Source organism: Arthrobacter sp. AQ5-05 (assembly GCF_003287975.1).
Classification (GTDB): Bacteria; Actinomycetota; Actinomycetes; order Actinomycetales; family Micrococcaceae; genus Paeniglutamicibacter.
The window spans coordinates 169,512-226,081 of record NZ_QMKQ01000003.1; the positions used below are offsets into that span (position 1 = coordinate 169,512).

The window sequence follows — 56,570 nt, forward strand, 5'->3', positions numbered from 1 at the left end:
ATTCTCCAGCTCCCGGCGCTCGGCGGGAAGGTAGCCGGAGCGGTAGGCCGCCACCCGCTCGGGCAGCGAGGGATGGACCTGGTCCACCATCGAGCGGGTGATCGTGGCTATGGTTTCGGCCCCGCGCCGGGACTTGATGAACGCCAGGGTCCGCACGTGGGAGCAGACCAGATTCGCCAGCAGGTTCGAGGTCTCGGCGATGACGGTGCGCCGGGTAGGTGCGCCGTTCTCCCCGTGCAACTCGGTCAGTGGCGGCTCCCACAGCGCAATGGTCACCGGGCCCTTGGGGGAGAAGTCATTGGTGACCTCGGTGGCCGGGGCGCCGATGAGCCTGGAGAAGGAGGCAGCCGGGTCGGCACTGGTTGCCGAGGCCCCGATGAACACCGGGTTGGCCCCGTAGTGCGCGCAGATCCGGCGCAGGCGACGCAGCAGGTTGGCGATGTTGGAGCCGAAGACCCCGCGGTATGAGTGGGCTTCGTCGATGATCACGAATTTCAGCCGGCGCAGCACCCGCGCCCACCAGGTGTGGTTGGGCAGGATCCCGAAGTGCAGCATATCGGGGTTGGAGAGGATGAAGTTCGAGTGGTCGCGGATCCAGCGCCGGGCCGAGACCTCGGTGTCCCCGTCGTAGCCGGCAGCCCGCACGGTGGGCAGGCGGTAGCCCTCGATCGCCTTGAGCTGGTCGGCGGCCAGGGCCTTGGTGGGTGCCAGGTAGAGCACCGTGGCATCGTTGGGGACCAAGCTGGCCTGGTTCTGCAGGGCCGAGGTGTGGATCGCGTTCAGGGCCGGAAGCTGGTAGGCCAGTGACTTGCCCGAGGCGGTGCCGGTGGCCACGATTGTGTTGCTGCCCTCGTGGGCGAGGTTTGCGGCCTGCACCTGGTGCAGCCACGGGGCGGCCACACCCGTGCGTTCGAAGGCGGTTCGCACTTCGGGGTGCACCCAATCGGGCCAGGGGCCGGGCAGCGCGTCCCTGGCCTCGATGATCCGGGAATGGAGCAGCGCCTGGGGAGTTGGCCCGTGGCCCAGCAAGGCGATCTGTTCCGAATAAGCGTTCACCGCTTCATTGTGGCATCACCGGGCACCGGCCCGTGGCCAAGTGAAAAAGAAAGTGGTGGGCCTCGCATCCGCGAGACCCGCCACTTCGATGTGCCGAAGGCCGCTTAGGCTTCCTGCTTGCCTTCAAAAAGTACGACGTTGCCCAGATTGGTCCAGCCCAGGGACTGGTACAGCTGCTGCCCGTCGATACTGGCGATCAGCAGGCCTTCCTCGACGTCGTGTTCCAGGGCCAGGGAGACCAGGGCGCGCATGGTCAGGCTGCCCAGACCGCGGCGGCGGAATTCCGGGGCCGTGATGATGCGGTCAAAGATGGCGTAGCCGTTGACGGCGGAAACGTGGCCGCTGGCCGCAACGACTTCCGGATCCTCGACCGGGTGGATGGACACGTAGGCGTGCGTCTGGTCGCGTTCGATCTGGAAGGCGAAGCCATCGGCCGGACGCGGTTCCTCGACATCGTGGCCGCCCATCGCCGTGACCATCAGGACCTCGTCGGAATTGAGCACGTTGAGCCCTGCCGCCCGGGCGGCATCGATCAGGGTCGAGGTTTCATCGGCGAATGCCGTCAAGCGACGCTTGGGATGCTTGTGGAGCGTCTCCGCGACGGCCACCAATTCCTCGTTGGAGGGCTCGTAAATGACGTATTCCCAGTCACCCGAGGTGTCATGGCGCAGGGCTGCATGGACGCGGCCCTCGTGCCTGCTCTCGTAGCCCCGTGCACCGGCCCAGCCAGATACCCATGTACCGATTAGTTCATCGCTTGCAGTAGATCCCATGTTCCGACCCTACCCCGTGTACTGCCTACCTGGCGTCCATTTAGGGGAACTGTTGCAAGCTTGAAACACTGCGTTAACCAGGTGATCACTGCCACCTCACGTGCACCGCACGGGTTTTAGGCCATACCCTTAAGAGCGTGTCGCAGAACCGAATTGTCTTGTATTACGCCTTTGTCCGCATTGCCGATCCCGAGGCCGTGCGCCTATGGCAGCGTGCCCTTCTGGAGAGGTGGGGCCTGCGTGGCCGCATCATCATCTCCAAGGACGGCATCAACGGAACGGTCGGGGGTGGAATCAAGGAAGTCAAGAAGTATGTGAAGGCCACCCGGGAGTATCCGGCGTTCAAGAAGATGGACATCAAGTGGTCGGAAGGCTCGGCCGAGGACTTCCCCCGGATCTCGGTCAAGGTCCGTGACGAAGTGGTTTCCTTTGGCGCCCCCGGCGAGCTGGAAGTCGATGAAAACGGCGTGGTGGGCGGCGGTGTCCACCTCAAGCCCGAGGCACTGCACGAGCTGGTGGAGACGAAGAAGGCTGCCGGCCAGGAGGTCTTGTTCTTCGACGGCCGCAATGCCTTCGAGGCGCAGATCGGCAAATTCAAGAACGCGATCGTGCCCGATGTTGAAACCACCCACGACTTCATCGCAGAGATCGAGTCGGGCAAGTACGACGGGATGAAGGACCAGCCGATCGTCACCTATTGCACCGGCGGCATCCGTTGCGAGGTGCTCTCGGCGCTCATGGTCAAGCGCGGTTTCACCGAGGTCTACCAGATGCAGGGCGGCATCGTCCGCTACGGGGAAACCTTCGGCGACACGGGGCTGTGGGAAGGATCACTGTATGTCTTCGACAAGCGCATGCACATGGAATTCAGCGATGACGCCGTGACCATCGGCAAATGCGTGTGCTGCGAGGCCCCGACGAACAAGTTCGAGAACTGTTCGAACCTCTCCTGCAGGAACCTGCGACTCTTCTGCGCCGAATGCGCCGCGACCGACGAACTGCGCCAGTGCCCCGATTGCGTCGCGGAGGCCAAGGGCCTCCTCAACGCCTGAGACGGTATTCCCCATCGGGGCAGGGGATCACCATGCCTTGGGATGTAACTTTCTTGAAGACCAGGAAATAGGCGGTCCACTCCCGGCCAGTGCCGTGGCGGTGGACCGCCTTTTCGTATCCGCCCGCTGGGCGTCGGCGGGTTGGCGTTTGATCCGTGGCTCGAAACCCAGCAGGGCAGCAGCGCTTAGAACAGGCGCGGTTCAGGGGTGCGCCAGTAGGTGTTGCGCCTCGGTTTTTGTTCGGGGTCCATGAACTTGGGCAGGATGACGGAGAAGAGCCCGTCGGTGTCGCGGACGACCTTGAAGAGCCCGGCGTGGAAGCCGTGGTGGGCGTCAGGGCAGCAGGGTGCCCCGAGGTGGATGGCGGTCCTGCCGCCGTCGGCGTAGAAATCAAAGTGATGGATCTCGAGGTGTTCGGGCGGAACCGTGCAGCCGGGCATGATGCATCCACCGTAGAGGGCAATGATGGCCTCGCGCATGTAGTCGGGGAAGAATCGTTCCTCCTGGCCGAGGTCCAGGATCCGGGATTTTCCGTTGAGGGTCATGGGCACGGCTCCGCCGTTGCACAAGGCCTGGCGCAATTCCGCCGGGGTCAGTTTTTGGCCATGGCTGGTGATGCCGTGGGTCGTGGCCAGTTCGCGGAGTTCGTCCAGGGTCGCGATGATGAAAGTCGTCGGGGAGGGGATGCCAATGGTTTTCTTCCCGGTGCGTGGTTGGCCGGCCGACCTGATGAGGTTGACCAATCCCTGCAGATGCCGTTGCGGCGGGGTCAGTCCGTCGCCGCCGGCCGTGGAGGCGTTCATCGTTCCTGTATCGAATCGCCCGCCGCCGGGGCCGCCGTTGGCTCCGTTTCCGGCGAAGAGGGTGCCTGGAATACCCAGGCCCTCGGGGTCCAGGGAGAGGGCACGGATGGCTGCCGGGTCGGTGAGCGGGGCTCCGGTGGCGGGGTCGGTGAGGAAATCGGGGAACCCGGAGCCGGTGTCGGCCTCGTTGGGGGTGCCCGGCTGGCCGTTGGAACCGTTGGTTCCGGCGTCGTTTGCCGTGGTGGGGGCGCATGTACCCGTGCCCGTTGTCACGGTGGTGGCCAGGGCCTGGGCGAGCAACCCGTCGCGGTCCCCGGCCTTGGTCCTGGGGTTGTCGGTGCTGGCGCACAGGGCCAGCAGGGCCTCGGTGTCCCGCGGCATGGTGCGCAGCAGGAACTCGCCGATACCGCCGGTGGTGCCGCGGTAGAACAGTCCGGTCTTGGCCCGCAAGACCTCCTCCGGCACCTCGGGCTCGCCCTGCTCGAGGGCGGTTTGGATCCCGGCCAGCAGCTTCGCAGTGGTGCGCGGGTCCTCCGTGCGGACGGATTCGGCGACCTGCTCCTCAAGCGTCCCGGCCAGGGTGGCGGCGTCGGGGTGCCGGTCGATCTGCGGGACGAGGGACTCGAGCTTGCGGGCTGCGGCCCCGATCTGGCCGGGGTCGGCGGTCCCGTGGGCAAGGTCCCCTGCCAGCACCGGGAACCTCGGTGGGGTTGGAGTCCCGTTGAGGTCGGTCCCGGGCAGCAGCCGATCTGTCGAACGCATCCGTTCGCGTGCCACGAAGAAGCTGATGTGCAGCAGGCCGGTGAGCATCGCGGTGGTGTCCTTGAAGACCGGTCGCCCGGTGGGGACCGTGGCTGGGTCCTCGGGCAAGGGCAACAACCCCTCCACATAGGGGACCGGGTCGTCATGGATTGCGGTGATCCTGGTGAAGGTCTCCTGCGGGAGCTCGTGGGCCAGGGTTCGGCGTGCGGTGTCGGCCGCCAGCAGCTGGGTGTGGACGGCGTTGCGGTGCGAGTCCTCGGCAAGCTGGGTGAACAGCACTGCCTGCACGGGAGACTTGGTGCGTGATGCAATGCTGCGGCCCAGGTCCCTGACCAGTGCCTGGGCCTCGAACAGGGCGCGCAGTTCATCGTCCGGCGACACGTGGTGTCCCGGGGCACCGCGGGTGCCCGCGGTGAGGCTGATGAACCGGTCCGTCTCCATGTCCACCAGCATGCGCCGAACCGGGGTGCCGCGGGGGCGGAAGAAGGAATCTGTGGATAACTATTTGCCCTAATGGGTAGTGGCATGCCTGAGGCTGGCAGCCAGACGAGACCCACATGGACCGGGCGTGACTCGTAACCGTGCAGAGCTCTCTGGAGGCAGTGTCTTTCTGCGGGCTTGACCGCCCGGCCCGTGGGGGCCAGCCCGGATGCGGGCGGTGCTTTGCGATGCCACGGACCTGCTCGTCCCGAACCCGCTCACGAATCGGCAATCGCTGTCCACGGGCAGGGCCAGACGCAGCATCTAGGTGGCGTGCAGCGCGTCGGGGACGGTGGCGTATACGGCCTGGAACTCGTCGCCGACAGTGGCTTCCCAGTCCTCAAATACAGCGACTGGCTGGCGACGTCGGTGGAGGTGGACTCGATGGTGCGTTGGCTGGCCTCGCGGTCTTCAAGCGAGCGCGAACCGACGATGTCCATGATCACCGGCACGACGGCTGGGGTGGGGCCCATGACCCGGGTACAGAACCAATATCGTTCCAAAACAGGTAATTTGCCTATATCTTGGGGATCATGGGGTGACGGATTCGGCCGGCCACATGCCGGCAGCGCCGTCCCCCGGGGTGAGCATTTCGCGTTCGGTGTGGAAAACCCGCAGGCCGCGGGCCTCGTAGTTGGCGATGGCGGCCGGGCCGTCCAGGGTGCAGGTGTGCACCCAGACCCGGGAAACCGGGCCGAAGCCTTCGAAGCGTGCATCCAGGTTCCACGCCCGGGAAATGCCCTCGGTCAGCAACGCGCCGCCCAGGCCCCGGCCGATGCAATGGGGGAACAGGCCGAAATACATGATCTCGACCTCGGTCGTCGCGCCCTCGGTGCGTCCAGCCAGCTCGATGTAGCCGCCCGGTGCCCCGTCGACGTAGAGCACATGGGTCTCGGTGCCAGGGGTCCGCAACAGCGATTCCCACTCGGTGCGGGCCAGGGAGAGGCGGTCGACCCAGTTCCACTCGCTGCCCACGCCCCGGTAGAGGAACCTGCTGAACTCCGGGGTGATCGCCTCGACCCGTTCGAGCCTCGCCCCGGCCGGCAGTGCCCGCTTGGAGGGGAGGAGCTCGTCGCGGGAAAGCTGCTGCAGGTGCGTGGTGGTGACTTCAATCATGGTTTCCATCATAGGCAAGGTGGTGCCCGGTTTTGGCGACGTCGATAGACTGTGAAGCGTGACTTCCACCATTGATTTTGCCCAGGTTCCCGATGCCCCCCGCAGTGACGATGTCGCGCTCCTGGACCGGTTTGCCGCCGACTTGCGGGCGGCTGGCTACGGGCACGAGTCCATCACCGAATTCCTGGGCGAGGACGCCCACGAGGCGCTGATGCGCGATGCGCTCGTCCCTGCACTGCGCCGCATCTCCTCGACGCCGGAGCCCAGCGCGCTCGGGACCATGCTCGGGCTGTTCATGCTGGGAACCGATGCCGGGCATGACGGGGTCGTCGCCGCGTTCGAAGCCACGGGAATCGACGGGCTGCTGCGGCTCGATGCCATCGAACCGTCCGACGAAGGCAAGGGGCGGTGGCGGGCGAAGATCGACCTGCGCCCGCACGCCTCGGATGCCGACGCCGAGCTTTGGGTCGCCAGCGACCTCGGCGCCCACCAGCGCCCGGGGGTGCTGCGCCACGACCACGTGCTGGGCATCGGGCAGGCTTCGTTGACCCTGGCCCAGACCACCATCCGCCCGCAGGTGGACACCGCCCTGGATTTGGGCACCGGCTGCGGGATCCAGGCCTTCCACCTGCTGTCCCACGCCCGCAAGGTCGTCGCCACCGACATCTCGGCCCGAGCCCTGGGCTTCACCCGCTTCAACCTGTTGCTGAACCACCGGGCGCTGGGCATCGACCCGGGGAACCTCGCCGCACGCGTCGAGCTGCGCCTGGGTTCCCTGCTCGAGCCGGTGGAGGGCGAGCGCTTCGACCTGGTGGTTTCCAACCCGCCATTCGTCATCACCCCGCGCCCAGAGGGCCAGGACGACGCCGAACGCTTCACCTACCGCGATGGCGGGATGCCCGGGGACACCCTGGTGGCAACCCTGGTGCGTTCGATCCCCGGGATCCTGAACCCCGGGGGCAGCGCACAGATGCTCGCCAATTGGGAAATCACCGCCGCGGCATCCGAGGGGGAGCAACCGGAGTGGAGCGACGGCCCGCGCTCCTGGCTCACCACAGACACAGAGGCGTGGTTCATCCAACGCGAAGCTGTCAGCCCCACGCAGTACGCCGAGACCTGGCTGCGCGATGCCTCGCAGGGGCGGGACCCGAAGGAATTCGCACTGCAGTACGGCGCGTACCTGGATGACTTCGCCTCGCGAAATGTCGCAGCCATCGGGTTCGGCATGGTGTGGCTGCGCCGCCCGGCGGCCGGGAACCCCGGAATCGGGCGGCTCTTCGAGTCCATCGGCTACCCCATCGAGCAACCCGTTGGCCCGTATCTGGCCCGCGATATCGCCGTGGCGGACGAGCTTGAGTCACGGGACGTGGGTGCGCTGCACCTGGTGGTGGCCGAGGACGTCACCGAGGAACGCCACCAGCGTCCGGGTGCCGAGCATCCCGGGGTGATCTTGTTACGCCAAGGTGCCGGATTGCGGCGGACCGAAATACTTGACACCGCACTGGCCGGATTCGTTTCCGCCTGCGACGGGGATCTGGATGTATCGTCCCTAGTCGGTGCGCTGGAGTCGCTGATTGCCCCGGGCGAACCGGAGTTTTCCGCAAGGCTTTATGAAGGGGTTGTTCGGCTAATTAAGCGTGGCTTCCTTTTGGAGATGCGAAACAACCGCTAAAGTTTTTTTATATGAGCCAGAACACTTCCCCGGGACCGGGTGCCAGCAGCCCTGGCCTGTCACCGGCACCGCCCCAGCCGGTGTCCATCAGCGACCCGCAAGCCATCAGGGCCCTCGCCCACGAGGCGCGGTTGACGGTGCTCGAGGAACTCTTTGCCTCGCAGTCCACGCGCACCGCCACCGAGCTGGCCACGCGCTGCGAACTGACCCCCAGCGCCATGAGCTACCACCTGCGCGCATTGGAGAAATACGGCTACGTGGTCCGCGCCGCCAGCGAGGGCGACGGACGTGAACGCCGGTGGAAGGCGGCCGGCAGCCAGCTCGTGCTCGGATCGCTCTCGGATTCGACCTCCGCGAAGAACGCCTACCTGAATGTGCAGCTCAACGCGTTCCGCGAACGGCTCTCCGCGGAGATCGCACGCCGTGACAAAGAACGCAAGGAAGGCAAGACACCGGAGCCGGACCGCGCCCCGGTGCTGACCACCGGGGTGGTCTTCCTCTCGGATTCCCAGCGCAAGGATTTCATCGCCAAGGTCTACGACCTGCTCTATGAATACGAGGCCCTGGCCGAACCCGAGGCCCGCGGCGTGGACGGGGATCGGCTCTACTACATGCTTTCCTTCCTGCCCGAAATCCGCGACGGCCAAGTCCGCTGACACCACGCAGCACGGGCGGGAAAACGGGGTCCCGGAGTCCCTGCTTGCCTTGGGGCGCAAAATTACGGCTAACCTAGAGCAGGGAATGTGCTGTGCGCCCACTTTGGTGCACCACTGGTTGCTAATAGGAGTGCTGTGCCCGCCAAGGCCAAGGAAAAGACCGGAATGAAACTCGTGATCGTGGAGTCCCCGGCTAAAAGCAAGTCGATCGCCAAGTACCTGGGCGACGGCTTTGAAGTCGATGCCTCGGTGGGGCACATCCGCGATCTGGCGCAACCCGCCGATCTACCCGCGGAGATGAAGAAGGGCCCCTACGGCAAGTTCGCCGTGGACGTCGAGAACGACTTCGACCCCTACTACGTCGTGTACCCGGACAAGAAGAAGCGGGTCGCCGAACTCAAGGCCAAGCTCAAGGGCGCCGACGCGCTCTATCTCGCAACCGATGCGGACCGCGAAGGCGAAGCCATCGCGTGGCACCTGCTCGAGGTGCTCAAGCCCAAGGTCCCGGTGTACCGCATGGCGTTCACCGAGATCACCCAAGAGGGCATCAACCGTGCCATGGAGAACATCCGGGAGCTGGACACCGACCTGGTCAACGCCCAGGAAACCCGCCGCGTGCTCGACCGCCTCTACGGCTACGAGATCTCCCCGGTGCTCTGGCGCAAGGTGGCCCGCGGCCTGTCCGCCGGACGCGTGCAGTCGGTGGCAACCCGCCTGGTCGTCGAACGCGAACGCGAACGCATGGCCTTCCGCAGCGCCTCCTACTGGGACCTGACCGGCACCTTCGCCACGTCCAACGGCGAATCCTTCGGCGCGAAGCTCTCCTCCGTCGACGGGGCACGCGTGGCCACGGGCCGCGACTTCACCGACCGCGGCGAGCTGAAGACCCCCAAGACCGGCTCAGTCGCGCACCTGGACGAGGCCAAGGCACAGGCATTGGCCGCCGGTTTGGCCGATGCGGACTTTGCCGTCACCAACGTCGATGAGAAGCCCTACACCCGCCGCCCGGCCGCACCGTTCACCACCTCGACGCTGCAGCAGGAAGCCAGCCGCAAGCTGCGCTGGAGCTCGAAGTCCACCATGCAGGTCGCCCAGCGCCTGTATGAAAACGGCTACATCACCTACATGCGTACCGACTCGGTGTTCCTGTCCAACGAGGCGGTCAACGCCGCACGCAAGCAGGCTGCCGAACTCTACGGATCCGAATCCGTGCCGGCTGCCCCGCGGTTGTACAAGGCCAAGTCCGGTTCCGCGCAGGAGGCCCACGAGGCCATCCGCCCGGCCGGCGACTCCTTCCGCCGCCCCGCCACCGTGCGTGCCCAGCTCTCGGCCGACGAGTTCAAGCTCTACGAGCTGATCTGGAAGCGCACCGTCGCCTCGCAGATGGCCGACGCCAAGGGCTTCACCGCCACCATCAAGCTGGCCGGCGAATCCACCACCGGGCAGGTCGCGGAATTCTCCGCCTCCGGCACCGTGATCACCTTCCGCGGGTTCATGGCAGCCTACGAGGAGGGCCGCGACGCCGCCCGCGAGGCCGAGGCCGCGGAGGCGGCCGAGGAGGCACGCCTGCCGCAGCTGAAGGTCGACGATGCGCTGGCAGGCACCGGCATCGACGCCATCGGGCACACCACGAGCCCGCCGGCACGCTACACCGAGGCCTCGATCGTCGCGGAGCTGGAGGCCCGGGAGATCGGGCGCCCCTCGACCTTCGCCCCGACCATCTCCACCATCATGGACCGCGGATACGTCACCAAGCGCGGAGGCGCCCTGGTGCCCAGCTGGATCGCGTTCTCCGTGATCCGCCTGCTGGAGGAGCACTTCGGCAAGTACGTCGACTACGACTTCACCGCGCGCCTGGAAGACGACCTGGACGAGATCGCCCACGGCCAGAAGGGCCGCACCGCCTGGCTGAAGGACTTCTACTTCGGCTCGCCGGAGACCGGGCAGGTCGGACTGGAATCGGTGGTCAACAACCTCGGTGACATCGACGCCCGCGCCATCAATTCCATCGAGATCGCCCCGGGCATCGTGCTGCGCGTGGGCAAGTTCGGCCCGTACCTGGAAAAGCCGCTGCCGGCCGACGCCCCCGAGGGCACCGACCCGCAGCGCGCCAACGTGCCCGAGGACCTGGCCCCCGACGAGCTAACCGCCGAGAAGGCCATCGAGCTCATGGAGACCCAGGGCCCGAGCGAGCGCGTGCTGGGCACCGACCCGGAGACCGGGCGCACCATCGTGGCCAAGGACGGGCGCTACGGCGCCTACGTCACCGAGGTCATCGTGGAGCCCACGGCCGAGGAACTGGCCGCCATGCCGGTGGAGTACTACAAGAACGGCAAGCCGAAGCCGCCGAAGAAGCCGGTCAAGGCCAAGCCGCGCACCGGTTCGCTGTTCAGCACGATGACCGTGGAAACCGTCACGCTCGAGGAGGCGCTGCGGCTGATCTCGCTGCCGCGCGTGCTGGGCGTGGACGCCGAGGGTGTGGAGATCACCGTGCAGAACGGCCGCTTCGGGCCCTACCTGAAGAAGGGCACCGACTCGCGCTCCATCGGCTCCGAGGAGGAGATCTTCACGATCACCCTCGAGGAGGCGCTGGCGATCTACTCGACGCCCAAGGTCCGTGGCGCCCGTGCCGCGGTGCCGCCGCTGGCCGAGTTCGGCGTTGACCCGGTCTCGGAGAAGAACATCGTGGTCAAGGAGGGACGCTTCGGTGCCTACATCACCGACGGGGTCACCAACATCACGATCCCTCGCGACACCACCCTGGAGGAGCTGACCCGGGAGAAGGCCATCGAGCTGCTGGCCGACAAGCGGGCCCGCGGTCCGGTCAAGCGCACCTCCGCGGCCAAGGCGCCGGCGAAGAAGGCACCCGCCAAGAAGGCCCCGGCCAAAAAGCCGGCGGCCAAGAAGACCGGCAACTAGCCGCACGCGGCAAGGGGCCACACACATGAGGATGACACCATGAGGCTGGGCGTACTGGATATCGGGTCGAACACGGTTCACCTGTTGCTGGTCGACGCATATCCGGGCGCCCGGCCGGTGCCCTTCGCCTCGCACAAGCGCCCGCTCTCGCTGGTCGCCTACCTGGACGAGCACGGGGCGATCACCCAGGCCGGCCAGGACGAGCTGCTGGACTTCGTGCACGAGGCCGCGCAATTCGCGATCAACCACCACGCGGAGGACCTGTTGGCCTTCTGCACCTCGGCGATCCGCGAATCGGCCAACGGCGAGCAGGTCCTGGCCCGGGTCGTGGCCGAGACCGGCGTGAAGCTGACCGAGCTGACCGGTGAGCAGGAGGCCGGGATGACGTACTACGCGGTGCGCCGCTGGTTCGGCTGGAGCTCGGATTCGCTGCTGAACCTGGACATGGGCGGCGGCTCCTTCGAGCTCGCCCTGGGCCAAGACGAGTTCCCCACCGTGGCCCATTCGGTGCCCCTGGGGGCCGGACGGCTGACCCGCGACTGGCTGGAGGCGGACCCGCCCTCGATCAAGGACGTCAAGGCGCTGCGCCACCACGTGCGCGAGGTGCTGGCCGAGCCGGTGGCCGAGCTGCGCCAGTTCGGCAAGCCGACGATGGTCACCGGAACCTCGAAGACCTTCAGGTCGCTGGCGCGGATCACCGGGGCCGCCCCGTCCGCGGAAGGGCCCTACGTCAAGCGGGTGCTGCGCGCCGAATCGCTGAAGGTCTGGACCAACCGGCTGACGGCGATGAACTGGGAGGAGCGCTCCGAGCTTCCGGGCGTCTCGGCGATCCGCGCCCCGCAGCTGCTGGCGGGTGCCATCGTGGCGCTGGAGGCGATGAACGCGATGAAGGTCAAGAGCTTGCGGATCTGTCCGTGGGCACTGCGCGAGGGACTGATGCTGCGCAGGTTCGACCACGTCCTGTTTGACTCCACCGCTCCGCTCAGTAGTAGCGTGGGTGTCGGAGAGGTGGCACTGGGACAATCCTCGGTATTGTCGATGTCCCAGGGCAGCAACGTTCTGTAGCGAAAGACAAGGGGCACAGGATCCATGGTCGAGTCAGGCACGGGCGCCAAGGCCCCGATCCCGGTGGCGCTTTCCAGCGCATCGGTCTACCCGCTGAACGTCCACGACGCCTTCGCGGTGTCCAACGACCTGGGCTACGACGGCGTCGAGGTGCTGGTCACGGGCAACCAGGTTTCGCAGGACGCGATGGCGCTGAACCGGCTGGCCGAACGCTACGAGCAGCCGGTCATGGCCATCCACGCCCCCACGCTGCTGCTGACCCAGCAGGTCTGGGGCACCGCCTGGAACAAGATCGAATCCGCCGCCGCGATGGCCGTGGAGGTCGGCTGCGACGTGGTGGTGGCCCACCCGCCCTTCCGCTGGCAGGGCACCTACGCCACCGAGTTCGCCACCGGCATCCGCCGCATCATGGAGGAGTACGGGGTGAAGATCGCGGTGGAGAACATGTACCCGTGGCGGGCCCGGGGCCGCGAGGCCAAGATGTACCTGCCGCACTGGAACCCGGTCCCCGAACCCTACGAGTTCGTCACCTGGGACTTCTCGCACTCGGCGATCGCCGACATGGACTCGGCCGTGGCCTTCCGCGACCTGGGCCAGCGGCTGACGCACGTGCACCTGTGCGACGGGCTGAACAACGGCAAGGACGAGCACCTGGTGCCCGGCCGTGGAACCCAGCCGGTCATCGAGGCCATCGAGTACCTGCGCGACTCGGACTGGGACGGGGTGGTGGCCGTGGAGGTCTCCACGCGCAAGGCCAAGGGCGCCGGGGAGCGCGAGGCCTGGCTCGGCGAGACCCTCGAGTTCGCCCGCCGGCACCTGGCCCCGGCCAACGAGGGCGCCGCCTCGGGGACCCACTCGATCTAGCCGCGCACGCCGGCAAACCGGCCGGGCCGGGCGCCGGACGTGGAACAATGGGCACATGACTTCCGTGCTTTCGACTTCCGCCCTGGCCGCCAACAGACTTGCCTTCCTGGGCACCGGTTCCATGAACGGGGCGGTGCTGCGCGGAATCATTGCCACCGGCTACAGCCCCCAGGCGATCGTCGCGACACTGCGCAGCAATGCCAAGGCCCACGACCTGCGTGCCGAGACCGGCGTCACGGTCCTGGTCGGGGAACACGACCCGGAAGCCAACCGCAACGCCGCCAGGGACGCCGACATCGTCTTCTTGGGGGTCAAGCCCGTTGGCATCGCCGCGCTGTGCGACGAGATCAGGGACGTGCTCAAGCCCACCGCCGTGGTCGTCTCGGTGGCCGCGGCGATCACGATCGAGATGATCGCCGCGCACCTTGCCCCGGGCCAGCCCGTGGTGCGGTCCATGCCCAACACCCCGCTGAAGGTGGGCGCCGGTGCCGTGGGCCTCAGCGCCGGGGCGACAGTTTCGGAAGCCGCGCTGGCCGCGGTCGTTGACCTGTTTGCCGGCTCCGGGGTGGTGCACGTGGTGCCCGAGTCCCAGCAGGATGCCGTCTCGGCCGTCAGCGGTTCCGGGCCGGCCTACGTGTTCTACCTGGTCGAGGCCATGGCCGCGGCCGGGGTCAAGCTGGGCCTGGATGCGGCGCTGGCCACCGACCTGGCCCGTGCCACCGTTGCCGGGGCCGGGAAGATGCTTGCCGACCCGCAGGTGGACCCCTCCGCCCTGCGCCAGGGCGTGACCAGCCCCAACGGCACCACCGAGCAGGCCATCGCCACCTTCGACAAGGAGGGCCTGCCGGGAATCATTGCCCGCGGGGCCGCCGCCGCCGCCGCCCGCGCCGCGGCGATCAGCCGGGAACTGGCCTAGGACAAACAAGAGTTCCCCCTGCCGCTGCTTCCTCACGCAGCGGCAGGGGGAACTTTCTGCTTCCCGGGCGGCCCGGGGCCGGTGCGGCCCGGTGCGTCGGTGGCCTAGGGCCGGGCGGCGAAGCGTTCGAGCAGATCCACGTGCCCGGAGACGATCAGCACGTCGCGCCGGGTGACCTTGGTGTCGGGCTGGGCGTAGGTGAAGTCCTCGCCGGGGGACTTCACGCCCACCACGGTGATCCCGTACTTGGAGCGCACCTGGGACTCGGCCAGTGTGAAGCCCTGGGTTTCCTTGGGCGGGTACATCTTCACGATCGCAAATCCGTCGTCGAACTCGATGAAGTCCAGCATCCGCCCGCCCACCAGGTGCGCGGCGCGGACCCCGGCGTCGGCCTCCGGGTAGATCACGTGGTTGGCGCCGATGCGGGTGAGGATCTTGCCGTGCGAGGGCGTGATGGCCTTGACCCACAGGTGCTCGATGCCCAGGTCCACCAGGTTCACGGTGATCAGCACGGAGGACTCGATCGAGGTGCCCACGCCCACGACGGCGGAGGTGAACTCCTGGGCGCCAAGCTGGCGCAGCGCATCGATGTTGGTCGCGTCGGCCTCCACCACGTGGGTGAGCACCGAGGCCCACTTCTGCACGAGTTCCTGGTTGCGTTCGATGGCCAGCACCTCGCGGCCCTGCTTGACCAGTTGCTCGGCCACGGAGGCGCCAAAACGGCCCAGCCCGATGACCAGCACCGGGGCGTTGTGGTCCGTGTTCTTCTCAGCCAATGATGGGCCTCTCTTCGGGGAAGTGGTAGAGCTGGTTGCGTTGGCGCAGGGTCAGCGCCGCCGCAAGGGTAATCGTACCGATTCGGCCGGCAAACATCAGCGCGGAGAGCACGTACTTGCCCGCCGGCGGCAGCTCGGCCGACAAATTGGTGCTCAGCCCCACGGTCGCGAAGGCCGAGATCGACTCGAACAGCGCCCGGGACAGCGAGGTGCCGCTGATCACCAGCAGCGAGGCGGTCGCCAGCATCACCAGGGTGGCGCCCAGGACGATGACCGAGATGGCCACGCGCATGGTGCCCTCGGGGATGCGGCGGCCGAAGGCGCGCACGTCGGTGTCGCCGCGGGCCTCGGCAAAGATCGCCAGGAACATCACCGCGATGGTGGTGACCTTGATGCCGCCGGCCGTGGAGGCGGAGCCGCCGCCGGCGAACATCAGCGCATTGGACAGCAGCATCGTCACCTGGTTCATCTCTCCCTGGTCCACCAGGTTGAACCCGCCGGAGCGGGTCATCACCGAGGCGAAGACCGAGTGGATGACCTTGTCGCCGTCGGACATGTATCCGATGGTGTCCGGGTTGGTCCATTCGGCCGCCGCCCACAGCAGCGCTCCGCCCGCCAACAGGATGCCGGTGACCAACAGGGTCAGCTTCGCGTGCAGCGACCACTTGCGGGTGTTGAACCTGTGCGCCAGCAGCACCATCAGCACCGGGAAGCCCAGCGAGCCCAAGAAGACCCCGAGCATCAGCGGGACCAGGATCCACAGGTCCGTCTCGTAGGGGACCAGCCCGTCCGAGTGCGGCGTGAACCCGGCGTTGTTGAAGGAAGAAACGGAGTAGAAGATCCCGTGCCACACGGCCTCGCCCACCGGTTCACCCAGGATCAGGAAGCGCGGGACCAGCATCAGGGCCAGCGCGATCTCGATGGCGACCGAGGTGGTGATCACGATGCGCAGCAGCGAACCGACCTCGCCCAGGGTGGAGGCGGCGGAGGTGTTCATGGAGTTCTGCGCCATCAGCTTCCCGCGCACGCCCAGCCGCTTGGACACCGCCAGGGAGAGCACCGAGGCCAGGGTCAGGATGCCCAAGCCGCCGACAAACACCGCGATGATCATCACCAGCTGGCCGAAGAAGGACCAGTGGGTGGCGGTGGAGACGACGGTCAGCCCGGTGACGCAGACCGCGGAGACCGCGGTGAACAGGGCGTCGTAGAAGGGAGTGGGTTCGCCGGCGGCCGAGGACACCGGCAGCGCCAGCAGGGAGGTGAACAGCGAGATCACAATGACGAAGGTGAACAGGGCCAGGCGGGCGGGGGAGCGGACGGTGAAATCCGAGGCCATCGCCCGCCACTGGCCCACGCGCGTGCGCCATCTGGCCGGTGCGCCGGATTCGGCGCCGGCCCGTCGTGCTGGTTCGGAAAAGGGAGGCGTTCCCATGTGTATAGCTCGGCTCCAAGACTTGGACATCTTCGGTGCGGAAGCCCTGCCCCGCAAGCTCCCACAATAAACCATGCCGCCACGGGTTCCGCCGGGGAACGGCGCGACGCGCGGCCCCGGCGTGGGAAGGGCCGGTGTGCCGCGGGTGTCTTGGCGCATACCGAGCTCGCCGATCGCGTAGCCTGAGTGTGTGTTTGCCGTAAATGCGCCCGTGCCCCCGACCCAGGTGATCTGGAGCGAGCAGATGATGGCCTACCGCTTCAGCGAGACCCATCCGATGCACCCGATCCGGCTCGAACTCACCGCCCGCCTCTGTGCGGACCTGGGCCTCTTCGACCGTGCCAACCTCACGCTGGTCCAGCCCGAAGTCGCCACCGACGAGCAGCTGGCCGTGGTGCACGATGTCGACTACATCGCAGCCGTCCACCGGGTCAGTGCCCATCCGGAGGTGCCCGACGAGGCCCGCGGGCTGGGCACCGAGGACAACCCCGCCTACGCCGGGATCCACGAGGCCAGTGCCCGGTTGGCCGGCGGATCGCTGGCCGCGGCCGAAGCGATCCTGGGACAGAAGGCCTTGCACGTGGTGAACTTCGGCGGCGGCATGCACCACGCCGCCGCGGGCAAGGCCAGCGGCTTCTGCATCTACAACGACGCCGCCCTGGCGATCCAGCGGTTGCTCGACGGCGGGGTGAAAAAGGTCCTGTACATCGACGTGGACGCGCACCACGGCGACGGAACCCAGTCCATCTTCTGGAACGACCCGCGGGTCATGACCATATCGATCCACGAATCCGGGATGTCGCTGTTCCCGGGCACCGGGTACGCCAACGAGATCGGGGGGCCCGACGCGCAGGGCACCGCGGTGAACGTGGCGGTACCCGCGCGCACCACCGATGCCGCCTGGCTGCGCGCCTTCCACGCGGTCGTCCCGCAGCTGGCAGCCGCCTTCGCCCCGGAGGTCATCGTCTCGCAGCACGGCTGCGACGGGCATCGCGACGACGACCTGTCCAACCTGCGCCTGACCATCGACGCCCAGCGGCAAAACGCGCTGGATATTGCCGAGCTGGCGGCCCGGCACTGCGAGGGCCGCTGGATCGCCACCGGCGGAGGTGGCTACAACACCGCCTCGGTGGTTCCGCGGGCCTGGAGCCACCTGGTGGCCATCGCCTCGGGCAGGCCGGTGCCGCTGGCCACTCCGGTGCCGCGCCACTGGCGCGACTACGTGCTCGAGCGCTACGGGGTCAGCACCCCCGAGTCCATGGGCGACAACGCCGAGCTGTGGTGGCGTTCCTGGGAGGTCGGCTACGACCCGGCGGACCCGGTGGACCGCACCATCATGGCCACCCGCAAGGAGATCTTCCCGCTTTTCGGGCTGGACCCCTGGTTCGATTAGGGCAGCCCAAGATGCCAACGCACGTATATGCAGATAGGGTTATGCGGTGGCTCATGATGATATTTTCTCCGCGCTGGCAGACCCCACCCGGCGCCGGTTGCTCGAGGCCCTGCGCGAGGATTCGTGCTCGGTCGGTTCCCTGGTCGAGGCGTTGGGTGTTTCCCAGCCGACCGTCTCCAAGCATCTGAAGGTGTTGCGCGAGGCCGGGCTGGTCTCGATGCGCGCCGACGGGCAGCGCCGCTACTACGCCCTGGAGCCCGTGACGTTCCTGGAACTGGAGACCTGGCTGCACCGCTACCTGCCTCCGCCCCCGGCGCTGTCGCTGGTCCCGGAGCAGGCTGCCGGATCGCACGAGGTCGCCAGCCAGGCGACGGTGGCAGCCGCGCAGCTGGGCCGCACCGTCGGCCGCGGCCTGGAACAGGTCACCGGCCGCGCCCAGGATTTCCTCGAGCGGTTCCCCAAACCGAAATTCGGCAGAAAGCGCTAGCCGGGCCACCAATGGCTGCGCGGCATCCTACCGCGACAGGCAAAAACGTTACGCGGGCGTGGTTCCATGATTACGCCCGGGTTGTGCCCTCGGGTGCTGCCCGTGTCATTCTCTAATCCGGGGCAGCGTTGCCAGTCATGGCGGTCGCGTGCCCTCGTGCCTGCCCCAAGTGATGAGGAGATAAGACTTGGACCAGCATCTTGCGACCATTCGCGACGAAGTTTTCCGTCGCAATCCCGGTGAAGCGGAATTCCACCAGGCGGTGACCGAGGTTTTCGAAAGCCTCGAAGCGGTCTCCCGCAAGCGCCCCGAATACGCCGAAGCGGCCATCCTGCAGCGCTTGTGCGAGCCGGAGCGCCAGATCATCTTCCGTGTCCCGTGGACCGACGACGAAGGACGCGTACAGATCAACCGCGGTTTCCGTGTGGAATTCAACTCCGCGCTGGGCCCGTACAAGGGCGGCCTGCGCTTCCACCCCTCGGTATACCTGGGCATCGTGAAGTTCCTGGGCTTCGAGCAGATCTTCAAGAACTCGCTCACCGGCATGCCCATCGGCGGCGGCAAGGGCGGTTCCGACTTCGACCCGCGCGGCAAGACCGACGCCGAGGTCATGCGCTTCTGCCAGTCCTTCATGACCGAGCTCTACCGCCACATCGGCGAGTACACCGACGTACCCGCCGGCGACATCGGAGTGGGCGGCCGTGAAATCGGCTACCTCTTTGGCCAGTACAAGCGCATCACCAACCGCTACGAGTCCGGTGTGCTCACCGGCAAGGGCATCAGCTGGGGAGGCTCACTGGTTCGTCCCGAGGCCACCGGCTTTGGTGCAGTGATCTTCACCCAGGAAATGCTCAAGACCCGCGGCACGAGCTTTGACGGCCAGCGTGTCGTCGTTTCCGGTTCGGGCAACGTCGCCATCAACGCCATCGACAAGGCCCAGAGCCTCGGAGCCCGCGTCTTGACGGCGTCGGATTCCTCCGGCTACATCCTCGATGAGCGCGGCATCGACATCGAGTTGCTTCGCCAGATCAAGGAAGTCGAACGCGGACGCATCAGCGAGTACGCCGAGCGCGCCAAGTCCAAGAAGGTGCACTATGTCGAGGGCGGCAACGTCTGGGACGTGGATGCCACCGTGGCGCTGCCCTGCGCCACGCAGAACGAGCTGGACGCCAAGCACGCCAAGCGCTTGATTTCCGCGGGTGTCCTGGCGGTGGCCGAGGGCGCCAACATGCCTTGCACCGCCGCGGCAACCTCGCTCTTCCAGGACGCCGGGGTGCTCTTCGCCCCGGGCAAGGCGGCCAACGCCGGCGGCGTGGCCACCTCGGCACTGGAAATGCAGCAGAACGCCAGCCGCGACTCGTGGAGCTTCGCGCACACCGAGGCCCGCCTGACCGAGATCATGGTCGGCATCCACGACCGCTGCGCCTCGACCGCCGACGAGTACGGGGTTCCGGGCAACTACGTGGCCGGCGCCAACATCGCAGGCTTCGTGAAGGTCGCAGACGCAATGCTGGCCCAGGGCCTGATCTAGCAAGATCCGCAGCGGCCGCCGCACCAGGGACCAAGGCCGGGGACCGGCAAGCATGAACCCAGGGGGGGTCGGCTTGTCGACCCCGGCTTTTGCGTGTTTGAGACGCTATGTTTCGCCGGGTCTCGGTGCCGGGTTTGTGGTTTTCGACGACCCGGGGGTACATTTTCAACCATGACTAATCGTTGGTATGCGTATTTTGTGTCGGCTCTGGAGGGGCCTAAGACGCGATAATTTCGCATACCCACCTTCAGAGCCGACAAGGGCCGCAAGCTATTGCTTGCCGGCCCTTCGCTATTTCCAAGATAGCGGCCCTGGAGGAATACGGAGACGTGTCAGCGGGGGCCGCATTGAAACCGATGGGCCCCGCCAAGACGCGCAGGGCCGAAACCGAAAGGCCCCCAACCATGAGCATCGCAGCCGCCACCGAGACACAGCAACGCGCCAACACCAATGAACGCGTGCTGGGAATCACCGAACTTCCCACCCCCGCCGAGCTGGTCGCCGAACTTCCCGTGGGAGATGCCCAGGGTTACCGGATCATGCGTGCCCGTCAGGAAGTCCGCGCCGTGCTCTCAGGGCTCGATGAGCGCCTGCTGGTCATTATTGGCCCCTGCTCGATCCACGACCCGGTTGCGGGGCTTGAATACGCCGCCAAGCTCGCCGCAGCGGCCAAGGAACACGAAGGCGAGCTGCTGGTGGTGATGCGCAGCTACTTCGAAAAGCCGCGGACCACGGTGGGCTGGAAGGGCCTGGTCAACGACCCGCACCTCGATGGCAGCCACGACATGGCCGCGGGACTTCGATCCGCGCGCGAGTTCATGCTCGCAGCCAGCAGCCTGGGACTGCCGCTGGCCACCGAATTCCTGGAACCGCTCAGCGCCCAGTACCTAGCCGACGTGATCAGCTGGGGAGCCATCGGCGCCCGCACGACCGAAAGCCAGACCCACCGCCAGCTGGTCTCGGGACTCTCGATGCCCGTGGGGTTCAAGAACGGCACAGACGGATCGGTACAGGTCGCGATCGACGCCTGCCAGGCCGCCGGTGCCCCGCAGTCGTTCATGGGAATCAGCGACGAGGGTCGCACCGCCATCGTGCAGACTGCGGGAAACCAGGATGCCCACCTGATCCTGCGTGGTGGCGCGGATGGACCCAACTTCGCCGTGGAACCGGTGGCCAAGGCCTCGGCAGCCATGGAAAGCGCCGGCATGAATCCGAGGGTGATCGTCGATGCATCCCACGCAAACTCGGGCAAGTCCCACGTACGCCAGGGCGAGGTCATTGCGGAGCTGGCTGCCCGGATTGCCGCAGGTGACCAAAAGATTGCCGGAATCATGGCCGAAAGCTTCCTGGTCCCCGGCGCCCAGAAGCACGATCCGGACACCGTGGCAGCGGGCTCCGACGTGCTCTCGGGACTGGCCTACGGCCAGTCCGTCACCGATGCCTGCATGGGTTGGGACACCAGCGCGGAACTGCTCCAGGCCTTGGCATCCGCGGTGCGTGCTGCACGCTAGCTGTCGTGCACGCCTGTCTGCCCCGAGTCGCGACTATGGCCTACGCATTGTTGCACGTCGCGCAGTTCACATTGGCCCCGCGAGCCACTAAAGTGTGACATAAGAACATAGGGTATCTTGGGGTGTTGGCGTGGGCAAGGAACACTCCCTAGTTTGCGCCAAGGCATGACTGCTATGTGAATATTGTCAGGAGAATCAGGGAATGGTCGAATCGCAAAACTTTGCCAACGCGCGTTTCATGACGGTGGCCGAGGTTGCCGAGGTGATGCGCGTGTCAAAGATGACCGTCTACCGCCTCGTTCACGCCGGTGATTTGCCGGCCGTTCGATTCGGTCGTTCCTATCGCGTACCCGAAAATGCGGTGCAGGAATACCTGCGCGCGGCCGGGTTCGGGCGGGACTCTAGCACCGGCTAGCGCCGACGGTTTTCACGAGTGGTCAGAATCCGCTCTGGAAGCAGGTAATCTGTTAAGGAACGTTTAACGTCCCGTTGGCTATTCTGGTGCTTTGGTGCCGAAGAAGTAGTAGTCGGCAATCGAATCAGTTTGTGAGGAACCATTATGGGCTCTGTTATTAAGAAGCGCCGCAAGCGTATGGCCAAGAAGAAGCACCGTAAATTGCTTCGTAAGACCCGCCACCAGCGTCGTAATAAGAAGTAAATGCCGGCTCCGGGCTTGCCCGGAATCGAGCATGTGAAAAGGTGCGTTTCCCCTTCGGGGAAACGCACCTTTTTGCATGTCACGGAAGTTGCCGCGGACCCGGCGGATGCGGCCTTAAGGGCGTCGGCGAAGTGCTCCAACGCTGCGCCACAAGCCCCAGAGCGCGCCTGAGACCCCCGCAGCCTTCAGGCCAAAGGTTGCGGCCCTGCGCCCGGTGCGAAAATCGTAAACGGGCCAGTTCCGCTCCTTGGCGTGGCGGCGAAGCCTGCCGTCCGGATTGATCGCCACGGGGTGGCCAACCACCTCCAGTAGCGGGATGTCGTTGTGGGAGTCGCTGTACCCCCAGCATTCGGCCAGGTCCAGGCCCTTTTCCTGGGCAAGGTCCTGGACCGCGACGGCCTTCGCTGCTCCGTGCAGGATCTCGCCGACCAGGCGTCCCGTGTAGACACCTTCGACATGTTCCACGCTGGTTCCAAGCGCTCCGTCGAGTCCCAGTCGCCGGGCCATGACCGTGGCGACCTCCAGCGGTGTGGCGGTGACAAGCCAGACCTGGCGCCCTGCGTGCATGTGCTGGTCGGCGATGGCCCGGGTGCCGGGCCAGATTTTCGACTCAATGAACTCGTCATAAATTTCATCCCCGAGCGCAACCATGTCCGCGACGGAGAACCCCGACGCCAGCAAAAGCGCGCGGTCGCGGATGGCATGGATGTCACCGAGGTTCTCGCCCCGGGTCACGAACCGCAGCTGGTGAAGGGCAAACCATGCTACCTCGCGCAAGGTAAAAGCCCGGCGTTGGTACATTTTCCGGGCAACCGCATACAGCGATGCACCACGCATCATGGTGTTGTCAACGTCAAAAAAGGCGGCCGTGGTGCTGGATATCACCGGCTCCTGCCCAAGGTGGGACACGGGGAAAGGGTTGGAGGGCATCCGCCCAGTGTATTGCAAACTTCTTTCACTGGAGCTGTAGCGTTGGATCATGAGCAGTGTGCAGACCCCGCGAGAGATCAAGTTGTTGGTTCGTTCCGGATGCCATTTGTGCCTCGCCGCGACGAAGACCCTCGATGAGGTCACCGGCAGGCTGGGATACACGTGGCAGAGCGTTGACATCGACCAAGACCCGGAACTCCTGGCACAGCACTCGGAAGAAGTCCCGGTGCTGTTGGTGGACGGACGGGTACGGGATTTCTGGGTGATAGACGCCCAGCGACTTGAGTCCTTGTTGGCCGGATAGCGTCGGGGTTGGCAGCAGGCCGTCCAAGTGAAAGCCCGTGGCCGTGAAGCGGCCCCGCAAGGACCGGTTGGTACGTCATGAAGTCATCCAAGGAATCGAGCCAGAACACCATGCCCACTGAGCACCACCCCGCAGGCAGCGACGTGAACGCTTCCGCTGCAGGCTACCGGATCGCCGAGGACCTCGAGCCCGGCATGGAGCAAGGTCAGCCGCCGACCGGTTCGCTGGGCAGGATCCTTCCCGAGGCGACCCTGGCGCGATTGACGCAGTACCTGCGGGCGTTGAACGCGATGCAGGCCCGCGGCGCGGAACGCACCTCCTCGGGCATCCTGGCCGCAGAGGCGGGGGTCAATCCCGCCATCCTCCGCAAGGACCTGTCCCTGCTGGGTTCGTACGGGACCCGCGGGGTGGGCTACGTGGTGACCGAACTGACAGAACACATTTCCAAGGCCATGGGCCTGATGCGGCATTGGCGTGTTGCCATCATCGGTGCCGGCAACCTGGGTCGGGCGCTATCGGGGTACGGGGGATTCAGGAGCCGAGGCTTCGAGGTTGTGGCCCTGCTGGATTCGGCACCCGAGGTCATCGGCACCGCGGTGGGGGACCTGCAGGTCCAAGACGTCGCCGACCTGGACCGGATTCTCGAAGCCACCGATGCCAACATCGCTGTGCTCTCCGTTCCCGGCGCCGCCGCCCAGGACCTGTGCGACAAGCTGGTGGGCCGTGGCGTGCGCAGCATCCTGAGTTTTGCCCCGGTGGTCCTGCAGGTACCGTCCGGCGTGAACCTGCGCAAGGTCGATCTGGCCACCGAACTCCAGATCCTGGCCTACCACGCGCAGAGCCTGGGTTCCTAGTCTCCAGGTGCCGCTCGCCGAACGGCTCCGGTGCCAACAAAAATGGTCCGTGGGAGCCAGCCGCCACCGGCTGATTCCCACGGACCATTCGCTGCGAATTAGCGATTCTTTAGCGGTATCCCGCGGCCCGTGCCGCACGGCGGGCGGCAATGTACTGGCTTGAGGGACGCAACCAGGCAAAGACAACGCCAACGACGCCGAGTACGACCGACAGCAGGATCAGTAGTCCGCTTCCGAGGCTCAAGAGCGAGAGTGCGGCAAGGACGGTGGCGAAGATGCGTGCCACGTTGCTTCCCCTGCGGACCATGAACGCAATCAACACGTAGGCGCCCAGGAAGATCAGGGCAAAGACAACCACGGTCGACTGGATTGCCGGAAGCATCCCCACGACGTCGTCGAGGGTCAGCCCGGATGCCTTTAGCTGCTCGTCCATGCCCGGCATGGCACCGAGCTCGCTGCTCAGCGTTGCCGAGTTCAGGTTGAAGATCGAGGTGACCAAGCCGATGGCAAAGACCACGCCGGCTGCCAGGATGGCCCAGAACGACGTGTCCAGTTCCTTGGGGCGGTGCGTTGGCATCTGGGGTGCCGCAAAGTTGCCCTGCGGCGGCACCGGGAAGCCGCCCGGGTAGGGCTGCTGGCCGTAGGGTGACGGAGGCTGCTGGCCATAGGGCTTGTCGGCGGGCGGCTGCTGGCCGTATGGGTTGGGGTTCTGCCCGTAGGGGTTGGGCTGCTGGGCGCCATACTGCGGCGGCTGGCCATGTGGAGTATGGCCGGCGGCGTTCGGATCCTGCGGTGCACGCTGCCCGTACTGCGGCGGGTTCGGTTCGCCTGACGGCGGCTTCGGGTTCTGGGGATCATTTTCAGGGGTAGACATAACCTGCTCCTTTTGGTGGAAAACTACGGCTTACCCCTCACGATATAGGGTGCGGTTTCCATTTTGACCCTCCCTAAGGATGGTTTTTCGTGGCGTTTGAACGATTTGTCCAACGAGGTGGCAAAGCCTGGGGCACTTGCGGTGCCGATTGCGGCCAGACTTGTACGAGTTGTAGAAATTGAAGCTGTTTCCCCGCGCTTTCCGGTAGGTACAAGGGCAAAGTCACGTTTCCGGTTTAGGTATCGGAACAAAATTTTGAGACACTTAACCCATGTCGACTGCTACCGTTCACCTTCTGCGTCATGGCGAAGTGCATAACCCGGACAGGGTTCTCTACGGTCGGCTACCGGAGTTCCACCTTTCCGATCTTGGTCACCAAATGGCCGACCGCGCTGCGGAGTACTTCATCGCGCAGCGAAATGCGGGAGCCAACATCACGCATTTGGTCTCCTCCCCGCTTGTGCGGGCGCAGGAAACGGCCGAACCGACTTCCAAGGCGCTGGGCCTGGAAATTGTGACCGATGATCGGATCATCGAAGCCGCGAACCGCTTCGAGGGACTGTCGCAAATCAAGAACCGGCTGAAGGAACCAAAGTACTGGTCCTACGTCGTTAATCCTTTTCGTCCATCCTGGGGGGAGCCCTACCGGGACCAGGTGGCACGAATGATGACCGCCATTGTCGAACACCGCGATCGAGCGGTTGAACTTGGCGGCCGTGGAGCCGAAGTCATTTTGGTCAGCCACCAGCTGCCGATCTGGGTTACGCGCCGCTCTGCCGAGGGCAAGGCCCTGTGGCATGATCCGCGGAAACGCGAGTGCACTCTCACCTCCGTGACTAGCCTGGACTTTGAAGGTGAAAGTCTGGTCGCAGTCCGTTATGCAGAACCTAGCGTGGACCTCTTGGCCAACGCTGCGAACATCCCTGGAGCTTGAGATCATGACCGATCCCATCTCGGCCCAAGCACAGCGCTTGGGCCGACGTACATTCTTGCGCGCAGCCTTGATTGGTGCTGCCGTGCTGCCGCTGGCCGCATGCGTTGGCGACGAGGATCCCCTGGCCAAGCAAGCCCGCGAGGGCAACAACAAGAATTACATCGCCGGTGACGGCTCCGTGCAGGAATACGGTCCGGAGTCGCGTACGGCCCCGGTGGAGATCCAGGCCGTTGCCTACGACGGAACCAAGATCGATTCGGCCGACTGGACCGACCAGGCGACCGTCCTGAACTTCTGGTACGCGGCTTGTGCCCCGTGCCGCATCGAGGCCCCGCACATGGTTGAGCTCAGCAAGGAGTTCAAGGGCAAGGTCGAATTCATTGGGATCAACGTGCGCGACGAGAAGGAAGCCGCCGAGGCATTCGAGCGCACCTTCGGCATCGAGTACCCCTCGATCCAGGACACCCAGGGTGCGATCCAACTGGCGATGACTAAATACGTCCCGCTCAAGGCCGTGCCCACCACGCTGGTGCTGGACAAACAGGGCCGGGTCTCGGCGCGCATCCTCGGAGTCGCCGAGAAACCAACGCTCAAGGCACTGATCAATACGGCTCTGACCGAGTCGTTGTGATCAACACCGTGCTGGCCGGCGCCTTGATGCTGCCGGCCCAAGGTAACCAGTTTGCCGAGATCGTCCAGGACGGATCGCTGATTCTCGCTGTTCCCGTGGCCATCTTGGCGGGCCTTGTTTCATTCCTGTCGCCTTGCGTACTGCCACTGGTACCGGGGTACCTGGGTTACGTCACCGGCCTTTCCGGCGCCGATCTCGCCGAGCAGAAACGCGGCCGCATGGTCGCCGGAATCGGCCTGTTCATCCTCGGATTCACGGTTGTCTTCATGCTCGCCGGTGTGCTCTTTTCACAGATCGCCGGATGGATGGTCTACAAGGGTGCGTGGGTCACGCAGCTCCTGGGCCTCGTGGTGATCTTCATGGGCATAGTCTTCATGGGGAAGTTCTCCTTCATGCAGCGAGAGGCCAAGATACACCGCAAGCCACCGGCGGGTCTCTGGGGGGCCCCTGTCCTGGGTCTGACCTTCGGATTGGGATGGGCGCCATGCATCGGCCCGACGCTGGCTGCTGTGTTGGCGATGAGCTCCGGCGTGGATCCGAATCCGGGCAAGGGCGCACTGCTGACTTTCTTCTACTGCATGGGATTGGGACTGCCGTTCCTCTTCATCGCCATGGCAATACGCCGCGGCATGGGAGCCATGCAATTCTTCCGTCGACACCAGTTGGCGATCATGCGCTTCGGCGGCGGCATGTTGATTCTTCTGGGAATCCTGATGGCCACCGGCCTGTGGGGTACCTGGGTTACGCAATTGCAGGATTGGTTCACCAATGAGATCAGGTTGCCCATCTAATGGCGAAAAATGACATGAAAAAAGACGTAGCGGTCCCGGCCCTTGGGTTCGTTGGCATGCTGCGCTGGGCATGGACCCAGCTGACCAGCATGAAAACGGCGCTCTTCCTGCTGCTGCTGCTGGCAGTGGCTGCGGTGCCCGGGTCGCTCTTCCCCCAGCGTTCGGTGAATCCGGAGCAGGTAACCATCTACCTGACCAACAAGCCAACCGCCGGCGAATGGCTGGACCGCTTCCAGCTTTTCGACGTGTACTCCTCGGTGTGGTTCTCGGCCATCTACATGCTGCTGTTCGTCTCGCTGATCGGTTGCATCCTGCCGCGTGTGAAAAAGCATGCCAAGGCGCTGCGCACACCACCTCCGCGCACTCCCTCGAGACTGAACCGGTTGCCGCAAAACGGCACCATCGAGATCCAGTCCGCGGCGGAGTCCGGCCTCAGCGACGCGGAAATCGCCAGGCAGGCCGCCGCGCTCTTGAAAAAACGCGGTTACCGGTCAGAGGCCCGTACCGAGGGCCCGACCCCGTCGGTGGGCGCCGAGCGCGGGTACATCCGTGAAATCGGCAACCTGCTGTTCCACATTTCCCTGGTGGGGCTCCTGGCCTCGGTGGGCATCGGCGGCGCCTTCGGGTACAACGGGCAACGCGTCCTGGTCGAGGGCGAGACGTTCGTGAACTCGCTGGTTTCCTACGATTCGTTCAAGCCCGGAACCTTCTTCAAGGAAGATTCCCTGGATCCGTACTCGGTGAAGCTCGACAAGTTCAACATCACCTTCGACCGCGAATCCACGACCCACTTCGGCCAGCCGATCGATTTCACCGCCGAGGTCGAGACCCGCCGCAGCCCGGATGCCGAACCCCAGAAGGAAACGATCCGGGTCAATCATCCGCTGCGCATCGATGGCGCGGACATGTACCTGGTCGGCAACGGCTATGCACCGGTGGTCACCGTTCGTGACGGCGCAGGAAACGTTGCGTTCAGCGGACCGGTGGTGTCGGTCCCCCAGGACGGCATGTACACCTCGCTGATGGTGATCAAGGCTCCCGACGCCAAGCCGGATCAGTTGGGCTTCCAGGGCTTCCTGCTGCCCACCGCGATGACGGACGAGACGGGGTTCGCGATTTCCGGGGACCCCAACGCCATCAATCCGCAATTGCAGCTGAACTCGTACTACGGAAACCTGGGACTGGACGACGGCAATCCGCAAAACGTCTACGTTCTTGAAACCGACGCCCTGAAGGAACTGAACAACCGAAACCTCGACGCCGGGGGCATCGTGCTGTCGGCAGGACAGACCTACAAGCTGCCGGACGGCAAGGGAAGCATTTCCTTTGACGGTCTCAAGCGCTTTATCGGCGTGGACATCGCCTACGACCCGAGCAAGCGCCCCGTGGCGATCTTTGCAGCGCTTTCGCTGCTGGGACTGGGCATCTCACTGTTCACTGCACGACGCCGTGCCTGGGTGAAGGTCAAGACCTCGGTTGACGGATCGGGCCGTGAAGAGCGGATAATCGAATACGGATTGCTGGCCCGCGGTGAAGACCACGGACTTGAATCCGAAGCCAAGGAGCTGCGCAAGCTTCTTGAGCAGCAGTGGCCCGCCGTTGAGCGAGCCGGAGTCTAGGAGACCGAATGGAAAACAACATGCCCACGATCAACGTGGCCTTGGGTCAGTACAGCGACCTGTTCATGTTGCTTGCCGCAATTGTCTACGCATCGGCCTTCGTGGCGTTCGCGTGGGATCTTGCGAAGTCAAGCAAGCTCATCCAGGAAATCGACGCCGCGACGCTTGCTTCGGAAAAGAAGGCCCTTGTCGCGGCCGGCGCCGTGGGAACACCACCCCCAGGCGGCGCGGAAAACGAGCTGGTCAATGACTCCATGACCTACACGGCCACCTCAGCCAAGCGCATGGCGGCCAAGGTTGCGGTCTCCCTGACCTGGCTGGGCGTGCTGTTGCAGGGCTTTGCCGTGGTCGCCCGCGGCATTGCTGCCGGCCGGGTCCCGTGGGGCAACATGTATGAGTTCCTGTCCACCGGTTCCTTCCTGGTGGCCCTCGTGTTCTCGCTCGTGCTGCTGAAGAAGGACCTGCGCTTCATGGGCACCTTCGTTATCGGCCTTGTCACCGTGATGCTGTGTGGCGCCACCATGGGCTTCCCGACACCGGTCGCACACCTGGTGCCGGCCCTGCAGAGCTACTGGCTGATCATTCATGTGTCCATTGCCGTGCTGGCCTCGTCGTTGTTCACCATCACCTTCGCGATGAACGTGCTCCAGCTGGTCCAGCACGCACGGATGGATGCGCTGGCCGCGGGCAAACCGGACAAGATGCCGTTCATGCGGCTGGTCCCCGGTGCCGCCCCCTTGGAAAACTTCGCCTACCGCATCAACGCGGTGGCCTTCGTGATGTGGACCTTCACCGTAATGGCCGGGGCCATCTGGGCCGAGGCCGCCTGGGGCCGCTACTGGGGTTGGGACACCAAGGAGGTCTGGAGCTTCGTGATCTGGGTTGTCTACGCGGGTTACCTGCACGCCCGGGCAACAGGAGGCTGGACGGGTGCACGCTCGGCATGGCTGAGCATCATCGGCTACCTCTGCATCGTCTTCAACTTCACCGTTGTGAACATCTACTTCAACGGCCTGCACTCCTACGCGGGTTTGTAGAGACACCACGCTGCACCCGGTGGCCCCGTACCCGCATTTGCGGGTACGGGGCCACCGCCGCGTTAACCGGCCCGTCGAGGGCCCGCTGGCAGCCTTGGGCCAAACAGCAGCAGTCGCCTTTCGGGCCGCTTTCTGGCATAGCCCCTTCCCGGGTTGTGGTCCGCTCTTGGTCTGTTGGGGCGTCGGTGGGAACCAGAAGCCCAGCGAAGATGCGACGCCTTTCCCGGGGAGTTTTCTTCCCTGCGTGGGAACACACCTGTTCACCACGTAGACAGAAGTACACTCTGGACACCACAATTCACAGGAGGAGCCGGGGCCGATCGCGGCACGACACGGAACCCGTTCCGCCCTGCTGGACGAATTCGCCTATGGCCTGCAGATCCGTACCGGGGTGCCGGGAGCGCTGAGCATTTTCACCGGTGCCCGGGGCCTGGGCACGAAAGCCATGCCCGGCGAAGCGGAGGGATTCGCACGCTCCCATGGGTGGTGGTCTCGGAGACGGAGCCCCGGGTTCCGGGGCCGGATTGGCGAAGTGACGCGCGCAGCGGCGGAAGCGCCGGGGCAAGGGACGGCCGGCCGGTGCATCACCGGCATCGGTGCTGAAGGGTTCACGATCACCTCGCAACTGCCGCCTGCACTGCAACAGGGATGGAGGCAACAGGGGGAGATGCCGCGGAGATTGATGGATGTCTGGCAAACCTGGCTGGCCATCACCATGGATGAGATCCATGGCGCCAACCGCGATGAGTTCGTGCGGCTGGCTGCCTTTGTGCAGCGTTTTATTCGCGAGGGGCTTCCGGTGGCACTGCTGTTTGCCGGCCCGCCGGCAGAAGTCTCCGACCTGATCAACGAGGGTGTCGCGACATCCCTGCGGCGCGCGGACCATATGGACCTGCAAGCCGCAGCCATCCAAGATGTTGAAGCATCGTTCCTGGAGGTATTCGCAGGAGTAGAGTACGCAGCCAAACCGGATCTTATTCGCAAGGCTGTTGAATCCACCGGCGCCACGGGGATGCGAAAATATGATCGGCAACCTCCGGGCCCGGTTCATCGGCACGGGACTTGTCCAACCAGCAGGGCGTGGGCTGCTCGAATTCCCCATCCCGGGAGTCCGGGTGCATCTGCGAGGGGCCCAAGACCGAACGTCCCCGGGCGTCGTCCTTTCTGCCGAAGAGCACAACGGCCAGGACTTCGAGGTGCAAGGCAACGAGCATGACGGCTACTGGGTGCACTGCGGTGGCGTTTTCGTGTCGTCCTTCAGCTGCACCGTCGATCCAGGGGTACACGGACCGATCCGGGATGCCGCACTGGAAGAACTCGAAGATCCGATGACTGGGCCCTGGAACCCCGCGACGGCAAGGCCACCGCAGAAGGAAACCAGTTTGCATCCGGCATCCGGGCGAAGCGGGAGAAGGCAGTGGTATTCAATGGTGATCGACCTCACGTTCAAATGTGCATGAATATCGTGCGTTTTGGCTCGAATAGCACGAATGGTCCGTCGATTTCTGCTGAAAAATGCCGTGATCCCGGTGAAATTCACTGCATTTACCGCTCGATTAGGCTGGTGGGCAAAGCGCTGTTATTGTTGTATCTACCGACGCGGGGTGGAGCAGTTCGGTAGCTCGCCGGGCTCATAACCCGGAGGTCACAGGTTCAAATCCTGTCCCCGCCACAAAGAAGAAGCTCTTGTTCCAGACCCGGGACAAGAGCTTCTTGCATTTCCGGGGCACCCGGGCCTATGGCTAGTGCAATGCCCCGCATCTCACAGCGCTTGCCTGCGAGCATGGCCCCGTGCTTCCGGCTCCGCCTTGAAGCCCGGCGGCAACGCGGAAGCCCGGGTGGTGACCGCCGAAAACGGAGCGGTGCTCCGGGGCAAAGCAAGAATCTCTTGCTCGAAATCAATTCTTGATGCTAGGCTCGGCAATTGCCGATCATTGAAAGCGATCGACTTAATCAAGATCCCGCTCTTGGGAAACAACCTGATCTGAAAGGAAAGAACCATGTTGAATCTGCAGATGACTCAATCAAATGCTCTTTCCATGCGCCTATTCAAGCGCCAGTACAAGCAAGAACCAGGCCCTCGGCTGCCCCGCTCATAGACTTCTGCACGCCAGCAGCAAGACAAGCCCCGCAACCACACACCGGTTCGGGGTTACTTTTTTGGATCCGATCATTTCCCCGAACCTTTCTAAATTTGCCGTGAATTTCCACGGCAAAGAAAACAACACCAGAAAGCGAAATCGTGGAGACCATCAACAGCCGGCTCAAGAACTGGGCATCCATCCTGGATGAGAAGACCCGTGAGCAGGCAATCACCGCCTCGAAGATGGCATTCATCTTCCCCCACCTGGCCTTGATGCCCGATGCCCACCTTGGCAAGGGAGCAACCGTCGGGTCCGTCATCCCCACTCTGGGAGCCATCATTCCCGCAGCGGTCGGGGTGGACATCGGCTGCGGCATGATCGCGGTGAAGACCCAGTACTGCGCTCGCCAGCTGCCCAAGGACCGCAAGCCGCTGCGTGAGGACATCGAGCGCGCGATTCCACTCTCGGCGGGCAAGTACAACCGCAAGGTCGTAGCCACAGCGGTGCCACGCATTGCCGAGCTCAGGGACCTCGCGGAGCGGGCGGGCTTCGATCCGGCAAGCTATGCGGGAAACTGGGAACTGCAGCTGGGGTCGCTCGGCTCGGGAAACCATTTCATTGAAGTCTCCCTGGACGAAGACGACAACGTGTGGCTGTTCCTGCACTCAGGCTCCCGCGGAGTAGGGAACCGGATCGCCACCAAGCACATCAAAGTCGCCCAGCAGGTCGCCAAGAAGTACTGGATCGAACTTCCCGACCCGGATCTTGCTTACCTGGTGGAGGGGACCGAGGAATTCGCTGCCTACATCCGGGAACTCCGGTGGGCGCAGCATTTCGCACTGCTCAACCGCGAGGAAATGATGGACCGGGTCATCCGCCAGTTCAGCGAATGGGTTGGGGGAGACGTGCGGGAAATTGAGCGGATCAACTGCCACCACAACTTCACCGAGAAGGAAACGCACTTCGGCAAGTCGGTGTGGCTCTCACGCAAGGGGGCCATCCGCGCCCGCCAGGGGGACCCGGGGCTGATCCCCGGGTCCATGGGCACTGCATCCTACGTGGTGATCGGCAAGGGCAACGCCGTGGCGCTGGATTCATCGCCGCACGGTGCCGGCCGGGAATACTCGCGTTCGGCAGCCCGAAAGACCTTCAGTGTGGAGCAGTTGCGTGAAGCGATGAAGGGGATCGAGTACCGCGACACCGACGCCTTCATCGATGAGATCCCTGGTGCCTACAAGCCGATTGACCAGGTCATGGAGGATGCTGACGACCTGGTGGACGTGAGGCACAAGCTGCGCCAGATCATCAACGTCAAGGGCGATTAAGCAGATGGGTGGTGGCCCAAGGGAATCCTTGGACCACCACCCCGGAGTTTCGGGATCGAGCGAGCGATTACGGCGTGTGCCGCGGTGTTTCCTCGGTGGGGTTTCCACCTTCGTCGCGGGGTTTGCCTTCTTCGCGTAGCTTGCGTTCGCGGGCTTCGAGTTCGGCTTCCTTGCGGCGCAGTTCGTCCTCGCGGGCCTTGTTGCGGCGCTGCGTTTCCAGGTTGCGGAGGAATTCGGGGTCGTCGTCCGGTGCGCCGGTGGCGGGCCTCTTGGCCTGGGTGGGCTGCGCGTAGGTGCTGGAGGACGGGCGGCCCAACCAGAACCACAGTCCTGCTCCGATCAGTGGAAGCAGGACGATTGCCGCTATCCAACCTGTCTTGGGCAGCGAACGCACATCACTCGGACGCGTACGCACGCATTCGATCAAGGCATAGATGGTTACTGCGAGTGCAACCAACGCCATAAAAATAAAGTTCCTGACCATGCCTACAGTCTAGTGAATTTATCTGTGTTCTGGCTGCGTATAGACTGGAGGGGTGCAGTTCTTCAAGTACACCGTGATCCGGTTAGCCCTTTTCTTCGTAGTTTTCCTTCCACTGGTCTTCCTTTTGCAGTGGCCGCTGTACACGGCCGGCCTCATCGCGCTGGTGATCGCCTTTGCGCTGAGCTACCTGTTCCTGAACAAGATGCGATTGGCGGCGAACGCCGAGGTGCAGAAGATGTTCAATGCAAGGGGCCCCAAGAAGACCAGGCACGATTTGGAGGACGAGGAAGCCGAAGACCGCTTCCTCGACAACGGACAGTAATTTTCGCATCCATGCGGCAGAGGGGCTGCGCATTGCACGCGTCGGTGTGCAGAGCGCGGCCCCTCGGGATTTATGGGGAGCCCGGGCGTTGGTCAGGAACGTTGTCCCGCGTTCCTTTCGAGTTCGGCTGCCAGCAGTTCCCTGGCGTGGGCCAAGTGCCCATCGAGTGCACTGGCCGCGCCTTCCGGATCCCCGGCCGCAATCCGTTCCAGGATGGTGGCGTGCTCCCTGGCGATCTGGGCGGAATCGAGCAATTCCAGCGATTGCACACGAGTCATGCAGAGCCGGACTTCGCCCAGGAGCGAGCGATACATTGCGCTGGTCCGCTTGTTGCCCATCGCGTCAACCAAGGCGGTGTGGAAGTCCATGTCCGGGTCGATGATTGCCGTCGCCGGCTGTGAAAGACGGGCCTCGATCTCGGCATTCGCGCTGAGCGCGGCTTGCGGGACGGTGGCGGTCTTGGCCAGGCGCCGAACCACCTCGGATTCCAGGAACGCCCGCGCGAAATAGATGTCCCGGACCGAATCGGCGCCCAACGTCTTCACCCGTGCCGTCTTGTGGACTCCGCGCTCCAGCAGGGAATCCGCGACCAGTCGCTCGATGGCGGCCTTGGCCGTTGGCCGGGCGACGTCGTATGCCCCCGCCAGCTCCGCCTCGGTCAGTGCGGTTCCCTGTGCGAGGTCGCCCGCATAGATTCGTCGGCGCAGATCCTCGACGATGGCATCAATGATGGAAAGCGCTGAGACGCGTTGGCTCATGAAGATGGGATCCTTCGGATGGAGGGCAACAGGGACAACAATCGTGACAGATTTTTTCGGGGACAGCTTGATACACAAGTGTACTTGTAAGACAATCGTAGGGTCGGTGGCTTGCGCACCCAAGGCCCGCTGCACGCCCGACGGAGTATTCTCACTTGATGGAACGGAAGAGCCCCACCTTGATTCCCACACTGCGCAATGCGCTGGGCAATGACAACCAGCTCACCCAGCGCGCCATCGACCTGCACGCCTACGCCAACGATGCCTCGCACTTCCTGCTGACACCGCAGGCCGTGGCAATCCCGAACAATGCGGCCGAGGTCGGCGCCCTGCTCAAGGCCAGTGCCGAGCTCAACCTGCCGCTGACGTTCCGCTCGGGCGGGACCTCGCTCTCGGGGCAAGGGGTGACCGACTCGCTGCTGGTCGACGTGCGGAAGAACTTCAAGGACATCGAGGTCCTGGACAACGGCATGCGCGTGCGGGTCCAGCCCGGAGTCACGGTGCGTGCCCTGAACGCACGGCTGGCGCTCCATGGACGCAAGTTCGGTCCGGATCCAGCCTCCGAGGTGGCCTGCACCATTGGCGGCGTGGTGGCCAACAACTCATCCGGGATGCACTGCGGAACCGTGGACAACGTCTACCGCACCCTGGAGTCGCTGGTCATCGTGCTCACCAGCGGAACCGTCATCGACACCGGCACCCCCGATGCCAACGCGCGGCTCCGGGCCCTGGAGCCAGCGCTCTTTGACGGACTTGAGCGACTCACCCGACGGGTGCGGTCCAACCCCGACTCCGTGGCAAGAATCAAGCAGCAGTTCTCCATGAAGAACACCATGGGATACGGGCTGAACTCGTTCCTGGACTACGAGGATCCCGCCCAGGTCCTGGCCCACCTGATCGTCGGTTCCGAGGGAACACTCGGGTTCGTGGCCGAGGCGACGTTCAGGACCGTGCCCACCTACAAGCACGTGACCACGTCCCTGCTGGTTTTCGACGACCTCTATACCGCGAACGAGTCCCTCGAGGCACTGGTGGGCTCGGGGGCAGCCACCGTGGAACTCATGGATTCGCTCTCGTTGAAGGTCGGGCAGGAGCTGCCCGGGAGCCCGGCGATCGTCACCGACCTGAATGTGCAGTCGCATGCCGCGTTCCTGGTCGAATACACCGCAACAAGTGCCGAGGAACTTGCCGAACGCCAAGCGACGGGCATGGCGCTGGCGAACTCGCTCGAGCTCAGCGCCCCGGCGAGGTTCAGCCCCGACGCCAAGACCCGCGCCGAGTTGTGGCAGCTGCGCAAGGGCCTCTACGCCTCGGTGGCGGGGGCCCGCACCCAGGGAACCACTGCCCTGCTGGAAGACGTCGTCGTGCCGGTTCCGGCCCTGGCCAGGACCTGTGCCGAGCTCTCGGTGCTCTTCGAGCGGTACGGATACGAAAACTCGGTCATTTTCGGCCATGCCAAGGACGGCAACGTCCATTTCATGCTCACCGACGGTTTCCACACCAAGGACCAGGTCGAGCGCTACTCGGCCTTCACCGAGGACATGGTCGACCTGGTGCTCGGCGAGGGCGGCTCGCTCAAGGCCGAACACGGCACCGGCCGGATGATGGCCCCCTATGTGCGCCGCCAATACGGCGACGAGCTCTACTCCGTCATGCGCGAGCTCAAGACCTTGCTTGACCCGGCGGGCCTGCTGAACCCCGGGGTCATCCTGGACGAGGACCCGCGGGCCCACCTGCGCCACATCAAGGTCACCCCCGCAGTGGATCCGGAGGTGGACCGTTGCGTGGCCTGTGGCTACTGCGAGCCCGTCTGCCCCTCGCGGAACCTCACGCTGACCCCGCGCCAGCGCATTGTCACGCTGCGCGCCATCGAGACCGCCCGGCAGGCAGGCGACGAAAAGCTGGTGGCCGAGCTCGAGAAGGACTACACCTACGAATCGGTGGACACCTGCGCGGTCGACGGCATGTGCCAGACCGCCTGCCCGGTGGATATCAACACCGGGACCCTGGTGAAAAAACTGCGCGCCAAGGAAGCCGGCAAGCTCGAGGACGCGGTCTGGAACGGGGCCGCAAAACACTGGTCGGCCGTGACCCGCGGTGCCGGCAAGGCGCTGACCATGGCCGCGAAGATCCCGGCTCCGCTGGTGCTCGGCGCCAACAAGGCGGGCCGAGCGGTGCTGGGGGACGACACGCTGCCGTTGTACTCCGCCGAACTTCCCGCAGGCGGTACCCGGCGCGCCCGCCCGGCACCGGCCGGTGAACCGGTCGCGGTGTACTTCCCGGCCTGCGTGAACACCATGTTCGGGCCGGCCGACCCGGCCCAGCCGGGGATCCAGGAAAGCTTCAGTGCCCTTGCCGAACGCACGGGCGTTGAACTGCTGGTGCCCAAGGGCATCGATTCGCTGTGCTGCGGCACCCCGTGGTCCTCCAAGGGCATGGAAACCGGGCACGCGAGCATGGGCGAAAGCACCGTGGCGGCCCTGCGGGCGGCAAGCCGCAACGGCGAACTGCCGATCCTGTGCGATGCCTCCTCCTGCACCGAGGGCCTGCTCCACAGCATCGAGGGCGAACAGGTCCCGGTCGGAGGCAAGCCGCTGCGGATCATCGACGTGGTCGATTACACCGCGCAGCACATCCTGCCGCTGCTGCCCGAGGGCAAGAAGGTAGCTTCGCTGGCGCTGCACCCGACCTGTTCCTCCGTGCGCATGGGGCTGAACCCCGCGCTGCAGGCGGTCGCCTCGGCCGTGGCCGACACCGTGCAGGTCCCGGAGAGCTGGGGCTGCTGCGCCTTTGCGGGCGACCGCGGGATGCTGCACCCGGAGCTGACCGAATCGGCCACCGAGGCGCAGGCCGCCGAGGTCAGTGGCTTCGGCGCCACCGCGCACGCCTCGTGCAACCGTACCTGCGAGCTGGGCATGACCCGGGCGACGGAACAGCCCTACGAGCACGTGCTGGAATTGTTGGAGCGCGCCACCCGGCCCTAGGGTGGCGCCGCGCCGGGACGGAAGGTTCCCGGCCTCCGGCCACCTGGGGGGAACCCTGCCGGAGGAAGGCAAACAGCTGGTCAGGATGCGGATGGCCGGCCGGAAGGTGCGCGCCGGGATGTGGCTGCCCAACGGGGTGCTCGTGCTGAGCACGGGGATCCTGGGCGCGGGATGGTGGCCTGCACTGCCGGAGCCGGCGGCCGGGCAAAGCATCAATTCACGATCATCGCCGATCCTGGATGCGGCATGGTTCCTCGGGTTCCCGCGGACCGCGCTGCCGGGGCTGAAGCTGGTCCTGCGGCTCTCCCAGCGCTCGGGGGCGTTGCACGGCACCAGCCGCCGGAAGGGCGCCGAAACCACCAGCGCCGTGGTCATGAACGCGGCCTGCGGCTACCTGGTTCCGATCGGTGTCTCGGTGCTGTTCGCCCATGCCGTGCCGGATTCCCAGCCGTGGCCCGGGATGGGTTTTCGACCGTGGAGGCAGTGCTTTTCGGGATGATGGCGGCACGCATGGTCGGCCCGGCACCGGGGCGGCAACCCGTGGCCGCCCGCTGATAGCCTCGCATGCATGCGTGAGACGGATATTCCCGAAAGGCCCGGGCTGGAGAAGGACACGGGCGGCACCGAATTTGCCCGGTGGTACTGGACCAAGGAAGAACTTGTCGCCTTTGCACGCACGCACCGGCTGCCGGCCGCGGGCGGCAAACAGGAGATCGCCGCCCGGGTCGCCGCGTTCCTCGACGGGACGGATGCGCCCCCGCCCGCGGCCCGCAGGAAAGCAGGCAAGCAGCTGGTTCCGCCGCTCTCGGCTGCCACCGTGGTGCCCGAGGGCCAGCGCTGCAGCCAGGTGCTGCGGGCCTGGCTGCACGGGGAACTGGGACCGGGTTTCCATTTTGATGCTGCAATGCGCGGGTTCTTTGCCGCTGCGGACGGAACCACGACGCTGGGCGATGCGCTTGCACATTGGGCTGCAACCCGCGGCGGGGACCCCGGGGAAGTTGCCCCGCAATTCGAACTGAACCGCTTCTCGCGCCAATGGCACCGGCGGAATCCCGGTGGCACGCGGGGGCAGATGCTGGCCGCATGGATGTTGCACCGGTCCCTCCCGGTGGACCTGCGCGGGGAATTCTCGGGGTCGGAGAGCGCCCGAAGCAGGGGCTAGGATGGGCCCAACACACGCCGGGCGGGTCACCTGACCTGGTCCGGGCCCGGCACCTGCGACATCCGATGGGAACGAACCTTGATGGACACCCTGCAACAAAGGTACGGGCGAACCCCTCCGGCCCTCGACGGGTATGCGATCGCCAAGGGCTGGTTCAGCACCGTCGGGTTGTGGCTCGGAAGCACGCTGGCACTGGCGATATTTGCCGATGTGGCCAGTGCGGGGGAAACCGACATGGCTGACCTCGACAACGTCGCGATATGGTCGATAATTGCCGCCTGCAGCGTCCTCGTGGCCATGTTCGCCGGGCTTCCCCTGGCGTTGCTGTTTGACCGGTTGCTGCGCAGGGTCCATATGCCGTGGGTCCATGCAGTGGCGTTCCTGTGCTTTTTCGCGCTGCTTCCGGGTATCCCGTTGTGGATGACAGCCGGAAGCGACGCCGGTGTAGCTCTCTGGTTCTGCCTCTTGCTGGGTGCCTGCGCGGGAATCGGCCGCACACTGGCCTTCCGGCGACATGGCGAATTCCGGCGGCCAACCACCTGGGCCTGAGCCTTCCGCACCCGGAGACCGATCCGGGCACAGGTCCAGCCGTCGGCCCCATGGCGTATGCCGGGGTTGAACCGCCCGCAGTGCGCTAGGCCAGCGCCCTGTCCATCACGGTGGCCACGGTGAACAACGCGGCGTAGGCAAGGTTGATGATGCCGGTCTGCTTGAGCACCGGGATCAGGGCGCCGGGCTCGTGCTTGCGCAACACGGTCCAGCAAGGAGCCAGGCCCGGCAGCGCGGTGAGCAGGATCAGCCACATCCACGGATGGGTGGACACCAGCACCAGCGGCAGCAGGATCGCAACGGCGAGCATCATCACGTAGCTGATGCGTGCCGTCTCATCGCCCAGCCGCACGGCCAGGGTCATCTTGCCGACTTCCTTGTCGGTGGGGATGTCGCGGATGTTGTTGGCCATCAGCAGTGCGGTGGCGATGAGTCCGGTGCCCACGGCCCCGATGTATGCCGGAAGAGTGAGCTGGTGGGCCTGGGTGTAAGCGGTGCCCAGGGTGGCCACGAGACCGAAGAAGATGAAGACGAACACCTCGCCGAGCCCCCTGTAGCCATAGGGGTTCTTGCCGCCGGTGTAGCCCCACGCCGCGACGATGGCCGCGACGCCAACGAGCAGCAGCGGCCAGGATCCGGTGTACACCACGAGGAAGGCACCGACGATACCGGCCAGCCCGAAGCAGGCGAAGGCCGCGTTGCGGACCGTGGTCGGTTCGGCCAGGCCCGAGCCGGTCAGCCGCAGCGGGCCCACGCGCACATCGTCGGTGCCGCGGATCCCGTCGGAGTAGTCGTTGGAGTAGTTCACCCCGACCTGCAGCAACAGGCCCACGACCAGGGCCAGGACGGCTTCGAGCAAGGCGAGCTTCCCTGTGGTGTCCACGGCGGCCGCTGTTCCGATGACCACCGGGGCAATCACAATGGGCAGGGTGCGCAGGCGTGCCCCCGCTACCCACTGGGCAATCGTAGCCACCATCAATCCTCTCGCTGCTTGGATAAAACATGCAGCACTCATTCTCCCTTGCCCGGGGGCAAGGGAGAAATTCCGGACCCGTCGCCGCGGGTGCCTAGAGCGAAACGATCAGCAGCGTGGCGGCAAAGACAATGCCCGAGGCGATCAGCACGATCGTGGTGTAGCCCAGGATGTCACGCATCTTCAATCCCGCGATGGCCAGCAGCGGCAGCGCCCAGAAGGGCTGGATCATGTTGGTCCACTGGTCGCCGTAGGCCACCGCCATGATGGGGATGGCCGGGTCCACGCCGAGTTCGGCGGCCGCGGTGAGCATGATCGGCGCCTGCACGGCAAACTGCCCGCCGCCGGAGGGGACGAAGAAGTTCACCAGCCCGGCCGAGAGGAAAGCCAGCATGCCGAAGGTCTGCGGCGTGGAGATCGACACGAATACGTCCGAGAGCACCAGGATCAGGCCGGTGCCGGTCATGATGCCCAGGATCCCGGCGTAAAGCGGGAACTGCAGCAGGATCTCGCCGACGTTCGAGGCCGCATGCTTGGTCAGCGCCATCAGCTCGAAGGGGCTGCGCACCAGCAACAGGATCAGCGCCAGGAAAGACCAGTTGACAATGTCCAGGGTCAGGGAGCCGCCGGTGGAGAAGTGGATGACCAGATAGGCCAGCAGCATCACACCCAGCAGCAACGTGGGCAGTCGGCTGGCGTCGAGGCGATCCGCGGGGGTCGCGACCTCGTCGTCAACGGCCACGAGTTCCTCGCGGGCGTCCTGGACCAATTCCACGATCTTGTCGTTCCCGCGCGGAGCCACCAGGTACAGGGACGCGGCAACCAGGATGATGGTGGCCACCGTGGCGATCATGTTCCAGGAGGAGAAGGTGGTCTCCGAGATCGAGAGCGGCCCGCCGAGCTGCTTGGCGATGAACGAGCCGGGAGTGGCTGCGGTCAGCGGCCCGGAGCCGGAGTAGCCCATGTGCCAGACCACGAACCCGGAGAATCCCGCGGCCACGAGCATGGGGAAGTGGAAGCGGATGCCGCGTTCGCGTCCCTGGGCGGCGACTTCCCTGGCCAGCAGGCCGCCGACCACAAGTCCCAGGCCCCACGTGATCAGGGAGGCCACGGCGGCCACGAGGAACACGAACACGTAGCCCTGGAGCGGGTTCTTGGGGATGCGCCCCAGGAACCGCAGGAGCCTTCTCACGGGCCGGGTGTTGGCCAGGATGAATCCGAGCATCAGCACCAGGGCCATTTGGGTGATGAAGGCCAACAGCCCGGCCAGCCCGTCGCCCCAGCTTTGCACGATGAGCAGCGGGCTGGAACCGGTGATCAGCAGCGCGAGGATGGCGACGATGAAGGTCAGGGCGATGGCGAAGACCAAGGCCGAGGGGATGAATCGTTCGACTACGTTGTTGATGGGCCGCATGGCCCGTGAGATCGCTGTTCCACCTTGCGGTGTGGCGGTTTTGCTCATGAACTAACACCTCTTTGTGCAGGTCCGACAGGGGGCCTGGCCACGAAACACGCGTTGACCAGTGATGTTGCCCACGTTACGCCAGGGGTGTTGGTTTGGGTGCCGGCAGCCGGCCGGGCGGGGGTCGTGTCGTCAGGCCCGACCCGAGCCGACCGAGCCCGGCCGGAGGTCAGTCCGAGGGGGAAGCCATTCGGGATGCGAGCAGCATCCGGTCGACCTTGCCGTTGGGCAGCAGCGGCAACGACTCCAGGTTGAGCATCCGCCGGGGCACCGCCGCGGCGCCGAGTGCTTGGCGCACCGCGGCGGCCAGAGCCTCAGGGTGGGCGTGCCCCGCGAAGGCGGCACCGATCTGCTGGCCCCACTGTGCATCGGCCACCGGAACCACTGCCACCGCCGAAACTCCGGGCACGGATTCCAGGACGTGCTGGACCTCGGCGGCGGAGACCTTCACCCCGCCGGTGATGATCACGTCGTCAGCGCGTCCGGTCACCGACAGCACGCCGTCGGTGTAGCTGCCCAGGTCTTCTGTCGCGTACCAGCGCACGCCGGATTCATCGACGCTGAAGTGCCTGGCCGTCAGCCCGGGGTTGCCGAGGTAGCCGGAGGCGATGGTGGGCCCGCCCAGCCAGATCCGGCCGTCGACGGTCTTCACTTCGACCCCGGGAAGTGCGCGGGCATTGTAGACGCAGCCACCGGCGGTCTCGCTGGACCCGTAGGTCAGGTGGAGCTTCAGCGAGTGCTTCGCCGCCTCCTCCCGCACGGCCCGCGGCGCGCGTGCCCCGCCGAGCAGGATTGCGTCGAAGCGCCGCAGCGAGGCCAGGGTTTCATCCGTCGGCTCGGTGAGCAGGCGCTGCAGCTGCGTGGGAACCAGGGAGACCAGCCGCCTGGAATCGGTCAGGGCGGAGGCTGCCTCGTTGAACCCGGCGGCGTCGAAGCTGGCCTCCAGGTCCATGGCCCAGGGGCGGGTGCCGGCGTAGAGGCTGCGGGTGAGCACCGCAAGCCCGGCAACATAGTGCAGGGGCAGGGCCAGCAGCCACTGGCCCTCGAAACCCAGGTATTCGGCCGTGGCCATGGACGAGGTGGCCAAGGCCTCCACGGACAGCGCGGTGCGCTTCGGGGTTCCGGTGGAACCCGAGGTGCGCACCACCGCCGCGATTTCCTTCAGGCCCTCCAGCTCCGCCTCGTCCACGGGGTTCACCAGGTAGTCGTTGGTGGTGGTGCCGGGCAGGATTTCCACCGCGGGACCGTCCTCGTTGAGTGAGGCGGACAGGGCAACGAGCGCGGAATCCGGATTCATGAGCCTGGGGGTCCTAGAAGTAGTACGGGTGGCCGGACCAGTCGGGGTCGCGCTTTTGCAAGAAGGCGTCCCGTCCCTCGACGGCCTCGTCGGTCATGTAGGCCATGCGGGTGGCCTCGCCGGCGAAGACCTGCTGGCCGGCCAGCCCGTCGTCGGCCAGGTTGAAGGCGAACTTGAGCATGCGGATGGCCTGCGGGGACTGACGTGCGATGTCGGCCGCGTATTCGAGGGCGACTTCCTCGAGGCGGGCGTGGTCGACGGCCTCGTTGACCGCTCCCATGGCGACCATGTCCTCCGCGGAGTGTTCGCGGGCCAGGAAGAAGATCGAGCGGGCGTTTTTCTGGCCGACCTGGCGTGCCAGCAGGGCCGAGCCGTAGCCGGCGTCGAAGGAACCGACGGTGGCGTCGGTCTGCTTGAACTTGCCGTGCTCGCGGGAGGCGATGGTCAGGTCCGAGACCACGTGCAGCGAGTGGCCTCCGCCCGCGGCCCAGCCGTTGACCACGGCGATGACGACCTTGGGCATGGTGCGCATCAGTCGCTGGACCTCGAGGATGTGCAGGCGTCCGGCACGTGCCGGGTCGATCGAGTCGGCCGTCTCGCCCTCGGCATAGCGGTAGCCGTCGCGGCCGCGGATGCGCTGGTCCCCGCCGGAGCAGAACGAATGCCCGCCGTCCTTGGCCGAGGGGCCGTTGCCGGTGAGCAACACCGTTGCCACGTCCGAGCTCATGCGGGCGTGGTCCATGATGCGGTAGAGCTCGTCGACCGTGCCGGGACGGAACGCGTTGCGCACCTCCGGGCGGTTGAAGGCGATGCGCACGGTCGGCAGGTCTCGGACGATGATGCCGTCGGCGTCGCGCTCGACCTGCCGGTGGTAGGTCATGTCTTCAAGGTCGAAGCCTTCGACAACGCGCCACTGCACGGGGTCAAAGATGTCGGAAACCTTGGCGGGAAACTGGGGGGTGGATTCAACGGTGCTCACAATCATGAATGCTATCCGTTGGGCAGCCCCGGGGGCGAAAGGGCGGTGGTGCAAGGGGCTTTGGGGGATCCGCTGCACGCCGGCAAGGCCGTTGCGTCGAGGTGGTGGCCGCTGACCGGAAACCAACTGTTCAACAATTAATGTTGGGATTTTCCTTGACAGTGTGACCTTCATCAAAGCGCGCTCCCACTTGCACACTTGTGTTAACTGGGATGGTGTGCATCACGTTGGGTCGTTGTGCTCCACTCCACATTCGACTTCATGTTGTGATGAAAAATGCGGTAAGTTGGCCATTTGCACCCCCACGTAAATGTGTGATCGGGCGCCCTGAAACGGGTCGCGCCGGGTGTACTCCCCGTTTTTACCCATGCGGGTTGATTGAGTCACCAAAGGAGTTTCACGTTGGAACCACACAACGTACTAGAGCACCAGCACCCCGCGCCCACCAAGGGCGCGGAGCTGTCTGCCGAAGGCTACAAGAAGACGCTGACCCGTCGCCACGTCCAGATGATCGCCATGGGCGGCGCCATCGGCGTGGGACTGTTCATGGGTGCCGGTGGCCGTCTGGCCTCGACCGGCCCGGCCCTGATCTTCTCCTACGCACTGGCCGGCTTGATTGCCTACTTCCTGATGCGCGCCCTGGGCGAGCTGATCATGTACCGCCAATCTTCGGGTTCCTTCGTTTCCTACGCCGGAGAGCTCTTTGGCTCCAAGGGTGCGTACCTTTCCGGCTGGATGTACGTACTGAACTGGGTCATGACCGGGATTGCCGAGCTGATCGCCATCGGCCTGTACTTCACCTATTTCTTCCCCGGCGTCCCGGTGGAAGCCGCGGCGCTCTGCGCGCTTGGCCTGCTGGTGGCTGTCAACCTCTTCAGTGCCAAGGCCTTTGCCGAGTTCGAGTTCTGGGCATCCTTCCTCAAGGTCGCCGCGATCGTCATCTTCCTGCTGATCGGCATCTACCTGGTGGCAACCAACGCCCAGGTCGGTGACGGGCACGCCGCGGTGGGCAACTTGTTCGCCAGTGAAGGTGGCATGTTCCCGCGCGGCGTCCTGATCTCCATCCTGGTCCTGAACGCAGTGATCTTTGCCTACAACGGTATCGAGCTTGTCGGCATCACCGCCGGCGAGATGGAGGACCCGGTCAAGGAAGTTCCCGCAGCCATCCGTGCGGTCGTCGTGCGTATCGTTGTCTTCTATGTCGGCTCGGTAACCCTGCTTGCAATGATCCTTCCGTGGAACCAATTCAAGGCCGGCGAAAGCCCGTTCGTGACGGTCTTTGACCAGCTGGGCTGGGGCTGGATCAGCGGCGTGATGAACTTCGTTGTCATCACCGCAGCGCTCAGTTCCTGCAACTCCGGCTTGTACTCGATTGGCCGCGTCTTCCGGGCCATGGCCAACAACGGCCACGCGCCCCAGTGGCTCACCAAGATGAACAAGCGCTACGTTCCCTACGCCGCCATCTGGGCGATTGCCGGCGTCTACTTTGTTGGTGTCATGCTGAACATCTGGCTCGGCGGAACCTACGCGTTTGACCTTGCCTTGAACACCGCATCCATCGGCGTGCTGTTCACCTGGGCCGCAATCTTTGGCTGCCAGATCATGTTGCGCAGGAAAAAGGGCAGGATTTCCAAGCTCCCGATGTCCGGTTCCCCGTACACCAGCTGGGCAGGGTTGGTGGCGCTTGCCATCATCACGGTGCTGATTGGCTTTGACACCATGGTCGGCAAAGACGGCGAGGTCTTCCACCTGGGCCTCTACACCATCGGCTGCATTCCGCTGATCGCCGTGGGCCTGTGGATCGGCTGGCGCAAGGTGCGCAACAACAAGCCGAAGTCCGAGCTGTACGCCTAACCGAAAGGTTTCAGGCCGGAGGCTGGCGGCAGAAATGCGGCGGGTGGGATGGAGCGCGGGAATCGTCCCGTGCTCCACCCCTCCCGCCGTTGTCCTCGAGTGCCGCCGTGCATATCGAGGCCGGGGATGCGATCCGGCCTACGATCGGCCCGCGGCGGTCTCCGGCTCGGCCAGGATGCCGGTGTCGTGCGCGTCCGGCACCTCGGTTCCGCGCAGCGAGGCCCCTGCCGTCTCCGGCATGAACCGGGTGGCCACCAGTCCGATGACGCAGGCGATCATCATGTAGAGCGCCGGGAAGAGCAGGAAGCCCGTCCCGTCGATGACTGCCTCGTTGACCATCGCCGCAGTGCCGCCGAAGATCGCGGTGGCAACGTTGTAGGTCACCGCGAAGCCGGCAAAGCGCACGTGCGAGGGGAACATCGCCGGGAACGTCGCGGTGATGGTGGCCAGTTGGGGAACATACAGCAGGCCCAGGATGGCGAACCCGAGGATCGCCAGCGGGAAGCTTCGGCCCATCAGCCAGAACAGCGGCAAGGCGAGCACGAACAGGCCGATCAGGGACGCGAACCACATGGGTTTCCTGCCCACCTTGTCCGAGAGCGACCCGGCAAAGGGGATGACTGCCATCATGGCGACCTCGCCCGCCAGGATAACCATCAAGGACGCCTTGGAATCCAGGCCCAACTGCCCCTCGAGGTAGGTGGGCATGTAGCTCAGCAGCGTGTAGTTCACGACGTTCAGCGCGATCACCAGGCCGCCCATGACCAGCATGGGGCGCCAGTAGACGCGGATCAGTTCACGCAGCGAGCTCTTTTCCTGGACCTCGCCGCGTTCCTCGAGCTCCTGGAAGACCGGGGTGTCTTCAAGCTTGTTTCGCAGGTACAGGCCGATCAGCCCCATGGGCAAGGCCAGCATGAACGGCACTCGCCAGCCCCAGGCCATCATGGCATCCTCGCTCAACGCCACCTGGAAGCCGAGCATTACCGCGGTGCCCAGCGCGAAGCCGCCCAGCGTCCCGAATTCCAGGAACGAGCCGAAGAAGCCACGTTTCTTGTCCGGGGAGTATTCGGCCATGAAGGTGGCGGCCCCGCCGTATTCGCCGCCCGTGGAGAAGCCCTGCACCATGCGCAGGAGCACCAGCAGCACCGGCGCCAGCACACCGACCTGATCAAAGGTCGGCATCACGCCGATCAGGAATGTCGCAAGGGACATCATCAAAATGGTCAGGGCGAGGATGTGCTTGCGGCCCATTCTGTCGCCCAGCGGACCCCAGACGAGTCCTCCCAGCGGCCTGACGAGGAATGAAAGGGCAAAGGTCCCCAGCGCCATGAGGGTTCCACCCTCGGTGGGGAAAAAGTGGAAGGCGATGTATGAAACCGCCACGGCGTACACGCCGTAGTCGAACCATTCCGTCAGGTTGCCCATGGCCGATGCGGCCGTGGCCTTGCGTATTTCGCGGCGGCCGGCGGTGGTGGAAAGGTCCGGGCCGATGTCCTGGGTCAAGTCCAGCGGTGTGCGTAATTGGTTGGGTTGGCTGTTATCCGGTTGCATCGCTGCTCCGTTGCTATTCAGCTTTCCGTCGACCGGATGCCCGTCCGATTCCATGTCACGGTCCTGGACGGTGACGGTCCACGATCCGGGGTTGCCCCGGAGTCGGTCAAGTGGACGACAGTACGCCAGCACTTTGCTTGCGTCAAGGTCCGCGGTTTTGTGTCAGGACGAGATTGACCGCACGTGTGCCATGATGGGATTCTAGGTGTGAATCAATTAGTGAACGAATGGTCGGTTATTCGATCGTTCCCGCTCAGGGAGCGGCAACCGGGGCCAAAACACGGTGCACGAACTGTTACTTCCGCGGGGCAACCCACGGGACGGGACTGGGCATGGACCGAATGACAAAGGAGTTGTAATGACCGAGGCATTCTTGGTGGGCGGGGCCCGCACCCCGGTGGGACGTTACGGCGGAGCGCTGTCCAGCGTGCGCCCCGATGACCTGGCGGCCGTCGCCATCCGTGCCGCCGTCGAGCGCGCCGGCATCGACCCGGCAGACGTCGACGAGGTCATCTTCGGCAACGCCAACGGTGCCGGCGAGGAAAACCGCAACGTCGCCCGCATGGCCTGGCTGCTGGCCGGCTTCGAGGATTCCGTCCCGGGCATCACGGTGAACCGCCTTTGCGCCTCGGGCATGAGTGCCATCACCATGGCCAGCCACATGATCAAGGCCGGTGCCGCCGACATCATCGTCGCCGGCGGCGTGGAGTCCATGTCCCGGGCCCCCTGGGTCATGGAGAAGCCGGACAAGGCCTTCTCCAAGCCGGGTGCCAGCTACGACACCTCCATCGGCTGGCGCTTCCCGAACCCCGAGTTCCTCTCCGGAGAGCTGTCCCGCGAGGGCAAGGCCACCTTCTCGATGCCCGAAACGGCCGAGGAAGTCGCCCGGGTCTTCAACACCTCCCGCGAAGACTGCGACGCCTTTGCCGTGCGCTCAAACGAACGCGCGCTTGCCGCCATCGAGGCCGGGCACTTCAAGGACGAGATCGTCCCGGTCACCGTGAAGTCCCGCAAGGGCGAGACCATCGTGGACACCGACGAGGGCCCTCGCCCCGGCACCACCCTGGAAGTCCTTTCCAAGCTGCGCCCCGTGGTCAAGGGCGGCACCGTGGTCACCGCCGGCAACGCCTCGACCCTCAACGACGGCGCCTCGGCGATCATCGTCGCCTCCGCGGCGGCCATCAAGAAGTACGGACTGGTTCCGCGCGCCCGCATCATCGACGGCGCCTCCGCGGGAGTGGCCCCGGAAATCATGGGCGTCGGCCCGGTTCCGGCCACCCGCAAGGTCATGGAGCGCTCCGGCCGCAAGATCGAGGACCTCGCGGCCGTCGAGCTGAACGAGGCCTTCGCCTCGCAGTCGCTGGCCTCCATGCGCGAACTGGGCATCGACCCGGAGATCGTGAACCGGGACGGCGGAGCCATCGCGCTGGGCCACCCGCTGGGTTCCTCGGGCTCCCGTATCGTGATCACGCTGCTGGGCCGCCTGGAACGCGAAGCCAAGGAAGACGGGTCCAAGCTGGGCCTGGCCACCATGTGCGTCGGCGTCGGCCAGGGCGCCGCGCTGCTCATCGAGGGGGTCTAGGGGTGGCGGCGCGCATGGAACCTTCCGGTTTCACGACCCTGAAGCTCACCGAGTTCGACGACAGGCTTTATCTCCAGCTTGACCGCCCGGAGGTCAGGAACGCCATCGACCAGCTGATGGTCGACGAGCTGCATGCGGTGTGCGCCTACCTGGAACGCACCCCGAAGATCCTGGTGCTCTCCGGCACCCCCGCGGACCCGGAAACCGGCACCAAGGGCATCTTCGCCTCCGGTGCCGACATCGCGCAGCTGCGCGAACGGCGCCGCGACGACGCCTTGGCAGGGATCAACTCGGGGATCTTCGACAGGCTCGCCAAGCTGCCGATGCCGGTCATCGCCGCCCTCGACGGGTTCGCGCTGGGCGGCGGTGCGGAACTGGCATTCGCCGCGGACTTCCGCATCGGCACCCCGGAGCTGCGCATGGGCAACCCGGAGACCGGCCTGGGCATCATGGCCGCCGCGGGTGCCACCTGGCGCCTGAAGGAACTCGTGGGCGAACCCGTCGCCAAGGAGATCCTGCTGGCCGGCAGGGTGCTCAAAGGCGATGAATGCCTGCGCGTCGGCCTGATCACCGAGCTCGTCGAGGGCAAGGACCTGCTGGAGGCAGCCTCCGCGCTGGCCGACCGCATCGGCAGGCAGGACGCGCTGGCCGTGCGCATCACCAAGTCCGTGTTCCACGCCCCGCGCGAGGCCCACCCCGTCATCGACACCCTGGCCCAGGGGATGCTCTTTGAATCCCAGGCCAAATTCGACCGCATGCAGGAATTCCTGGACAGGAAGAAGAAGTAATGACAACCCTTCCCAACTCACTCCCCGCCAAGGTCGGTGTGCTCGGCGGCGGACGCATGGGTGCCGGCATCGCCCACGCGTTCCTGATCAACGGATGCGACGTGCTGGTTGTCGAGCGCGACGAGGCTTCGGCAATCGCGGCGCGCGAACGCGTCGAATCGGCGGCAGCGAAGTCGATCGAGCGCGGTGCCACCGATGCGAACCTTGGCGAGATGGCTTCGCGCCTGCACGTCTCGGTTGACTACGCCGACTTCGGCGACCGCGGACTGGTGGTCGAGGCCGTCCCGGAAATCTGGGACCTGAAGGTCTCCTCGCTGCAGAAGGTCGAGGAAAACCTCGCGCCCGACGCGATCCTGGCCTCCAACACCTCCTCGCTGTCGATGAGCGGGCTGGCCGCCGAGCTGCAGCGCCCGGAGAACTTCCTGGGCCTGCACTTCTTCAACCCGGTCCCGGCCTCCACGCTCATCGAAGTGGTCATCGCCAAGCAGAGCTCCGAGGCACTGATCGAGCGCTCCCGCGGCTGGGTCGCCGGGCTGGGGAAGACCGCGGTCGTCGTCAACGACGCCCCCGGCTTCGCATCGTCCCGCCTGGGCGTGGCCATTGCGCTGGAGGCCATGCGCATGGTCGAGGAAGGCGTGGCCAGCGCGCAGGACATCGACAACGCGATGGTCCTTGGCTACAAGCACCCGACCGGTCCGCTGAAGACCACCGACATCGTGGGCCTGGATGTGCGCCTGGGGATCGCCGAGTACCTGCACGAGACCCTGGGCGACCGCTTCGCCCCGCCGCAGATCCTGCGCGACCTGGTCGAGGCCGGACACCTGGGCCGCAAGACCGGCAAGGGCTTCTACGACTGGAACCAAGCCACGTAGCTCGTTGTGCCGCAAAGGCCGGTGCCCGGAGGTGTTCCACCCGCTTCCGGCACCGGCCTTCGCGTATCCGTCAGCCGGGCCATGCGGGAAACCGGGAGAGATCTTCGGTAGCGTGGAGCAAGGCCCGCACGGCGGGCCACCACGATCTCGGCCGGGGGAGGGGACGCACCGCAGATGCATGTACCGACCATGCGCATCGAGGTGGTGCCCGAGGAAGCACGGGCCTTCGAACGTCGCTTCATCGACCACCTGTGCACCGCCCTCACGGAGGTTCCCGGGCGTGCCTCGGCGGAGCTGGAATACCCCCGGGGCGAGGACACGCGCCACGCGGTGGTGCCGGAGTTCGGCTCCGGGCGGGCAGCCGGCGCCTTCGGCTACCCGGAGGTCTCGGCAACGGTGTTTTTTGAAGGCTCGTGGGAGCAGGATGGAGCGTGGATGCCGTGAACAATTCGATGGACCAGCCGACGTGGGAAGGCGCCGTGAACGCGCGCCTGGTGCTGGGGAAGATCTACCGCATGGGACGCAGCGAGTGGCTGACCAGCATCGGTTGGCAGCAGGCCTACGCCGACGGGGTGCGCACCGTGATCGACCTGCGCAATCCCGGCGAACGGGCCCGCCGGCACACCGATCCCGACGTCGACGAGGCGGCCAAGGCGGGGATCGCGATCATCAATTCCCCCACCGAGGAGCCCGGCCACCCGGAGTTCGAGGCGCTCGCCGTGCCCTACATGAACCACCCGCGCATGTATCCGGAGAATCTCGCGTTCTTCCCCGAACGGATTGCCGAGGTGTTCCACCAAATTGCCGCGGCCGAGGGCAGGATCGTGCTTCATTGCTCGGCGGGACGGGACCGCACCGGGCTGATCGTCTCGATGCTGCTCGAATTGGTGGACCGAGAGGATCTGCTCGAACCCCAATACGAGGCCTCCCTGAGGGGGATCAACGACTGGCACCGGATCAGCGCCTACAAGCACCCCCACGAGTCCTACATCGAGGAACACGACCTCCTCGGGCCGCTGCACGAACGGCTTCAGGCGCTGGGCGAGTTCGTCGCCTCGCTGCGCGTCGAGGACTTCCTGCGGGAACACGGGCTCAGCGAGGCGGAGCTGGAAGAGGTCAAAAAACGGCTCAGCTGAATTTCCCGGCATCCGGCGTCGGTGCGCCGTACGCTGAAAACAAGACACCGATTGGAGCCCCTGGCCCTGGTTGGCCGGCCGGTCACGCTCGAACCGCTGGAGAATTCCCGCCACGACGAATTGGTGGCGGCCGTGCGCGACGGCGGGGTCCGGAAGCTCTGCTACGCGGCGGTGCCGGCGCCGGAGGAGATGGGTGTGGAGATCGAGCGCAGGCTTCGGCTGCAGGAGGCCGGGTCGATGCTGCCCTTCGTCGCCCGGCGCAATGCCGATTCGGTGGTGCTGGGCACGACCACCTACATGGACATCGACGCAGGTCTGCCCCGGGTGGAGCTCGGCTCGACGTGGAACCGGGCCTCGGCGCGCGGGACCGGCACGAACGTCGATGCCAAGCTCCTGCTGCCCACCCATGCCTTCGAGGTCCTGGGCTGCCCGGCCGTGGAGTTCCGCACACATTGGATGAACATGGCCTCCCGCGCCGCGATCGAGCGCCTGGGTGCCAAGCTTGCCGGGGTGCGGCGCGCGCACCGGCGCACGGCCGACGGTTCGCTGCGCGACACCTGGGGGTATTCGGTCATCGCCTCCGAATGGCCGCAGGTCCGTGCCGGACTCGAGAACCGCCTGGCCAGGCACCTGGATTCCGCCCGGTAGCGGCCGCTGTCCCGGCACGGTGTTGGTGCAGCAGGACCGGATGTTCACTCGGGGTGCAGCTCCGAGGAAATCACGCTGACGTCGTATTCCACCTCGGGATCGGTCCACACCTCCACGAAGGTTGAGGTGTTGTCCGCGGTCCCGCCTCCGCCCTCGGCGGCACGGCACGGTTCCAAGTCATAGCGGGCCACCACGAAGCCACGGACGTCGAAGGACCGGATGCCCAATGGAGCCTCGGTCTCGCAACCCACCAGCAGCCACAGCAGCGCGCCCGAACGCTGGTACGGCAGAATGATTCTTGAATCGCCCCGTCCGTGAAAGTGCATCAAGACCTTTTCGGTGCCGGCAAGGGAACCGGGCAGCGGGCTCTGGCCCCGGGCAATGAGATCGGCATGGGACGGTGGCTTAATGCCGGTGCCATCAGGGCTCGGCGCGGGAACGATGCGAATGACCTTGGTTTCCGGAATGAACGAGGGCCCGTGATCCGGTGGGATTGCCGAGGGAGAGGGCAACGATTCGTCCACGAGCATGGTGCATCCGGCGAGCAGGAGGACCAGGCAAGTCGCTGTCGCCAGGGTGGGACCCGGATGCCGTCCGGGGCGGAAGCTCCGTGTCGGACAGGAAACGGCGGGGAGATCGTGCAGGTCGGTTCCGCCACCCGCCATCCGGGCACCCTGGGCCCCGCCGGGAGAGCGCCGTTTCATCGCTGGGGCCCGTCGGAGTGGATGCGTGGCTCCGAGGAAATGACGCTCAGGTCGTACTCCACCTCCGGACCGGTCCAGATCTCCACCAGCGTCGAGGTGCCGTCCTCGGTCCCCCCGCCGCCCTCGGCTGCACGGCAAGGCTCCAAATCGTAGCGGGCCACCACGACGCCGTAGAGGTTCAGCGACCGGATGGTCAAGGGCGCCTCGTTCCGGCAGCCGACCAGGATCCACAGCAGCGCGCCGGATCGCTGGGCCGGCAGCACGATCCTGGCTTCGCCCTTGCCGTGGAAGCGCATCAGGACCTTTTCGCTGCCGGGCAGGGCCCCGGGCAGCGGGCTCTTGCCTTGGTCAATGAGCTCGGCATGGGTCGGGCGCTTGTTGCCCACTCCGTGCTCGTGCGGGGAAGGGATGACGGGGAAGACCTGGGTTTCGGGGATGAAGGACGGCCCGGTAACCGGTGGGCCGGGCTCGTCAGACGGCGGGGGCTCTACATTGAGCGGGGTGCACCCGGCGGCCAGGCAAGCCAAGCCAAGCCGGGCCGCCAGGGCCAGCGGATGACGCGCGGCCCGGGTACGGCGGGTCGGGCCCGATGCGTGCGAGAAATCCTTCATGGCCGTTCCTCACCGCAGGAATTTTCGCGGCCAGCGGGTCCCGGGACGGTCATCGGCGTTCGCGAGCTTTCCGGAGACCAACGTGAAGTGCATCGGGGAGCCGTTCGGGATGGTGAGGATGCCCCTGGTTTCCGTGGTGTCCAGGGGCCCGGCCACCAGGTCTGTGGCCGGGCATTGCTCCGGCGTGTACATGAGCGTGGTGCGGCCGGCGGCATCGAATGCCAGCAGCGACAGCGGAACCGGACGCCTGCAGCGCACCGCGATCCACAGGTACACGCCCCGGGCCCGGGCCGGGAGGGCGAAGGGGAAGCCGCGGCTCCGCTCGAGGCTGAGCACCACCTGCTCGGAGCCCGGGGCGGCACCGGCCAGCGGGTGTTCGCCGGAGAGCAACAGTGCCTCGATGCTGCGTGATGCCTGTTGTGGATCCGGGGCGGCCGAGAAGGTGGGGGTGGCGACGGCCGGCGGAAGCATGGCAACAGGTGGCCGGGGTGAGGGGCGGGACGACGGCTCGGTGGTGGCCATGTCCACGTCATCGACCACCGAGGTGCACCCCGAAAGGCCGGAGGCCATGGTGATGGCAAGCATGAGATCAATCGCCCGGTGCTTCATGTCCGAAGGGTAGAAGCGTGCCGTGGACAGCGCCAGATCGGCCCGGTCCACAAACGGAGACCCATTTGTGTGGGGACACCCAGTAGCAGGGGGTTCACGTGCTTCGCCGAAAAGCGGTGTGTCCCACGCGGCCTGCGGGAGGCCGCGAATTTGCGGCCTCCCGCAGGAGTTGGATCCCGTGCCCGGCCAGCGGGTTGGCCAGGGTTCCGGCGTAGATCAGTCCGCCGGACTGGTCGGTGAGATCGAGCATCCGGGCGTTGTTGCGCAGCTGCAGCCGGTTGAGGCAGGAGAGCTTGAAGTCCGGTGCGAAGAGTTCCAGTGCATCGAACGCTTCGGCGGTTTCCGGGCTGCGGTTCCGGTAGGCCAGCAACCGGCCTGTGGCGGTTTCCCAGAAGACATCCTCGCTGCAGATCCCCTCGCGGGCCAGCAGTGGTGCGAGGAACCGCAGGAAGCAGTCGACGATGTCGGTGAAGATCACCAGCCGGCGCTCGGCATCCGGGACCGCGGCGCGGATCCGCTCCACCGCGACGGGCAGCAGCTGCCGGTTTCCGAGCACCGCGATCTCCTCGGCCAGGTCCTTGTGCAGCACCTTCACCGGCACCGAATCCTCCAGCACCAGGATGACGTTCTCCCCGTGAGGCATGAACGCCAGGTCGTAGCGGCACAGGGCGTGCACCAGCGGAACGAGGTAGGCGTCGAAGTAGCGGGCCAGCCAGTCTTCCGCGTTCAGCCCCGAACGGCGGATGTGCGCCGCGGCCAGCGAGGCACCGGCCGCATCAAGGTGCAGCAGCGAGGCCATGGTGGCCAGTTGCTGCCCGGGCGCGATCCGCTTCGCGGGGGATTCGCGCCAGAGCGCCGCCAGCATCTTGTGCTGCGGGGCAGCCGGGCCCGCCGCCTCGAAGAGCGGGCTGGAGTAGCCGACCGCGGCGACCTCCCGCAGCAGCCCCGTGTTGCCGCGGCGCAGTTCCTCGTCGTTTTCGAAGATCGAGGCGAGCCACGCGTTGATGGCCGGGGTGTTCTCCATGTAGGCGGCCGAGAGCCCGCGCATGAAGCCCATGTTCAGCACCGACAACGCGGTCTTGACGTAGTGCCGGTCCGGCGTACTGCGGTTGAAGAAGGTGCGGATGGATTGCTGGGGCTGGTACAGATCCTCCCCGGCACCCAGATGCACCAGGTGGCCGGTGGCCACGTCGGCGGCGAATGCCACCGCGAGCTTGTGCTCCCACTGCCAGGGATGGACCGGGATGAAAACGAAGTCGGCCGGATCCAGAATGCTGGAGCCGCAGGCCTCGGCAATCCGTGCCCGGAAGCGGGCCAGCTGCCGGGTCCCCAGTTCGCCCTGCAGCAGGGACTCGGCATCCAGTCCCGGCACGGCGCTGTAGCGGGCCCGGGTTGCATGGGCGGCGACCCAGTGCAGGGTCAGGGTCGATCCGGTTTCCGGGGCGTAGTCGAGGTAGTCGGTGGCGCCCAGGCCCAGCCGGCCGTTGTTGGCCACGAAGCAGGGGTGCCCCTCGGTCATCGCTGCCTCGGTGCGCTGGAAGTCGGTGACGGCGTCCCCGGTCCCGGCGGCCAGCTCTGCCGCGCTCGCCGTGGAGTGCAGCTGCTTGTAGCAGTGCCCGGCCAGGGTGCTGGTGATTTCCTCGAGGTACACCGGCAACTGGGCCTCGGACAGTCCCAGGGTATTTTGGAAGGCCAGCACGAAGCCGGCCGCGTCCGGGGCCGCAGGCTCCCCCTTGACGGAAACCCGCAGCGAGTCCGGGTCGATGACCCAGTGCTCCAGGGCGTGAACGGTCGCGGAAAAGCGGTATTCGTGGTCACCGGTGCCCACCGACCAGCCGCCGTCCGCGGGAACCGGGGCCAGCAGCCGTTCGTGGGCGAACTCGGCGATGGCCTTGGCCAGCAGGTGCCGGTTGGCGTTCTCCCAGCGTTCGGGGGACAGG

Annotated in this window: 54 protein-coding genes and 1 tRNA gene (2 of these 55 cut by a window edge); 35 read left to right on the forward strand and 20 right to left on the reverse strand. The window is 65.6% G+C overall.

Translation table 11 applies throughout. The annotated features are described in order from the left end of the window. Both DQ353_RS05210 and DQ353_RS05215 read right to left on the reverse strand, forming a co-directional pair. Positions 1-1,056: the 5' end (the start) of a DEAD/DEAH box helicase gene (locus tag DQ353_RS05210; RefSeq protein ID WP_113761730.1), read on the reverse strand. It extends 1,290 nt beyond the left edge of the window; the window shows 1,056 of its 2,346 coding nt (coding positions 1-1,056); its start codon is at positions 1,054-1,056; its stop codon lies off the left edge, out of view. A gap of 104 nt (positions 1,057-1,160) precedes the next feature. Next, entirely contained in the window at positions 1,161-1,829 is a 669-nt protein-coding gene (locus DQ353_RS05215) for a GNAT family N-acetyltransferase (protein WP_113761731.1), read from the reverse strand. 137 nt (positions 1,830-1,966) lie between these two features. Here DQ353_RS05215 and trhO point away from each other — a divergent pair, with 137 nt between their 5' ends. Next, on the forward strand, positions 1,967-2,881 hold the full coding sequence (gene trhO, locus DQ353_RS05220) for an oxygen-dependent tRNA uridine(34) hydroxylase TrhO (protein WP_113761732.1): 915 nt from the start codon (positions 1,967-1,969) through the stop codon (positions 2,879-2,881). Between the two features lie 185 nt (positions 2,882-3,066). On the opposite strand, the gene DQ353_RS05225 is transcribed toward trhO, so the two are convergent. Both DQ353_RS05225 and DQ353_RS05230 read right to left on the reverse strand, forming a co-directional pair. Then, complete coding sequence (locus DQ353_RS05225; RefSeq protein ID WP_286166617.1) at positions 3,067-4,887, reverse strand: HNH endonuclease signature motif containing protein; 1,821 nt, start codon at positions 4,885-4,887, stop codon at positions 3,067-3,069. A gap of 570 nt (positions 4,888-5,457) precedes the next feature. Next, a complete protein-coding gene (locus DQ353_RS05230) occupies positions 5,458-6,042 on the reverse strand; it encodes a GNAT family N-acetyltransferase (protein ID WP_286166618.1) in 585 nt (194 codons plus the stop codon). A 58-nt stretch (positions 6,043-6,100) separates the two neighbouring features. Here DQ353_RS05230 and DQ353_RS05235 point away from each other — a divergent pair, with 58 nt between their 5' ends. The 6 genes from DQ353_RS05235 (at position 6,101) to proC (ending at position 14,134) form a co-directional block, all read left to right on the forward strand. Beyond that, complete coding sequence (locus DQ353_RS05235; RefSeq protein WP_113761735.1) at positions 6,101-7,714, forward strand: DUF7059 domain-containing protein; 1,614 nt, start codon at positions 6,101-6,103, stop codon at positions 7,712-7,714. Between the two features lie 11 nt (positions 7,715-7,725). Further along, positions 7,726-8,370: an ArsR/SmtB family transcription factor gene (locus DQ353_RS05240; protein WP_113761736.1), complete on the forward strand. Its 645-nt coding sequence runs from the start codon at positions 7,726-7,728 to the stop codon at positions 8,368-8,370. 135 nt (positions 8,371-8,505) lie between these two features. Then, the gene (topA, locus tag DQ353_RS05245; RefSeq protein WP_113761737.1) at positions 8,506-11,289 is read left to right on the forward strand and encodes a type I DNA topoisomerase; all 2,784 of its coding nucleotides are present in this window, start codon (positions 8,506-8,508) and stop codon (positions 11,287-11,289) included. Between the two features lie 39 nt (positions 11,290-11,328). Beyond that, positions 11,329-12,354: a Ppx/GppA family phosphatase gene (locus DQ353_RS05250; protein ID WP_113761738.1), complete on the forward strand. Its 1,026-nt coding sequence runs from the start codon at positions 11,329-11,331 to the stop codon at positions 12,352-12,354. Positions 12,355-12,378: 24 nt separating this feature from the next. After that, positions 12,379-13,218 carry a sugar phosphate isomerase/epimerase family protein gene (locus DQ353_RS05255; RefSeq protein WP_113761739.1) on the forward strand — a complete coding sequence of 280 codons (840 nt, stop codon included), beginning with the start codon at positions 12,379-12,381 and terminating at the stop codon, positions 13,216-13,218. Between the two features lie 55 nt (positions 13,219-13,273). Next, the gene (gene proC / locus DQ353_RS05260) at positions 13,274-14,134 is read left to right on the forward strand and encodes a pyrroline-5-carboxylate reductase (RefSeq protein WP_113761740.1); all 861 of its coding nucleotides are present in this window, start codon (positions 13,274-13,276) and stop codon (positions 14,132-14,134) included. Between the two features lie 104 nt (positions 14,135-14,238). On the opposite strand, the gene DQ353_RS05265 is transcribed toward proC, so the two are convergent. Beyond that, positions 14,239-14,877, reverse strand: a complete 639-nt coding sequence (locus tag DQ353_RS05265; RefSeq protein WP_113761830.1) for a potassium channel family protein — start codon at positions 14,875-14,877, stop codon at positions 14,239-14,241. Positions 14,878-14,902: 25 nt separating this feature from the next. Next, entirely contained in the window at positions 14,903-16,342 is a 1,440-nt protein-coding gene (locus tag DQ353_RS05270) for a TrkH family potassium uptake protein (protein ID WP_113761741.1), read from the reverse strand. A gap of 244 nt (positions 16,343-16,586) precedes the next feature. Here DQ353_RS05270 and DQ353_RS05275 point away from each other — a divergent pair, with 244 nt between their 5' ends. The 6 genes from DQ353_RS05275 (at position 16,587) to DQ353_RS05300 (ending at position 21,922) form a co-directional block, all read left to right on the forward strand. Continuing rightward, positions 16,587-17,735, forward strand: a complete 1,149-nt coding sequence (locus DQ353_RS05275; protein WP_113761742.1) for an acetoin utilization protein AcuC — start codon at positions 16,587-16,589, stop codon at positions 17,733-17,735. Between the two features lie 46 nt (positions 17,736-17,781). Continuing rightward, a complete protein-coding gene (locus tag DQ353_RS05280; protein WP_113761743.1) occupies positions 17,782-18,222 on the forward strand; it encodes an ArsR/SmtB family transcription factor in 441 nt (146 codons plus the stop codon). 187 nt (positions 18,223-18,409) lie between these two features. Continuing rightward, on the forward strand, positions 18,410-19,753 hold the full coding sequence (gene gdhA, locus DQ353_RS05285) for an NADP-specific glutamate dehydrogenase (RefSeq protein WP_113761744.1): 1,344 nt from the start codon (positions 18,410-18,412) through the stop codon (positions 19,751-19,753). Positions 19,754-20,157: 404 nt separating this feature from the next. Beyond that, positions 20,158-21,264: a 3-deoxy-7-phosphoheptulonate synthase gene (locus DQ353_RS05290; RefSeq protein ID WP_113761831.1), complete on the forward strand. Its 1,107-nt coding sequence runs from the start codon at positions 20,158-20,160 to the stop codon at positions 21,262-21,264. Positions 21,265-21,466: 202 nt separating this feature from the next. After that, the gene (locus tag DQ353_RS05295) at positions 21,467-21,679 is read left to right on the forward strand and encodes a helix-turn-helix domain-containing protein (RefSeq protein ID WP_113761745.1); all 213 of its coding nucleotides are present in this window, start codon (positions 21,467-21,469) and stop codon (positions 21,677-21,679) included. A gap of 144 nt (positions 21,680-21,823) precedes the next feature. Further along, positions 21,824-21,922, forward strand: a complete 99-nt coding sequence (locus tag DQ353_RS05300) for a 30S ribosomal protein bS22 (RefSeq protein ID WP_003792170.1) — start codon at positions 21,824-21,826, stop codon at positions 21,920-21,922. A gap of 114 nt (positions 21,923-22,036) precedes the next feature. Here DQ353_RS05300 and DQ353_RS05305 read toward each other — a convergent pair whose 3' ends face one another. Further along, positions 22,037-22,852 (reverse strand): HAD family hydrolase, encoded by an 816-nt coding sequence (locus DQ353_RS05305; protein WP_286166621.1) that lies wholly within the window; start codon positions 22,850-22,852, stop codon positions 22,037-22,039. A gap of 49 nt (positions 22,853-22,901) precedes the next feature. Here DQ353_RS05305 and DQ353_RS05310 point away from each other — a divergent pair, with 49 nt between their 5' ends. Further along, a complete protein-coding gene (locus DQ353_RS05310) occupies positions 22,902-23,156 on the forward strand; it encodes a glutaredoxin family protein (protein ID WP_181578254.1) in 255 nt (84 codons plus the stop codon). 194 nt (positions 23,157-23,350) lie between these two features. Next, positions 23,351-24,010 (forward strand): redox-sensing transcriptional repressor Rex, encoded by a 660-nt coding sequence (locus DQ353_RS05315; protein WP_286166629.1) that lies wholly within the window; start codon positions 23,351-23,353, stop codon positions 24,008-24,010. A gap of 109 nt (positions 24,011-24,119) precedes the next feature. On the opposite strand, the gene DQ353_RS05320 is transcribed toward DQ353_RS05315, so the two are convergent. Next, the gene (locus DQ353_RS05320; protein ID WP_113761747.1) at positions 24,120-24,884 is read right to left on the reverse strand and encodes a hypothetical protein; all 765 of its coding nucleotides are present in this window, start codon (positions 24,882-24,884) and stop codon (positions 24,120-24,122) included. Positions 24,885-25,155: 271 nt separating this feature from the next. Between DQ353_RS05320 and DQ353_RS05325 the strand changes: the two genes are divergently transcribed. The 7 genes from DQ353_RS05325 to DQ353_RS05355 all read left to right on the forward strand — a co-directional run bounded on the left by DQ353_RS05325 (position 25,156) and on the right by DQ353_RS05355 (position 31,568). Then, entirely contained in the window at positions 25,156-25,818 is a 663-nt protein-coding gene (locus DQ353_RS05325) for a histidine phosphatase family protein (protein WP_113761748.1), read from the forward strand. A gap of 4 nt (positions 25,819-25,822) precedes the next feature. After that, positions 25,823-26,449, forward strand: a complete 627-nt coding sequence (locus tag DQ353_RS05330; RefSeq protein ID WP_113761749.1) for a TlpA family protein disulfide reductase — start codon at positions 25,823-25,825, stop codon at positions 26,447-26,449. Between the two features lie 26 nt (positions 26,450-26,475). After that, complete coding sequence (locus DQ353_RS05335; RefSeq protein WP_113761834.1) at positions 26,476-27,240, forward strand: cytochrome c biogenesis CcdA family protein; 765 nt, start codon at positions 26,476-26,478, stop codon at positions 27,238-27,240. 14 nt (positions 27,241-27,254) lie between these two features. Beyond that, the gene (resB, locus tag DQ353_RS05340; protein WP_113761835.1) at positions 27,255-28,859 is read left to right on the forward strand and encodes a cytochrome c biogenesis protein ResB; all 1,605 of its coding nucleotides are present in this window, start codon (positions 27,255-27,257) and stop codon (positions 28,857-28,859) included. 20 nt (positions 28,860-28,879) lie between these two features. Continuing rightward, on the forward strand, positions 28,880-29,896 hold the full coding sequence (gene ccsB, locus DQ353_RS05345) for a c-type cytochrome biogenesis protein CcsB (RefSeq protein WP_113761836.1): 1,017 nt from the start codon (positions 28,880-28,882) through the stop codon (positions 29,894-29,896). A 1,022-nt stretch (positions 29,897-30,918) separates the two neighbouring features. After that, complete coding sequence (locus DQ353_RS21560) at positions 30,919-31,356, forward strand: hypothetical protein (protein WP_181578255.1); 438 nt, start codon at positions 30,919-30,921, stop codon at positions 31,354-31,356. A gap of 138 nt (positions 31,357-31,494) precedes the next feature. Beyond that, positions 31,495-31,568: transfer RNA gene (locus DQ353_RS05355), tRNA-Met, on the forward strand. Positions 31,569-31,658: 90 nt separating this feature from the next. On the opposite strand, the gene DQ353_RS21975 is transcribed toward DQ353_RS05355, so the two are convergent. After that, entirely contained in the window at positions 31,659-31,898 is a 240-nt protein-coding gene (locus tag DQ353_RS21975; protein ID WP_113761750.1) for a hypothetical protein, read from the reverse strand. A 240-nt stretch (positions 31,899-32,138) separates the two neighbouring features. Between DQ353_RS21975 and DQ353_RS05365 the strand changes: the two genes are divergently transcribed. Then, positions 32,139-33,305 (forward strand): RtcB family protein, encoded by a 1,167-nt coding sequence (locus DQ353_RS05365; RefSeq protein WP_113761751.1) that lies wholly within the window; start codon positions 32,139-32,141, stop codon positions 33,303-33,305. A 67-nt stretch (positions 33,306-33,372) separates the two neighbouring features. Here the strand turns inward: DQ353_RS05365 and DQ353_RS05370 are convergent, their stop codons facing one another. Beyond that, positions 33,373-33,768 carry a PLDc N-terminal domain-containing protein gene (locus DQ353_RS05370; RefSeq protein ID WP_286166622.1) on the reverse strand — a complete coding sequence of 132 codons (396 nt, stop codon included), beginning with the start codon at positions 33,766-33,768 and terminating at the stop codon, positions 33,373-33,375. 73 nt (positions 33,769-33,841) lie between these two features. Here DQ353_RS05370 and DQ353_RS05375 point away from each other — a divergent pair, with 73 nt between their 5' ends. Next, entirely contained in the window at positions 33,842-34,111 is a 270-nt protein-coding gene (locus DQ353_RS05375; RefSeq protein WP_113761753.1) for a DUF4229 domain-containing protein, read from the forward strand. 92 nt (positions 34,112-34,203) lie between these two features. On the opposite strand, the gene DQ353_RS05380 is transcribed toward DQ353_RS05375, so the two are convergent. After that, positions 34,204-34,869 (reverse strand): GntR family transcriptional regulator, encoded by a 666-nt coding sequence (locus DQ353_RS05380; RefSeq protein ID WP_113761754.1) that lies wholly within the window; start codon positions 34,867-34,869, stop codon positions 34,204-34,206. A gap of 158 nt (positions 34,870-35,027) precedes the next feature. Here DQ353_RS05380 and DQ353_RS05385 point away from each other — a divergent pair, with 158 nt between their 5' ends. The 4 genes from DQ353_RS05385 to DQ353_RS05400 all read left to right on the forward strand — a co-directional run bounded on the left by DQ353_RS05385 (position 35,028) and on the right by DQ353_RS05400 (position 39,564). Beyond that, positions 35,028-37,853, forward strand: a complete 2,826-nt coding sequence (locus DQ353_RS05385) for an FAD-binding and (Fe-S)-binding domain-containing protein (protein ID WP_113761755.1) — start codon at positions 35,028-35,030, stop codon at positions 37,851-37,853. Positions 37,854-37,944: 91 nt separating this feature from the next. Then, positions 37,945-38,352 carry a hypothetical protein gene (locus tag DQ353_RS05390; RefSeq protein ID WP_146755205.1) on the forward strand — a complete coding sequence of 136 codons (408 nt, stop codon included), beginning with the start codon at positions 37,945-37,947 and terminating at the stop codon, positions 38,350-38,352. A gap of 69 nt (positions 38,353-38,421) precedes the next feature. Beyond that, a complete protein-coding gene (locus DQ353_RS05395; protein WP_220093971.1) occupies positions 38,422-39,015 on the forward strand; it encodes an SAP domain-containing protein in 594 nt (197 codons plus the stop codon). A gap of 81 nt (positions 39,016-39,096) precedes the next feature. Further along, positions 39,097-39,564 carry a hypothetical protein gene (locus DQ353_RS05400; RefSeq protein ID WP_113761757.1) on the forward strand — a complete coding sequence of 156 codons (468 nt, stop codon included), beginning with the start codon at positions 39,097-39,099 and terminating at the stop codon, positions 39,562-39,564. An 85-nt stretch (positions 39,565-39,649) separates the two neighbouring features. Here DQ353_RS05400 and DQ353_RS05405 read toward each other — a convergent pair whose 3' ends face one another. The 4 genes from DQ353_RS05405 to DQ353_RS05420 form a co-directional block, all read right to left on the reverse strand. Beyond that, on the reverse strand, positions 39,650-40,537 hold the full coding sequence (locus DQ353_RS05405; RefSeq protein ID WP_113761838.1) for a 1,4-dihydroxy-2-naphthoate polyprenyltransferase: 888 nt from the start codon (positions 40,535-40,537) through the stop codon (positions 39,650-39,652). 94 nt (positions 40,538-40,631) lie between these two features. Next, complete coding sequence (locus DQ353_RS05410; RefSeq protein WP_113761758.1) at positions 40,632-41,999, reverse strand: short-chain fatty acid transporter; 1,368 nt, start codon at positions 41,997-41,999, stop codon at positions 40,632-40,634. A 169-nt stretch (positions 42,000-42,168) separates the two neighbouring features. Next, positions 42,169-43,296, reverse strand: a complete 1,128-nt coding sequence (locus DQ353_RS05415; protein WP_113761759.1) for an AMP-binding protein — start codon at positions 43,294-43,296, stop codon at positions 42,169-42,171. Between the two features lie 13 nt (positions 43,297-43,309). Next, a complete protein-coding gene (locus DQ353_RS05420) occupies positions 43,310-44,281 on the reverse strand; it encodes a 1,4-dihydroxy-2-naphthoyl-CoA synthase (RefSeq protein WP_113761760.1) in 972 nt (323 codons plus the stop codon). A gap of 396 nt (positions 44,282-44,677) precedes the next feature. On the opposite strand from DQ353_RS05420, the gene DQ353_RS05425 reads away from it, so the two are divergent. Beyond that, entirely contained in the window at positions 44,678-46,129 is a 1,452-nt protein-coding gene (locus DQ353_RS05425; protein ID WP_113761761.1) for an amino acid permease, read from the forward strand. Between the two features lie 138 nt (positions 46,130-46,267). Here the strand turns inward: DQ353_RS05425 and DQ353_RS05430 are convergent, their stop codons facing one another. Further along, complete coding sequence (locus DQ353_RS05430; protein ID WP_113761839.1) at positions 46,268-47,680, reverse strand: MFS transporter; 1,413 nt, start codon at positions 47,678-47,680, stop codon at positions 46,268-46,270. Between the two features lie 358 nt (positions 47,681-48,038). On the opposite strand from DQ353_RS05430, the gene DQ353_RS05435 reads away from it, so the two are divergent. The 6 genes from DQ353_RS05435 to DQ353_RS05460 all read left to right on the forward strand — a co-directional run bounded on the left by DQ353_RS05435 (position 48,039) and on the right by DQ353_RS05460 (position 52,706). Continuing rightward, complete coding sequence (locus DQ353_RS05435) at positions 48,039-49,262, forward strand: acetyl-CoA C-acyltransferase (RefSeq protein ID WP_113761762.1); 1,224 nt, start codon at positions 48,039-48,041, stop codon at positions 49,260-49,262. A gap of 14 nt (positions 49,263-49,276) precedes the next feature. Further along, entirely contained in the window at positions 49,277-50,050 is a 774-nt protein-coding gene (locus DQ353_RS05440; RefSeq protein ID WP_113761840.1) for an enoyl-CoA hydratase/isomerase family protein, read from the forward strand. Beyond that, a complete protein-coding gene (locus tag DQ353_RS05445) occupies positions 50,050-50,922 on the forward strand; it encodes a 3-hydroxyacyl-CoA dehydrogenase family protein (protein WP_113761763.1) in 873 nt (290 codons plus the stop codon). The genes DQ353_RS05440 and DQ353_RS05445 overlap by 1 nt, the downstream gene beginning before the upstream one ends. A gap of 174 nt (positions 50,923-51,096) precedes the next feature. After that, a complete protein-coding gene (locus DQ353_RS05450) occupies positions 51,097-51,366 on the forward strand; it encodes a hypothetical protein (RefSeq protein ID WP_113761764.1) in 270 nt (89 codons plus the stop codon). Further along, a complete protein-coding gene (locus tag DQ353_RS05455; RefSeq protein ID WP_113761841.1) occupies positions 51,363-52,058 on the forward strand; it encodes a tyrosine-protein phosphatase in 696 nt (231 codons plus the stop codon). Before DQ353_RS05450 ends, DQ353_RS05455 begins: the two co-directional genes overlap by 4 nt. Before the next feature lie 51 nt (positions 52,059-52,109). Further along, positions 52,110-52,706, forward strand: a complete 597-nt coding sequence (locus DQ353_RS05460) for a GNAT family N-acetyltransferase (RefSeq protein WP_113761765.1) — start codon at positions 52,110-52,112, stop codon at positions 52,704-52,706. A 44-nt stretch (positions 52,707-52,750) separates the two neighbouring features. On the opposite strand, the gene DQ353_RS05465 is transcribed toward DQ353_RS05460, so the two are convergent. The 4 genes from DQ353_RS05465 to DQ353_RS05480 form a co-directional block, all read right to left on the reverse strand. After that, the gene (locus DQ353_RS05465) at positions 52,751-53,230 is read right to left on the reverse strand and encodes a hypothetical protein (RefSeq protein ID WP_220093972.1); all 480 of its coding nucleotides are present in this window, start codon (positions 53,228-53,230) and stop codon (positions 52,751-52,753) included. Between the two features lie 176 nt (positions 53,231-53,406). Next, positions 53,407-54,021: a hypothetical protein gene (locus DQ353_RS05470; RefSeq protein ID WP_113761767.1), complete on the reverse strand. Its 615-nt coding sequence runs from the start codon at positions 54,019-54,021 to the stop codon at positions 53,407-53,409. Between the two features lie 9 nt (positions 54,022-54,030). Further along, the gene (locus DQ353_RS05475) at positions 54,031-54,681 is read right to left on the reverse strand and encodes a hypothetical protein (protein ID WP_113761768.1); all 651 of its coding nucleotides are present in this window, start codon (positions 54,679-54,681) and stop codon (positions 54,031-54,033) included. 43 nt (positions 54,682-54,724) lie between these two features. Then, positions 54,725-56,570, reverse strand: the 3' portion of a protein-coding gene (locus tag DQ353_RS05480) for a GNAT family N-acetyltransferase (RefSeq protein ID WP_113761769.1). 641 nt of this gene lie beyond the right edge of the window; only the last 1,846 of its 2,487 coding nucleotides appear in the window; its start codon lies beyond the right edge, outside the window; the stop codon is at positions 54,725-54,727.

Excerpts from the sequence above, each read along its gene's own strand:
- DQ353_RS05215 (WP_113761731.1), bottom strand. The coding sequence starts at position 1,829 with ATGGGATCTACTGCAAGCGATGAACTAATCGGTACATGGGTATCTGGC.
- DQ353_RS05225 (WP_286166617.1), bottom strand. The coding sequence starts at position 4,887 with ATGGAGACGGACCGGTTCATCAGCCTCACCGCGGGCACCCGCGGTGCC.
- DQ353_RS05230 (WP_286166618.1), bottom strand. The coding sequence starts at position 6,042 with ATGATTGAAGTCACCACCACGCACCTGCAGCAGCTTTCCCGCGACGAG.
- DQ353_RS05240 (WP_113761736.1), top strand. The coding sequence starts at position 7,726 with ATGAGCCAGAACACTTCCCCGGGACCGGGTGCCAGCAGCCCTGGCCTG.
- DQ353_RS05250 (WP_113761738.1), top strand. The coding sequence starts at position 11,329 with ATGAGGCTGGGCGTACTGGATATCGGGTCGAACACGGTTCACCTGTTG.
- DQ353_RS05255 (WP_113761739.1), top strand. The coding sequence starts at position 12,379 with ATGGTCGAGTCAGGCACGGGCGCCAAGGCCCCGATCCCGGTGGCGCTT.
- proC (WP_113761740.1), top strand. The coding sequence starts at position 13,274 with ATGACTTCCGTGCTTTCGACTTCCGCCCTGGCCGCCAACAGACTTGCC.
- DQ353_RS05270 (WP_113761741.1), bottom strand. The coding sequence starts at position 16,342 with ATGGGAACGCCTCCCTTTTCCGAACCAGCACGACGGGCCGGCGCCGAA.
- DQ353_RS05275 (WP_113761742.1), top strand. The coding sequence starts at position 16,587 with ATGATGGCCTACCGCTTCAGCGAGACCCATCCGATGCACCCGATCCGG.
- DQ353_RS05290 (WP_113761831.1), top strand. The coding sequence starts at position 20,158 with ATGAGCATCGCAGCCGCCACCGAGACACAGCAACGCGCCAACACCAAT.
- DQ353_RS05295 (WP_113761745.1), top strand. The coding sequence starts at position 21,467 with ATGGTCGAATCGCAAAACTTTGCCAACGCGCGTTTCATGACGGTGGCC.
- DQ353_RS05300 (WP_003792170.1), top strand. The coding sequence starts at position 21,824 with ATGGGCTCTGTTATTAAGAAGCGCCGCAAGCGTATGGCCAAGAAGAAG.
- DQ353_RS05305 (WP_286166621.1), bottom strand. The coding sequence starts at position 22,852 with ATGCCCTCCAACCCTTTCCCCGTGTCCCACCTTGGGCAGGAGCCGGTG.
- DQ353_RS05310 (WP_181578254.1), top strand. The coding sequence starts at position 22,902 with ATGAGCAGTGTGCAGACCCCGCGAGAGATCAAGTTGTTGGTTCGTTCC.
- DQ353_RS05315 (WP_286166629.1), top strand. The coding sequence starts at position 23,351 with ATGGAGCAAGGTCAGCCGCCGACCGGTTCGCTGGGCAGGATCCTTCCC.
- DQ353_RS05320 (WP_113761747.1), bottom strand. The coding sequence starts at position 24,884 with ATGTCTACCCCTGAAAATGATCCCCAGAACCCGAAGCCGCCGTCAGGC.
- DQ353_RS05325 (WP_113761748.1), top strand. The coding sequence starts at position 25,156 with ATGTCGACTGCTACCGTTCACCTTCTGCGTCATGGCGAAGTGCATAAC.
- DQ353_RS05330 (WP_113761749.1), top strand. The coding sequence starts at position 25,823 with ATGACCGATCCCATCTCGGCCCAAGCACAGCGCTTGGGCCGACGTACA.
- DQ353_RS05335 (WP_113761834.1), top strand. The coding sequence starts at position 26,476 with ATGCTGCCGGCCCAAGGTAACCAGTTTGCCGAGATCGTCCAGGACGGA.
- resB (WP_113761835.1), top strand. The coding sequence starts at position 27,255 with ATGAAAAAAGACGTAGCGGTCCCGGCCCTTGGGTTCGTTGGCATGCTG.
- ccsB (WP_113761836.1), top strand. The coding sequence starts at position 28,880 with ATGCCCACGATCAACGTGGCCTTGGGTCAGTACAGCGACCTGTTCATG.
- DQ353_RS21560 (WP_181578255.1), top strand. The coding sequence starts at position 30,919 with ATGATCGGCAACCTCCGGGCCCGGTTCATCGGCACGGGACTTGTCCAA.
- DQ353_RS21975 (WP_113761750.1), bottom strand. The coding sequence starts at position 31,898 with ATGGTTCTTTCCTTTCAGATCAGGTTGTTTCCCAAGAGCGGGATCTTG.
- DQ353_RS05370 (WP_286166622.1), bottom strand. The coding sequence starts at position 33,768 with ATGGCGTTGGTTGCACTCGCAGTAACCATCTATGCCTTGATCGAATGC.
- DQ353_RS05380 (WP_113761754.1), bottom strand. The coding sequence starts at position 34,869 with ATGAGCCAACGCGTCTCAGCGCTTTCCATCATTGATGCCATCGTCGAG.
- DQ353_RS05385 (WP_113761755.1), top strand. The coding sequence starts at position 35,028 with ATGGAACGGAAGAGCCCCACCTTGATTCCCACACTGCGCAATGCGCTG.
- DQ353_RS05390 (WP_146755205.1), top strand. The coding sequence starts at position 37,945 with ATGGCCGGCCGGAAGGTGCGCGCCGGGATGTGGCTGCCCAACGGGGTG.
- DQ353_RS05395 (WP_220093971.1), top strand. The coding sequence starts at position 38,422 with ATGCGTGAGACGGATATTCCCGAAAGGCCCGGGCTGGAGAAGGACACG.
- DQ353_RS05400 (WP_113761757.1), top strand. The coding sequence starts at position 39,097 with ATGGACACCCTGCAACAAAGGTACGGGCGAACCCCTCCGGCCCTCGAC.
- DQ353_RS05410 (WP_113761758.1), bottom strand. The coding sequence starts at position 41,999 with ATGAGCAAAACCGCCACACCGCAAGGTGGAACAGCGATCTCACGGGCC.
- DQ353_RS05415 (WP_113761759.1), bottom strand. The coding sequence starts at position 43,296 with ATGAATCCGGATTCCGCGCTCGTTGCCCTGTCCGCCTCACTCAACGAG.
- DQ353_RS05420 (WP_113761760.1), bottom strand. The coding sequence starts at position 44,281 with ATGATTGTGAGCACCGTTGAATCCACCCCCCAGTTTCCCGCCAAGGTT.
- DQ353_RS05430 (WP_113761839.1), bottom strand. The coding sequence starts at position 47,680 with ATGCAACCGGATAACAGCCAACCCAACCAATTACGCACACCGCTGGAC.
- DQ353_RS05435 (WP_113761762.1), top strand. The coding sequence starts at position 48,039 with ATGACCGAGGCATTCTTGGTGGGCGGGGCCCGCACCCCGGTGGGACGT.
- DQ353_RS05440 (WP_113761840.1), top strand. The coding sequence starts at position 49,277 with ATGGAACCTTCCGGTTTCACGACCCTGAAGCTCACCGAGTTCGACGAC.
- DQ353_RS05445 (WP_113761763.1), top strand. The coding sequence starts at position 50,050 with ATGACAACCCTTCCCAACTCACTCCCCGCCAAGGTCGGTGTGCTCGGC.
- DQ353_RS05450 (WP_113761764.1), top strand. The coding sequence starts at position 51,097 with ATGCATGTACCGACCATGCGCATCGAGGTGGTGCCCGAGGAAGCACGG.
- DQ353_RS05470 (WP_113761767.1), bottom strand. The coding sequence starts at position 54,021 with ATGAAGGATTTCTCGCACGCATCGGGCCCGACCCGCCGTACCCGGGCC.